45 protein-coding genes and 1 pseudogene (2 of these 46 running past the window's edge) are annotated in these 57,671 nt (G+C 34.8%); 27 read left to right on the top strand and 19 right to left on the bottom strand.

All coding sequences use genetic code 11. The features are described from left to right. The 12 genes from E0H99_RS07620 to E0H99_RS07565 form a co-directional block, all read left to right on the top strand. Window positions 1-974, top strand: partial view of a SusC/RagA family TonB-linked outer membrane protein gene (locus E0H99_RS07620; RefSeq protein WP_240723457.1) — the final stretch only. Its footprint begins 2,143 nt before the window's first position; 974 of the gene's 3,117 nt are visible here — the last part of the coding sequence; the start codon falls outside the window, past its left edge; the stop codon is at window positions 972-974. Between the two features lie 20 nt (window positions 975-994). Continuing rightward, window positions 995-2,899 carry a SusD/RagB family nutrient-binding outer membrane lipoprotein gene (locus E0H99_RS07615; protein WP_131993304.1) on the top strand — a complete coding sequence of 635 codons (1,905 nt, stop codon included), beginning with the start codon at window positions 995-997 and terminating at the stop codon, window positions 2,897-2,899. 433 nt (window positions 2,900-3,332) lie between these two features. After that, window positions 3,333-5,330 carry a beta-mannosidase gene (locus E0H99_RS07610; protein ID WP_131993301.1) on the top strand — a complete coding sequence of 666 codons (1,998 nt, stop codon included), beginning with the start codon at window positions 3,333-3,335 and terminating at the stop codon, window positions 5,328-5,330. A gap of 285 nt (window positions 5,331-5,615) precedes the next feature. Continuing rightward, the gene (locus E0H99_RS07605) at window positions 5,616-7,892 is read left to right on the top strand and encodes a GH92 family glycosyl hydrolase (protein ID WP_131993298.1); all 2,277 of its coding nucleotides are present in this window, start codon (window positions 5,616-5,618) and stop codon (window positions 7,890-7,892) included. Between the two features lie 116 nt (window positions 7,893-8,008). Then, a complete protein-coding gene (locus tag E0H99_RS07600) occupies window positions 8,009-10,294 on the top strand; it encodes a GH92 family glycosyl hydrolase (protein WP_131993295.1) in 2,286 nt (761 codons plus the stop codon). 4 nt (window positions 10,295-10,298) lie between these two features. Further along, on the top strand, window positions 10,299-11,759 hold the full coding sequence (locus E0H99_RS07595; RefSeq protein ID WP_131993292.1) for a glycoside hydrolase family 125 protein: 1,461 nt from the start codon (window positions 10,299-10,301) through the stop codon (window positions 11,757-11,759). Window positions 11,760-11,809: 50 nt separating this feature from the next. Continuing rightward, the gene (locus tag E0H99_RS07590; protein ID WP_131993289.1) at window positions 11,810-12,898 is read left to right on the top strand and encodes a glycoside hydrolase family 18 protein; all 1,089 of its coding nucleotides are present in this window, start codon (window positions 11,810-11,812) and stop codon (window positions 12,896-12,898) included. 119 nt (window positions 12,899-13,017) lie between these two features. Further along, window positions 13,018-14,100: a phosphoglyceromutase gene (locus tag E0H99_RS07585; protein ID WP_131993286.1), complete on the top strand. Its 1,083-nt coding sequence runs from the start codon at window positions 13,018-13,020 to the stop codon at window positions 14,098-14,100. A 68-nt stretch (window positions 14,101-14,168) separates the two neighbouring features. Beyond that, window positions 14,169-16,490, top strand: coding sequence for a family 20 glycosylhydrolase (locus E0H99_RS07580; protein WP_205728673.1), 2,322 nt, complete (start codon window positions 14,169-14,171; stop codon window positions 16,488-16,490). A gap of 67 nt (window positions 16,491-16,557) precedes the next feature. Next, window positions 16,558-17,460 carry an ROK family protein gene (locus E0H99_RS07575; RefSeq protein ID WP_131993283.1) on the top strand — a complete coding sequence of 301 codons (903 nt, stop codon included), beginning with the start codon at window positions 16,558-16,560 and terminating at the stop codon, window positions 17,458-17,460. Window positions 17,461-17,538: 78 nt separating this feature from the next. Beyond that, on the top strand, window positions 17,539-18,534 hold the full coding sequence (locus tag E0H99_RS07570) for an isoaspartyl peptidase/L-asparaginase family protein (protein ID WP_131993280.1): 996 nt from the start codon (window positions 17,539-17,541) through the stop codon (window positions 18,532-18,534). Window positions 18,535-18,620: 86 nt separating this feature from the next. Then, window positions 18,621-19,298 (top strand): copper homeostasis protein CutC, encoded by a 678-nt coding sequence (locus E0H99_RS07565; protein ID WP_131993277.1) that lies wholly within the window; start codon window positions 18,621-18,623, stop codon window positions 19,296-19,298. A gap of 85 nt (window positions 19,299-19,383) precedes the next feature. Here E0H99_RS07565 and E0H99_RS07560 read toward each other — a convergent pair whose 3' ends face one another. Continuing rightward, window positions 19,384-21,795, bottom strand: coding sequence for a TonB-dependent receptor domain-containing protein (locus tag E0H99_RS07560; RefSeq protein WP_131993274.1), 2,412 nt, complete (start codon window positions 21,793-21,795; stop codon window positions 19,384-19,386). Between the two features lie 291 nt (window positions 21,796-22,086). Here E0H99_RS07560 and argS point away from each other — a divergent pair, with 291 nt between their 5' ends. From argS to E0H99_RS17415, 9 genes are all read left to right on the top strand, one after another. Beyond that, on the top strand, window positions 22,087-24,021 hold the full coding sequence (gene argS / locus E0H99_RS07555; RefSeq protein WP_131993271.1) for an arginine--tRNA ligase: 1,935 nt from the start codon (window positions 22,087-22,089) through the stop codon (window positions 24,019-24,021). 71 nt (window positions 24,022-24,092) lie between these two features. Continuing rightward, window positions 24,093-24,563 (top strand): hypothetical protein, encoded by a 471-nt coding sequence (locus tag E0H99_RS07550; protein WP_131993268.1) that lies wholly within the window; start codon window positions 24,093-24,095, stop codon window positions 24,561-24,563. Between the two features lie 128 nt (window positions 24,564-24,691). Beyond that, a complete protein-coding gene (ffh, locus tag E0H99_RS07545) occupies window positions 24,692-26,041 on the top strand; it encodes a signal recognition particle protein (RefSeq protein ID WP_131993265.1) in 1,350 nt (449 codons plus the stop codon). A 78-nt stretch (window positions 26,042-26,119) separates the two neighbouring features. Further along, the gene (locus E0H99_RS07540) at window positions 26,120-27,001 is read left to right on the top strand and encodes a bifunctional 5,10-methylenetetrahydrofolate dehydrogenase/5,10-methenyltetrahydrofolate cyclohydrolase (protein ID WP_091205932.1); all 882 of its coding nucleotides are present in this window, start codon (window positions 26,120-26,122) and stop codon (window positions 26,999-27,001) included. 228 nt (window positions 27,002-27,229) lie between these two features. Beyond that, on the top strand, window positions 27,230-28,156 hold the full coding sequence (locus E0H99_RS07535) for a magnesium transporter CorA family protein (protein ID WP_131993262.1): 927 nt from the start codon (window positions 27,230-27,232) through the stop codon (window positions 28,154-28,156). Window positions 28,157-28,461: 305 nt separating this feature from the next. Next, window positions 28,462-29,076, top strand: coding sequence for a hypothetical protein (locus E0H99_RS07530; protein WP_131993259.1), 615 nt, complete (start codon window positions 28,462-28,464; stop codon window positions 29,074-29,076). A 2-nt stretch (window positions 29,077-29,078) separates the two neighbouring features. Then, window positions 29,079-29,375, top strand: a complete 297-nt coding sequence (locus E0H99_RS07525) for a winged helix-turn-helix domain-containing protein (RefSeq protein WP_131993256.1) — start codon at window positions 29,079-29,081, stop codon at window positions 29,373-29,375. 115 nt (window positions 29,376-29,490) lie between these two features. After that, the gene (locus tag E0H99_RS07520; RefSeq protein ID WP_240723456.1) at window positions 29,491-30,501 is read left to right on the top strand and encodes a hypothetical protein; all 1,011 of its coding nucleotides are present in this window, start codon (window positions 29,491-29,493) and stop codon (window positions 30,499-30,501) included. Then, complete coding sequence (locus E0H99_RS17415) at window positions 30,437-30,880, top strand: DUF4153 domain-containing protein (RefSeq protein ID WP_317128653.1); 444 nt, start codon at window positions 30,437-30,439, stop codon at window positions 30,878-30,880. The genes E0H99_RS07520 and E0H99_RS17415 overlap by 65 nt, the downstream gene beginning before the upstream one ends. Window positions 30,881-30,947: 67 nt before the next feature. Here E0H99_RS17415 and rluF read toward each other — a convergent pair whose 3' ends face one another. The 4 genes from rluF to E0H99_RS07500 all read right to left on the bottom strand — a co-directional run bounded on the left by rluF (window position 30,948) and on the right by E0H99_RS07500 (window position 34,681). Then, window positions 30,948-31,760, bottom strand: a complete 813-nt coding sequence (gene rluF, locus E0H99_RS07515; protein WP_131993253.1) for a 23S rRNA pseudouridine(2604) synthase RluF — start codon at window positions 31,758-31,760, stop codon at window positions 30,948-30,950. A gap of 150 nt (window positions 31,761-31,910) precedes the next feature. After that, window positions 31,911-32,705: an alpha/beta fold hydrolase gene (locus tag E0H99_RS07510; RefSeq protein ID WP_240723455.1), complete on the bottom strand. Its 795-nt coding sequence runs from the start codon at window positions 32,703-32,705 to the stop codon at window positions 31,911-31,913. Window positions 32,706-32,800: 95 nt separating this feature from the next. After that, a complete protein-coding gene (locus tag E0H99_RS07505; RefSeq protein ID WP_131993247.1) occupies window positions 32,801-33,580 on the bottom strand; it encodes a zinc ribbon domain-containing protein in 780 nt (259 codons plus the stop codon). A 3-nt stretch (window positions 33,581-33,583) separates the two neighbouring features. Further along, window positions 33,584-34,681: a Nif3-like dinuclear metal center hexameric protein gene (locus tag E0H99_RS07500; RefSeq protein WP_131993244.1), complete on the bottom strand. Its 1,098-nt coding sequence runs from the start codon at window positions 34,679-34,681 to the stop codon at window positions 33,584-33,586. A gap of 136 nt (window positions 34,682-34,817) precedes the next feature. Between E0H99_RS07500 and lpxK the strand changes: the two genes are divergently transcribed. Together lpxK and E0H99_RS07490 are read left to right on the top strand one after the other, a co-directional pair. Next, window positions 34,818-35,852 (top strand): tetraacyldisaccharide 4'-kinase, encoded by a 1,035-nt coding sequence (gene lpxK / locus E0H99_RS07495; protein ID WP_131993241.1) that lies wholly within the window; start codon window positions 34,818-34,820, stop codon window positions 35,850-35,852. Continuing rightward, window positions 35,815-36,627 carry a purine-nucleoside phosphorylase gene (locus E0H99_RS07490; RefSeq protein WP_131993238.1) on the top strand — a complete coding sequence of 271 codons (813 nt, stop codon included), beginning with the start codon at window positions 35,815-35,817 and terminating at the stop codon, window positions 36,625-36,627. Before lpxK ends, E0H99_RS07490 begins: the two co-directional genes overlap by 38 nt. A gap of 4 nt (window positions 36,628-36,631) precedes the next feature. Here the strand turns inward: E0H99_RS07490 and E0H99_RS07485 are convergent, their stop codons facing one another. The 5 genes and pseudogenes from E0H99_RS07485 to E0H99_RS07465 all read right to left on the bottom strand — a co-directional run bounded on the left by E0H99_RS07485 (window position 36,632) and on the right by E0H99_RS07465 (window position 45,368). Next, window positions 36,632-38,800 carry an ATP-binding protein gene (locus E0H99_RS07485; RefSeq protein ID WP_131993235.1) on the bottom strand — a complete coding sequence of 723 codons (2,169 nt, stop codon included), beginning with the start codon at window positions 38,798-38,800 and terminating at the stop codon, window positions 36,632-36,634. A 30-nt stretch (window positions 38,801-38,830) separates the two neighbouring features. Then, entirely contained in the window at window positions 38,831-39,826 is a 996-nt protein-coding gene (gene gap / locus E0H99_RS07480) for a type I glyceraldehyde-3-phosphate dehydrogenase (protein WP_131993232.1), read from the bottom strand. Between the two features lie 67 nt (window positions 39,827-39,893). Then, window positions 39,894-40,763: a lipoyl synthase gene (lipA, locus tag E0H99_RS07475; RefSeq protein ID WP_131993229.1), complete on the bottom strand. Its 870-nt coding sequence runs from the start codon at window positions 40,761-40,763 to the stop codon at window positions 39,894-39,896. Between the two features lie 348 nt (window positions 40,764-41,111). Continuing rightward, on the bottom strand, window positions 41,112-41,933 hold the full coding sequence (locus tag E0H99_RS07470) for an energy transducer TonB (protein WP_131993226.1): 822 nt from the start codon (window positions 41,931-41,933) through the stop codon (window positions 41,112-41,114). 257 nt (window positions 41,934-42,190) lie between these two features. Then, window positions 42,191-45,368, bottom strand: a pseudogene (locus tag E0H99_RS07465) (carboxypeptidase regulatory-like domain-containing protein). Between the two features lie 265 nt (window positions 45,369-45,633). Here E0H99_RS07465 and E0H99_RS07460 point away from each other — a divergent pair. Then, window positions 45,634-46,386: a glycerophosphodiester phosphodiesterase gene (locus E0H99_RS07460; protein ID WP_131993223.1), complete on the top strand. Its 753-nt coding sequence runs from the start codon at window positions 45,634-45,636 to the stop codon at window positions 46,384-46,386. Window positions 46,387-46,498: 112 nt separating this feature from the next. On the opposite strand, the gene E0H99_RS07455 is transcribed toward E0H99_RS07460, so the two are convergent. The 9 genes from E0H99_RS07455 to recF form a co-directional block, all read right to left on the bottom strand. Continuing rightward, on the bottom strand, window positions 46,499-47,050 hold the full coding sequence (locus E0H99_RS07455) for an RNA polymerase sigma factor (RefSeq protein WP_131993220.1): 552 nt from the start codon (window positions 47,048-47,050) through the stop codon (window positions 46,499-46,501). Then, window positions 47,041-48,147 carry a glycosyltransferase gene (locus E0H99_RS07450; protein ID WP_131993217.1) on the bottom strand — a complete coding sequence of 369 codons (1,107 nt, stop codon included), beginning with the start codon at window positions 48,145-48,147 and terminating at the stop codon, window positions 47,041-47,043. Before E0H99_RS07450 ends, E0H99_RS07455 begins: the two co-directional genes overlap by 10 nt. 86 nt (window positions 48,148-48,233) lie before the next feature. After that, window positions 48,234-48,848, bottom strand: coding sequence for an FMN-binding negative transcriptional regulator (locus E0H99_RS07445; protein ID WP_131993214.1), 615 nt, complete (start codon window positions 48,846-48,848; stop codon window positions 48,234-48,236). A gap of 37 nt (window positions 48,849-48,885) precedes the next feature. Further along, window positions 48,886-49,899 carry a UDP-N-acetylmuramate dehydrogenase gene (murB, locus tag E0H99_RS07440; protein WP_131993211.1) on the bottom strand — a complete coding sequence of 338 codons (1,014 nt, stop codon included), beginning with the start codon at window positions 49,897-49,899 and terminating at the stop codon, window positions 48,886-48,888. Between the two features lie 48 nt (window positions 49,900-49,947). After that, window positions 49,948-51,795 (bottom strand): asparagine synthase (glutamine-hydrolyzing), encoded by a 1,848-nt coding sequence (asnB, locus tag E0H99_RS07435; protein WP_131993208.1) that lies wholly within the window; start codon window positions 51,793-51,795, stop codon window positions 49,948-49,950. Between the two features lie 2 nt (window positions 51,796-51,797). Then, window positions 51,798-52,865 (bottom strand): glycosyltransferase, encoded by a 1,068-nt coding sequence (locus E0H99_RS07430; RefSeq protein WP_131993205.1) that lies wholly within the window; start codon window positions 52,863-52,865, stop codon window positions 51,798-51,800. A 15-nt stretch (window positions 52,866-52,880) separates the two neighbouring features. Beyond that, the gene (locus E0H99_RS07425) at window positions 52,881-53,552 is read right to left on the bottom strand and encodes a DUF2461 domain-containing protein (RefSeq protein WP_131993202.1); all 672 of its coding nucleotides are present in this window, start codon (window positions 53,550-53,552) and stop codon (window positions 52,881-52,883) included. Window positions 53,553-53,558: 6 nt separating this feature from the next. Continuing rightward, window positions 53,559-54,257 carry a thioredoxin domain-containing protein gene (locus E0H99_RS07420; protein WP_131993199.1) on the bottom strand — a complete coding sequence of 233 codons (699 nt, stop codon included), beginning with the start codon at window positions 54,255-54,257 and terminating at the stop codon, window positions 53,559-53,561. A gap of 77 nt (window positions 54,258-54,334) precedes the next feature. Next, complete coding sequence (recF, locus tag E0H99_RS07415; RefSeq protein ID WP_131993196.1) at window positions 54,335-55,414, bottom strand: DNA replication/repair protein RecF; 1,080 nt, start codon at window positions 55,412-55,414, stop codon at window positions 54,335-54,337. Between the two features lie 286 nt (window positions 55,415-55,700). Between recF and E0H99_RS07410 the strand changes: the two genes are divergently transcribed. The 3 genes from E0H99_RS07410 to mutL form a co-directional block, all read left to right on the top strand. Beyond that, the gene (locus E0H99_RS07410) at window positions 55,701-56,474 is read left to right on the top strand and encodes a tetratricopeptide repeat protein (RefSeq protein WP_131993194.1); all 774 of its coding nucleotides are present in this window, start codon (window positions 55,701-55,703) and stop codon (window positions 56,472-56,474) included. A gap of 106 nt (window positions 56,475-56,580) precedes the next feature. Beyond that, a complete protein-coding gene (ribH, locus tag E0H99_RS07405; protein ID WP_131993191.1) occupies window positions 56,581-57,156 on the top strand; it encodes a 6,7-dimethyl-8-ribityllumazine synthase in 576 nt (191 codons plus the stop codon). Between the two features lie 189 nt (window positions 57,157-57,345). Beyond that, window positions 57,346-57,671 carry the 5' end (the start) of a DNA mismatch repair endonuclease MutL gene (gene mutL / locus E0H99_RS07400; protein ID WP_131993188.1) on the top strand. The gene runs 1,516 nt beyond the window's last position, so the window shows 326 of its 1,842 coding nt (coding positions 1-326); it begins with the start codon at window positions 57,346-57,348; the stop codon falls past the right edge of the window.

The following is a 57,671-nucleotide window of genomic DNA, read 5'->3' as shown; positions in this document are numbered from 1 at the left end:
TTGGTATTGATGTGTCGGTATACAAATCCAATGCGACCAATCAGTTGATAAACCTTCCGATGGATCCATTAAGTGGGTATAGCTCAAAGAAAATTAATGCAGGTAACATTCAAAACAAAGGAGTAGAATTAGTAGTTGATGGGAAAATATTGACTAATCCAAATTCATTATTGTGGAATGTTTCCGCGAATTTCTCTACCAACCAAAGCAAGATTTTAGAACTTTCAGAAGGAGTAACACGCTACGGTTTAGGAGGGTTTGATAACATTCAAGTTTTAGCCGAGGTTGGTAAATCTTATGGAGAAATCTACGGTAGTAAATTTTTAAGAGTTACTGATGCAACGAGTCCTTCATTCGGACAATTAGTAATCGGTGCCGACGGATTGCCACAAGCAGTTACTGGCCCAGCAGAAAGTTTAGGGAATCAACAAGCGAAGGCCATGCTTGGGTTTACCAACACCTTTGCCTATAAAGGATTCTCTTTGGCATTCTTGATTGATGCGAGATTTGGCGGTAAAATGTTCTCAGGAACTCTAGCCGACATGCAACAAAGCGGGACGGCTTCTCAAACAGTTGTAAATGGATTAAGAGATGATATTGTGGCAGATGGAGTTGTCGTGAACGGTACAGGTTATGTACAAAACACAAAAGCAGTTAGCCCTCAATTGTATTGGAGCAGAGTAGCCGGTTCCGGAAACTTAGGGATTACCGAGGCAAATATATATGATGCAAGCAACATTCGTCTTAGAAACGTTCAATTTAATTATGATTTTCCTGCTAAATTCCTAGCTAAAACAGCGATACAAAAAGCAAAAATTGGAGTTTCCTGCAATAACGTTTGGATGATTAAAAGTCACATGAATGGGCTTGATCCAGAATCGGTATTTGCGACGGGTACTAATGCGGTAGGTTTTGAAAACGGTGCAGCGCCAACGACTCGTACCTTTTTGATAAACCTTGCATTGAGCTTTTAATCAATTATAAAATTTATATCATGAAAAATATAGTAAAAAAATCAAGTTTAGCTCTGGCAATGATGACAATGCTAGGGTCTTGTGACAATTTCGACGAAATTAACACAAATCCTATTGCTGCAAATGCAGACCAGGTGCAAGTGGAATATTTCATAAATAGCTCTATAATTGGAGCGCAAATGAATCCGGATGTGGCCGAAAGATCTTTTGTGCTTTATTGGAAAACGGCAGGACATCAAATGTTAAGTACCGGTATATCGGGAGGTACTGATAATGATGGATGGTCAAGTGCTTATTACAATAGCTCTGCGGGTTGGTTAAACTCCATAAATACCGCCATTCAAGTTGCTGACGAACAAGAAGCCAAAGGACTTGTAAAGCCTTATTCCTCTAATCTAAAACAAGTAGCGCGTATTTGGAGAGCTTATTTGATGAGTGAACTTGCCGATAACTTTGGACCCATAGCCATTGAAGCATTTCAGGGTAAAAATCCTGAATTTGTGGATTTAAAAAGCGTTTACTATTTCTTGTTGGCAGAACTAAAAGATGCTTCTGAGAAATTAGATGTTGCAGTTGTGAATCCTGATATTTTAAAGAAAGAAGACCCTGCTTTTCAATACAATTACGTAAAGTGGAGAAAGTATGCTAATTCGATGCGTCTTCGTTTGGCAATGCGTTTGTCTGAAGTAGATCCGGCTAAAGCCAAATCTGAATTTGAAGCTGCTGCAAGCGGTAATTTATTGACAGATGCCTCAGATAATTTTCAAGTACAAGAAAAACCAGGTTGGGATGATTTGACTGGGGTGATGAGTCGTGAATGGAATGCACAGATCATTTCTGTAACATTAAATAATCTTTACATCGGTTTGGGTGGAGTGAAATCAACGGATCAGTTGGCTACCTCTTTTCATGCCAGTGTTAAACCGGCAGATTATATAGGATTGAAATTTGCGAATCATTTTACAATGAAAACGAACGAACCAGCAGCGGGTTATTGGCTGGATGGCTTGCCAAATATGATAGATCCTCGTGCTTATAAAACATTTAGTATTCCAGGGGACTTTAATAATCCTAATTTTTCTACATACCCTTCATGGGATAATAGCGCAAAGACTACATCGAGAAATTTAAAAAATACAAGTGGTGGGGTGGTCAAAACAATTGATGCAACAAATACCTGGAATGCTTTTGCTGTGGGTAATTGGGGTGCTATGGCGAGTACAAATGAAGTAAGATCTTTTAATGGTACTATGCCAGGTTTGTCTCAAGCATTTAGAGCATCTAAGAGCCAACGTATCTTTTTTGCTTCATGGGAAACATACTTTTTATTAGCTGAAGCAGCTGTTAAAGGTTGGACAGTTCCAATGAGCGGTAAAGCGGCTTATGAAGAGGGTGTCAAAGCGAATTTTGCCTATTGGGGAGTTTCTTCTCATTTAAATGCTTATTTGACTTCTGAAGAGTATAATAGAGCAGGTACTTCTGTAAGTTGGAGGCATACTGCGGAACCAGCTGCTAGCCATGCTATGGCTTATGTAGACGGTTATACGAACGTACCTGGGGTGGCTACGATTTTATATCCTAAAAATGATTTGTATAAAAATGGTGCAGTGAAAAATGATTTACTGACAAAAATCATAACCCAAAAATTCATTGCGCAAACTCCTTGGTTGCCATTGGAAGGATGGAATGATCATAGAAGATTAGGTTTGCCTTTCTTTGAGAACCCGGCAGTAGAACAGCCTTTAGTTAATTTACCTGCTTTAACAAGCGCTAATTTTATGAGCAATCAGGTTGGTTTCTTTCCGCAACGATTGAGATATACTTCAGGTTTAAGAAATTCAAACCCAAAAGGATATGAGCAAGCGGTAGGGTTTTTAGGTGGTGCTGATGGTGTATTTACTCCGCTTTGGTGGGCTAAACACTAATCATTTATATTAAAATGTTTAAACCGAGTTGGGTAGGTTTTCCTCCTGACTCGGTTTTATTATTTTATCAGTTTGATATTTCTAATAAAAAAAGGAAGCGTAAAAATTTGATGTTATTTAGGGATTTAGTTTCTTGTCTTTATCACCTTTTTTTTCGCAACTGACAAAGTATTTTACTTTGCTGTCTGCTGAAAAAAATGGAGTTACTTCCAATAATCTCTTAAATGATCTACCGAATAGAATTATTTGCGAATTTTTTCACAATAGGAACAAAACTGCTTTAGGTAATTTTAATAATGATAAATTATATATTTTTATACTTTTGAAATACTTAACTCAATAAATGGTATATAATAAAGGTGTTGCCAAAGGATAAAACACTTTTGTCCAATAGAAATTTACACATTAATAATGATTTTAATACTTCCTCACAATGAAATGTAAAAAAGCCTTTTTTTGGTTTGTAACCCTTTGTTTTTCGAACTTGTTCTTTGTGGCGAATGCTCAAAATAGTTCAGTAGTTCTAAAAAAAGGCTGGGAATTTCGTCAGGAGAAAACTGCAAAATGGAATGCCGCTACAGTTCCCGGAGAAGTACATACCGATTTGCTGAACAACAAATTAATACCAGATCCGTACTATCGTGACAATGAGAAAAAACTGCAATGGATAGAAAAAAAAAACTGGGAGTATAAAACTTCTTTCCTGATAACTCCAGCAATGTTAAAGAAAAAAAATACGGAACTTGTTTTTGACGGGCTCGATACCTATGCAACCGTTTATTTGAATGGGAAATTAGTATTAAAGGCGAATAACATGTTCCGCCAATGGCGTGTTGATGTGAAAAAGTATTTGCATCCCGGTACGAATAAATTAGTGGTTGTCTTTCTATCGGCGCAAAATGTAGTTGATTTACTAGCCAAGAAAGATTTGCCTTTTGTAATTCCGGATAATCCTCGCGTATATGTACGCAAAGCCCAATATCATTTTGGATGGGATTGGGGACCTAAATTTACCACTTGTGGAATTTGGAAAGAAGTACGATTAGAATCCTATGATGAAAAAGAGGCAGAGAAACCTTTTGTTCCAAGCCGAAAGATAGAATTAGTACAACAACCGGACAGCCTTGGAAAATCATTTTATTTTAAAATTGATGACAAAGCGGTCTATATGAAAGGGGCTAATTATATTCCTTCGGATGCTTTCCTTTCGAGAGTGACCAAAAAAGAATATGAAAAGATTATTTTGTCGGCTAAAGATGCCAATATGAACATGCTTCGTGTTTGGGGTGGAGGGATTTATGAAGACGATTGTTTTTATGATTTATGTGATAAATACGGAATCAATGTATGGCAGGATTTTATGTTTGCCGGAACAATGGTGCCTGGAGATAAAGCCTTTTTTGACAATGTCAGAGAGGAGGTGAAATATCAGGTAAAGCGTTTGCGTCATCACAAAAGCATTGTTTTATGGTGCGGAAATAACGAAAGCGACGAAGCCTTTAAAAATTGGGGATGGCAAAAATCCATGAATATGTCTAAACAAGACTCGACTCGTTTATGGAAAGATTACGTTCGTTTGTTTCAGGACAGTATTCCAAAATGGGTGAAAGAAGTTGATCCAAGCCGACCATATATCAGCAGCTCTCCATTATTTGGTTGGGGAAGAGAGAAAAGTTATACAGAAGGCGACAGCCACTACTGGGGAACTTGGTGGGGACTAGCAGATATTGAAAACGTGCAAAACAAAACAGGTCGTTTTGTGAGTGAATACGGGATGCAAGCCATGCCTAATTATTCATCTATAGAAAAATTTACTTTGCCTGAAGACCGTCATTTATTTTCAGATGTATTAAAAGCGCATCAGAAAGCCGGGAATGGTTTTATGAAGTTGAATTCGTATTTGGATCGTTATTTTATCGATTCGACCAAAGTGAAAAAGATGAATGTAGAAGATTATACTTATCTCACCCAGTGTTTGCAATATTATTCGTTAAAAAACATTGTTGGGATTCATCGTTCAAAGGCTCCTTATAATATGGGGACTTTGGTTTGGCAGCTTAATGATTGCTGGCCAACAGCCAGCTGGAGTATCACCGATTACAACAATCGTCAACCCAAAGCAGCTTGGTACGCCATAAGAGAAGCGTATCGTGATGATAAAGTTGCCGAGATTGACCTCAAGCGTCCTAAAGATTTACCTTTAGAAGATCCGCAGATCAGTTGGAAAATAATAGGGAATGAAATAATCATCAAAGCCACGAAACCTGCGAAATATGTATATGTTGACATTAAAGATTATACAGGAAAATTGAGTGATAATTACATGGATTTAGAAGCCGGAAAAGAAATGCGAATTTCGTTTGAAGGTAAAATAATAAAGCCTGTTATAAAAGTTACTTCCTTGTATGACGTGCTTAACAGATACAAATAAAAGGAATGAAATTTTTGGTAACTAATTATTTTTAGTCGCCATTTAAATGTTGTTTAGTCTAGACAAACCTACAAGGTTTTATAAACCTTGCAGGACAGCTAATCCTGCAAGGTATTCAAGAGCTTACAGGTATAAATAAGGTCAAGACAAACCTACAAGGTTTTGTAAACCTTGTAAGACAGCCAATCCTGCAAGGTCTCTAAGACCTTGTAGGTATAAATATGGTGACGAAAATTATTGGTTGCTAATTAGTTAGTTTTAATTTAATTTTAAAAATAAAGAATAATGTTTGCAAAATATAGTAGAATAGCGGTTTCAGGAATTGCCGTATTGAGTTTATTATTTGCTCAGCCGGCAGTATCGCAAGTAAAAGCAAAAAAACAAGTTCCTTTAAATTACAGTCAATATGTAAATCCATTTATCGGTTCTGCCGGGCATGGTCATGTATTTGTTGGTGCCAATGTTCCTTTTGGAGCAGTTCAATTGGGGCCGTCCAATGTTTTTGAAGGTTGGGATTGGTGTAGCGGCTACAATTATGCCAGTAATACCATTCTGGGTTTTACCCATACACATTTAAGCGGTACGGGAATTGGTGATTTGAATGATATTCTTTTATTGCCAGTAACCGGAAAAGTGCCGCTCACAAAAGGAACAAAAGAAGACATGCAAAATGGTTACGGTTCTTATTTTTTACATGAAAATGAAATCAGCAAACCAGGTTATTACAGCGTTTTATTGGATAAATACAAAATAAAAGCAGAGTTAACGGCTTCGGAAAGAGTTGGTTTTCATAAATATTCTTTTAATTCTGCTGATGATTCTCATGTTTTATTGGACTTGGCCGATGGTTTAGGATGGGACAAACCTGTGAAAACATACATCAAAAAAATAAGCGGGAATACAATCATTGGTTATCGTCATTCAAAAGGATGGGCTGATGATCAACGCCTGTTTTTTGCCATTGAATTTTCTCAGCCTATTTCGGCTATTTCCTTATATGACAGCATTTCAGCATTAAAAGGAAGCGAAGCAGAAGGAACAAGATTAAAAGCGGTTATCGATTTTGCAAGTTTAAAAAACAAACAGGTTTTAGTCAAAGTGGGACTTTCTCCGATGAGTTATGAAAATGCTTTGGCAAATATAAAAGCCGAAATTCCGCATTGGGATTTTGCAAAATCAGTAAAACAAGCTGATTCAAAATGGAATGCAGAACTAGGAAAAATTAAGATCAGTGCGGATGATGAAACTAAAAAGGTTTTTTACACCGCTATGTACCACACCATGTTTGCGCCCTCTATTTTTAATGATGCGAATGGCGATTACAGAGGAACCGATAAAAAAGTATACGAAAAAGCAGGATTTACTAATTATACCACTTTTTCACTTTGGGATACTTATCGTGCTTTACACCCTTTGTACACCATTACTCAACCAAACAAAATCAATGATATTGTAAAATCATTCTTGGCAATCTATCAGCAACAAGGACGACTACCAGTTTGGCATTTGATGGGTAACGAAACCAATACCATGAATGGGAATCACTCAATTGCCGTTATTGTAGATGCTTATTTGAAAGGATATAGAGGCTACGATGTTGAGCTTGCTTACGAAGCTATTAAAAAGACATCGATGCAAACCCGTGCGGGTATGGATTATGTTCAAAAGTTAGAATACATTCCAGCTGATTCGCAGTTGGAAAGCGTTGGAAACGCTTTAGAATACGCTATTGATGACTGGTGCGTTGCCCAGATGGCAAAAGCATTGAACAAAACCGACGATTATGTGTATTTCTCTAAAAGAGCCAAATTATATGAGCTTTATTTTGATTCGAAAACCGAGTTCATGAGAGGTAAATTAAAAAATGGTCAGTGGCGCGAGCCGTTCAATCCGCTTTCATCATCACATCGTGAAGACGATTATGTGGAAGGAAATGCATGGCAATACACTTGGTTAGTGCCACAAGATCCGTACGGTTTGATAAAATTATTTGGTAACGAAGAAAAATTCACAAAAAAGCTAGATTCTTTGTTTACCCAACAAGAAGGAGTGGTAGGTGAGAATGCTTCACCAGATATTAGTGGTTTTGTAGGGCAATATGCTCAAGGAAACGAACCCAATCATCATATTCCATATTTGTATGCTTATGCAGGACAGCCTTGGAAAACGGCAAAATTGATACGCGAAATTGCCGATACTTTTTATACGACCAAGCCTGATGGTTTATGCGGTAATGAAGATTTAGGGCAAATGTCAGCTTGGTACGTTTTCTCAGCTATGGGCTTTTATTCGGTTAATCCGGCGAATGGAATCTATGTTTTGGGAAGTCCTTTGGTAAATCAGGCAACGGTACAAACTAAGAATGGCGTTTCATTCAAAATGACAGCAGTAAACAACAGTGCTGCTAATATGTACATTCAAAAAGCAGAATTTAACGGAAAACCATATACAAAATCATACATCACCCACGATATGGTTACCAAAGGTGGTGAGCTGAAATTGTATATGGGCAGCATGCCTTCGACTACTTGGGGTGCGAAAAAGGAAGACAGACCTTTGTAACAAGTTTGCAGTGTTCAGTGCTCCTGTAAGGGTTTTTAAACCCTTGTAGGTTTATTTTGAGCGGCAGTTCACATTTTAACACATACATTTTGCAGTATATATTTAAGAATGAAATTATGAGAAAAAAAAATTTAATTTTTTTCGGCTTGCTTTTTTTATGCTTAGCCGCTAATGCACAAAATAAAACTTTTGATCCTGTAGAATATGTAAACCCTTTGATGGGAACGCAATCAGTACACAGTCTTTCTAATGGGAATACCTATCCTGCTATTGCGAGGCCTTGGGGAATGAATTTCTGGACACCGCAAACCGGTAAAATGGGAGACGGATGGATTTATAATTACACGGCTGAAAAAATCCGTGGGTTCAAACAAACGCATCAGCCTTCGCCATGGATGAATGATTACGGACAGTTTTCGATTATGCCGGTAACAGGAAAATTAGCTTTTACTGAGGATGAAAGAGCGAGTTGGTTCAGCCATAAAGCCGAAATCGTAAAGCCGCACTATTACAGTGTATACCTTGCCGATTTTGATGTGACCACAGAACTGACCACAACCGAAAGAGCGGCACATTTTCAATTTACTTTTCCTGAAAATGAGCAGTCTTCTATAGTTATCGACGCTTTTGATAAAGGGTCGCATATCAAAATAATCCCGTCAGAAAATAAAATCATTGGTTATACTACCAGAAATAGTGGTGGCGTTCCAACTAATTTCAAAAACTATTTTGTTTTGATATTCGACAAACCATTTGCATCGAATGATACTTGGCATGACAAGGTTTTGGAGAAAAATAAATTGGAGTTGACAGATAATCATGTTGGTGCAGTGGTTGGTTTCAAAACCAAAAAAGGAGAGAAAATCAGTGTACGAGTGGCTTCATCTTTTATCAGTATCGAACAAGCAGAATTGAATTTAACAACTGAATTAGGAAAGGCTTCATTTGAACAAACCGTTGCAGACTCTAAAAAGGAATGGAACAAAGTTTTAGGGAAATTAACTGTTGAAGGTGGCAGTGAAGACCAGTTAAGAACCTTCTATTCTTGTTTATACCGTACGGCTTGTTTCCCTCAAAAGCATTACGAAAAAGATGCTACAGGAAAAATTATTCACTATAGTCCTTATAATGGTAAAGTTTTGCCTGGTTATATGTATGCCGGAACTGGTTTTTGGGACACCTTTAGAGCCTTGTATCCGTTGTTGAATTTGGTTTATCCTTCCATCAATAAAGAAATGCAGGAAGGTTTGATCAACGATTATAAAGAAGGTGGTTTTTTACCGGAATGGTCCAGTCCAGGTTTCAGAAATGTGATGGTGGGGAACAATTCGGCATCTGTAGTTTCGGATGCTTATATGAAAGGATTACGCGATTATGACATCAATACTTTGTATGAAGCTTTGTTGCATGGAGCCAATAACGAAGGCCCAATGGATGCGGTAGGCAGAAAAGGCGCGGAGTATTACAATACTTTAGGTTATGTGCCGTATGATGTAAAAATTAATGAGAATGCCGCACGAACATTGGAATATGCTTACGATGATTTTGCTATTTGGAAATTGGCGAAAGCCCTAAAACGTCCGAAGAAAGAAATCAATTTGTTTGAAAAACGAATGATGAATTATAAAAACGTTTTTAATCCAAAATTTGGACTAATGAGCGGAAGAAATAAAGACGGAAGTTTCCCTGCTAATTTCAACCCGTTTAAATGGGGAGATGCTTTTACCGAAGGAAACAGCTGGCATTACAGTTGGAGTGTTTTTCACGACATAAATGGATTGATTGGTTTAATGGGTGGAGAAAAAACATTCGTATCTAAATTGGATTCAGTGTTTACCATACCTCCCGTTTTTGACGACAGTTATTACGGATCGGTTATTCACGAAATCAGAGAAATGCAAATTATGAACATGGGACAATATGCGCACGGTAATCAACCGATTCAGCACATGATTTACTTGTACAATTATGCGGGCCAGCCTTGGAAAACACAATATTGGTCAAGAGAAGTGATGAATCGTTTGTACAAACCAACGGCGGATGGCTATTGCGGTGATGAAGATAACGGACAAACTTCGGCTTGGTATGTTTTTTCAGCGATGGGCTTTTATCCGGTTTGTCCAGGAACAGAGGAGTATGTGCTAGGAGCACCATTATTCAAGAAAGTAACTTTGGAATTAGAGAACGGGAAGAAACTGATCATAAATGCACCTAATAATTCAGAAGATAATAAATATGTTCAGGAATTAAAATGGAATAATTCAACCCATACTAAGAACTTTATCAACCATTTTGATGTGTTGAAAGGTGGCGAATTAAATTTTGACATGAGCAATACAGCCAATCAAAAAAGAGGAACATCAGCGAGTAGTTATCCATATTCTTATTCAACTTCAAAATAATACTATGCAATCACGTAGAAAATTTATAAAAAACACAGGAATTTTATCAGCAGGTTTGTTGGCACTTCAGTCGGAAGTTTTTGCTTCTGAGTCTAGTATTTTTAATTTTCCAATGAAAGATTTTGTCAGTAAACGTCCGCCACTGGCTCAAAGAAAATTTACCAGCAAGGCAATCGAAGCGGCTATTGTCAGAATAAAAAAACAAATAGCAAACCCGGAACTGGCTTGGTTATTTGAAAATTGTTTTCCAAATACTTTAGACACCACGGTAGATTTTGAAATCATCGATGGAAAGCCGGATACGTATGTAATTACGGGTGATATTGATGCCATGTGGTTGCGCGACAGTACAGCCCAAATTTGGCCTTACCTTCCTTTTGTCAAGGAAGATAAAAAACTTCAAGAACTGATAAAAGGGGTAATCAACCGTCAGACAAAATGCATTATTCTGGATCCTTATGCCAATGCTTTTTATAAAGATTTCAACCAAGTAAGCGAATGGAAGAATGATATGACCAAAATGCAACCGGGAATTCATGAGCGTAAATGGGAGATCGACAGTTTGTGTTATCCTATCCGATTGGCGCATGAATATTGGAAAAATACCGGGGACATCAGTATGTTTGATGCCGATTGGAAAAAAGCCATGGAACTGGTGTTGCAAACTTTCAAAGAGCAACAGCGTATGGACGGAAAAGGGCCATATACTTTTCAGCGTAATACGGCATGGGCTACCGATGGAGTACCATTGAGCGGTTACGGTTATCCCGTGAAACCTTGTGGATTGATTGTTTCTACTTTTAGACCTAGTGATGACAGTACTTTGTTTGGCTATTTAATTCCAAGTAATATGTTTGCCATTGAAGTGCTTGGTTATTTAGTTGAAATGTTCTCTTCTGCTGGATTGAAGGACGAGTCTATTGTTTCTAAAGCCAAAGAACTAAGAGAACAAGTGGAGCAAGGCTTGAAGGAACAAGGGATTATAGAGCATCCAAAATTTGGAAAAATCATTGCTTTTGAAGTTAACGGTTACGGAAGTTTTCACATGATGGATGATGCCAATGTCCCTTCTTTGTTGTCATTACCATATTTGGGAGCCATTGCCCCTGATGATCAATTATATCTAAATACCCGTAAAGTGGTGCTTTCAGAAAATAATCCATTTTTCTATAAAGGAAAAGCAGGAGAGGGAATTGGTGGTCCGCACACCGGTGCCGATACGATCTGGCCAATGAGTATTATTCTAAGAGCGATTACCAGTGTAGATGAAAATGAAATCAGAAAGTGTATCAGTAATTTGATTAAAACGCATGGCGATACCGGTTTTATGCACGAGTCTTTTCATAAGGACGATGCAATGAAATTTACCCGTAAATGGTTTGCATGGGCTAATACGCTATTTGGCGAATTGATTGTTCATATGAGTAACAAGTATCCTCAAATTTTAAGCGATAGGAATATTTAAGCAATATATCAATATCAATGACCATGGAAAAAAATAATACTAATTTAAAAATGAAAAGTATAAAACTCCTTTTTTTGTTACTTCTTATCGCTAGTGGTATAACTGCTCAGAGCAATAAAAATCTTTCTGTAATCGCGTATTACACGGGTGATGATAAATTGATAAATGAGTTTGAGATAAATAAATTGACACATATTATTTATAGTTTTTGTCATTTAAAAGATGGAAAATTAAATGTTGATACGGCTAAAGATTCCCTTGCCATTAAACATTTGGTATCATTAAAAGCTAAAAATCCGCAGTTAAAAATTATGTTGTCATTAGGCGGTTGGGGCGGTTGTGCTCCTTGTTCTGATGTTTTTTCTACAGTAAAAGGAAGAGCAGTTTTTGCAAAATCGGTACTAGAAGTTAATACTTATTTTAATTGTGACGGAATAGATTTAGATTGGGAATATCCCACTATAGAAGGAGTTCCAGGGCATTTGTATCAACAAGCTGACAAAAATAATTTTACGGAGCTTATAAAAATTCTTCGCCAAACCTTAGGGAATAAGAATGAACTTAGTTTTGCGGCTGGAGGTTTCCAGAAATATTTAGACGAATCTGTCGAATGGGAAAAAATAATGCCATTGGTGGATCGTGTAAATATTATGAGTTACGATTTGGTAAATGGTTATTCAAAAGTAACGGGTCATCATACGCCATTGTTTAGCACCAAAAAAGATGAAGAATCTACTGACAAAGCGGTAAGCTATTTATTAAAATTAGGAATACCTGCCAAAAAATTGGTTATTGGAGCAGCCTTTTACACCCGCATTTGGAAAGAAGTATCCAATATTAATAACGGTTTATATCAATCTGGTGAACCAACTGGTGGTGTAAATTTTAAAAAATATACCACTTCATTTACAACAGTTGATGGTTGGGAATATTTTTGGGATAAAAAAGCAAAGGCACCTTACTGGTATAATGAAAAATTAAAATTATTTGCTACGGGTGATGATATTGCTTCTGTTAAGGCAAAGACGAGCTATGCAATACAAAAGAAATTGGGTGGTATTATGTTTTGGGAACTGGTTTTAGACAGTTCGCGCAATGGGATGCTAGATGCGATAGATCAAATAAAAACAGCTAAATAATTCAATTTGGATATTTTAAATCGATATTAATCCAGTTAAAAAGAACAAATTAATTGGTTTTGTAAGCGTTTATAAAAAATAATGAAAAGTCTATTATCTATAACTTGATAAAAAATAAAATGAAAAAAATTGCAATACTATTGTTGGTTTTCACAAGTGTTATTTCTCATGCGCAACAAGCAGAAAATATCATCATCATAACAACAGATGGGTTAAGATGGCAGGAGCTTTTTAAAGGGATGGATTCTTCCATTGCCAATAATCGAAAATTTAACCAAGGGGACAGTACTTATATTTTTAAAAAATATTGGAACGATGATGTTAAAGAACGCAGGGAAAAGCTGATGCCTTTTATGTGGTCAGTAGTTGCTTCAAAAGGACAATTATATGGCAACAGAAATTATAATAATAAGGTAAATAATGCCAATCCACACTGGTTTAGTTATCCGGGTTATAGCGAAATAATGACTGGTTATGCCGATCCCGCAATCAATTCAAATGAGTATAAGCCGAATCCTCATGTTACTGTATTGGAATTTTTAAACCAACAACCAAAGTTGAAAGGGAAAATTGCTGCTTTTGGAGCATGGGAAGCATTTGATAGAATCCTAAACGAAAAAAGAAGTGGTATACCTGTAGCTTCAGCCTATGATAAAATAGGAGGGAATAACCCAACTGCCCAACAAAAACTGATCAATGATATGTTGACTGATTCCTATAAGCCTTGGCATGCAGATGAGTGTTTTGATGTGTTTACGCAGTATGAAGCTTTGGAGGAATTAAAAGTGAATAAACCAAAAGTATTGTATATCGCCTATGGAGAAACAGATGAATGGGCGCATGGCGGACAATATCGTTCGTATTTAGATGCTGCTCATCAAGTAGACGCATGGATTAAGCAAATATGGGATTTTGTGCAAAATGATCCACAGTATAAAAACAAAACAGCTTTAGTCTTTACAACAGATCATGGCCGAGGAGATAAGATAAAAGCAGAATGGACGAGCCACGGAAGAACTATACAAGGCGCATCCGAAATATGGTTTGCAGCTATGGGAGTGGGAATCACCGGCAAAGGAGAAATAAAGACGGAAGGACAATTCTATCAGGAACAATTTGCTCAGACGATTACTAAATTGCTGGGATATACTTTTAAGGCCAATCATCCAATTGCTAAAGAGATGGCGGAAGTATTGAAATAGTAAACTAGTTAAAACATAAAGAGTTGAGAATAGCTTCTTTTTAGAGTATCAAAATAAAAATGTAACCTATGAATAGTATAATAAAACAAAGGATTATGGCACTTAGAAGTTCAGTTCTATTATTTCTTTTATTAGCTTCAGTGCTAATGAATGCACAACAACAGCCTTCTATTATTCCAAAACCTGTAGATCTTAAAATGGGAAGTGGCAATTTTACAATTGATGGAAATACGGCTATCCAATACAAGAAATCACAAAAAGAGCTAAAAGCAACTGCTGATTTTTTTGCATCCTATATTAAAAATATTTCAGGATTTTCTTTAAAATCAAATAAAGCTGCAGCGAAAAAAGTGGAGTTTGTAATTGAAAAAGACATTCAAGAAGAAGGATATCAGTTAACTGTATCTTCAACTGCTATTGTAATTAAAGCGAGCAGTCCAAAAGGTGTTTTTTACGGCATGCAATCAATCTTTCAAACCTTACCGGCGATTCGTACCAATGCAGCTTTGGAAGTGCCAATTATGGTGATAAATGATTATCCTCGTTTTAAATGGAGAGGAATGCATCTGGATGTAAGTCGTCATTTTTTTGGCCCGGAAATCGTAAAAGAATACATCGACCTGATGGCTTCTTATAAAATAAATGTGTTTCACTGGCATCTTGTGGATGATCAAGGTTGGAGAATTGAAATAAAAAAATATCCAAAATTAACCGAAATTGGAGCTTGGAGAGTGGATCAAACCCATTTAAATTGGAGCGAAAGACCTCAGGCCAAAGAAGGACAGCGTCCTACTTATGGTGGGTTTTATACTCAGGAACAAATCAAGGATATTGTAAAATACGCCACAGAAAGAAATATTACGGTTGTGCCTGAAATAGAAATGCCGGGCCACGTAGCTTCAGCCATTGCTTCTTATCCGCAATTGAGTTGCACCCAACAACCGCAACTTCCTATGACAGGGGGGAATTATTCGAATATGTCATCTAATTATTGTGCCGGAAATGACGAAGTTTTCTCTTTCTTAGAAGATGTACTTACGGAAGTGATGCCACTCTTTCCTTCGAGTTATATTCATATAGGTGGTGATGAGGTTGACAAAGGACCTTGGAAAAAATGTGCCCGTTGTCAGGCAAGAATGAAAAGTGAGGGTTTAAAAGATGAGCATGAATTGCAGAGTTATTTTATCAAGCGAATTGAGAAATTTGTTATCAGCAAGAAAAGAAAGATAATTGGCTGGGATGAAATATTAGAAGGTGGTCTTGCTCCCGAAGCTGCGGTAATGAGCTGGCGCGGTGAAGCTGGTGGTGTCGAAGCAGCTAAGATGAAGCACAATGTGGTGATGACGCCGGGTACTCCTTTTTATTTTGATCATTATCAGGCGGGTCCTGAAGGAGAGCCTTTGGCTATTGGAGGCTTCAATACCGTAAAAAGAGTTTATGATTATGACCCTATTCCTAAAGAATTAAATAAAGAAGACGAAGCATATATTTTAGGCGCACAGGCTAATATATGGACAGAATATATTACTACTCCTGAACATTTAGAATACATGATTTTGCCACGTATGGCTGCATTGGCAGAAGTGTTGTGGGATCCAAAAGAAAATAAAAACTGGGATAGTTTTAATGAGCGCTTGCAATATCATTTTAAAGGGTATGCTCAAAAAGCCTTGCACTTTTCTCCGGGTAATTTTACAGTGAGTATCAAGCCTTCCACTGAAAACGGACCATTAATGGTAACCCTTTTTACAGAAGCATTGAATGGAGAAATCCGGTACACTACAGATGGTTCGGAACCAACGGTACAAAGCGATAAATATGAAAAGCCTATAGCTATTAATTCCTCTTTGGTGTTAAAAGCATCGACAGTAGTGGATGGACAAATAAAAGGACTGCAGGCTGCAAAACAAAATTTTGTGATGCATAAAGCGGTTGGAAGCACTGTCAAATATACTAATCCGGTAAGTCAATATTACTTGGCCGATGGTCAAAATTCTTTAATAGACGGAGTTAGAGGGACAAGCGTAGTGGGTAAATACTGGCATGGGTTCAGCGGGAAAGACATGATTGCAACAATAGATTTAGGTCAGGCTAAGACTATTCAAAATATTTCATTGGGTTGTTTGCAAAATTATAGCGATTGGATTTTTTTACCACAATCCGTGAAATTTGAGGTTTCAGCAGACGGGAAAACTTTTACAGAAATAAAAACGGTGAACAATCCGGTTGATATCAATCAGAAATCGGCGATGCATAATTTTAGTACAACCTTTAGTCCACAAACTGTAAAATTTGTAAGAGTTACTGCTAAAAGTAATATTTGCCCTCCGGGTCATAGCGGAGAAGGAAAACCGGGATGGGTATTTGTAGATGAAATTATAGTAGAATAGTCAGATGAAAATATAAAAAAATTATCGAGTAACTTTTTTAACAAATAGTAAATACAAGAAAAAATAAATGAATAAAGAATATGCATTAGGGCTAGATGTTGGAGGAACTCACATTACTGTGGCAGTTATAGCTATTAATAAGATGAAAGTTCTTGATTTTTCGCTGCATAAAGAGTCTTTTGATTCTAATTTGTCAGTAGCTGAGGTGATGGATATTTGGGAAAAAGCCATTCGCATTTCATGGAAGAATTCCGGGGTAGAAAAGTTGGAAGGATTAGCAATATGTATGCCGGGTCCATTTGATTATGCAAGTGGCATTTGTTGGATAAAAGATCAAGCTAAATATGAACATTTTTATAGTTTAAATATTCGGGAATTAATTCAGGAAAGACTTAATTTGTCTAATGATATACCAATTCTTTTCGATAATGATGCCAATTGTTTTGGTAAAGGAGAATTTTTTAAAAATGCAGAAAATAGTTCAAGAAAAGTAATGGCAGTTACCCTTGGTACCGGTCTTGGGGCTTCTTTTATAGACAATGGTAAAGCAATAGATTCAGGAACTCAAGTACCGGCAGACGGCGAGTTATATAACCTTCCATTTAAAGAGGGAATTGCTGAGGATTATGTGTCAGTTCGAGGGCTCTTATCTCGTTATGAAGCAGTAAGTGGAATAAAAATTAGCAATGGTCTTGAACTTTTTAATCGTGCAAATGATGGAGATGTTTTGGCCATAAAAGTATTCGAGGAAGTAGGAGCCGATTTAGCCGAAATTGTACTTCCGTGGTTGAGAAGCTTTGAAGCAGACAGTTTTATAATCGGGGGTAAAATTGCAAATGCGAGTGTCTATTTCTTACCTGCTTTTCAGCAAAAAATAAGGGATTCCGGGAGTGAAATCATTATCTTAGTATCCACAGATAATGAAATTTCGGCTTTACTGGGTGCTACAAGTTTACTTTGTGAAGCGTAGGTGCAAATACAAGAATTAATTCCATGATTATTTGGAGTTGTTTTGAAACGAAAGTTGGATTAATATAAAATAGAAAATATGAATAACCGTAGGAGTTTTATAAGAACAGCGGCGATAGCTTCTGTAGCAGTGGCGTTAAATTCATTCAAAGGGAAGCCAGAGGAAGAAAATGATTTTTCATCTAAAAAAGGAAAGAAACCCATTGTACTTTCTACATGGAATTTTGGGATACAAGCTAATGCAGCCGCTTGGGAAATATTAAAAAATAAAGGGCGGGCCTTAGATGCTGTAGAAGCAGGAGTAAAAATTCCTGAAGCTGACCCTAAAGAGCGAAGTGTGGGCTATGGCGGACGACCAGACAGAGACGGTCGGGTAACACTTGATGCTTGCATAATGGATGAAAATGCCAATATTGGTTCGGTAGCTTGTTTAGAATACATCAAACATCCTATTTCTGTAGCTCGAGGAGTGATGGAAAAAACGCCTCACGTGATGCTGGTTGGTGATGGTGCTTTGCAATTTGCGTTGTCGCAAGGTTTCAAAAAAGAAAATTTATTGACTGAGGAATCGGAAAAAGAATGGAAAGAATGGCTGAAAGACAGCAAATACAAACCCATCGCTAATATCGAAAATCATGACACGATTGGAATGATTGCTTTGGATGCTGACGGAAACCTTTCGGGTGCTTGTACCACAAGTGGAATGGCTTTTAAAATGCACGGACGTGTAGGCGACTCACCAATTATAGGTGCGGGATTGTATGTTGATAACGAAATTGGAGCTGCGACTGCCACGGGTCACGGAGAAGAAGTAATTCGGATTTCAGGTTGTCATTTGGTTGTAGAATTGATGCGTCAAGGGAAATCACCACAAAAAGCCTGTGAAGAAGCAGTTGCCCGAATTGTGAAATTGACTAAAAACAGGAAAAAAGAATTAAAAGACATTCAAGTTGGTTTCATCGCTTTGAATAAAAAAGGAGAATACGGCTCGTATTGCGTTCAAGGTGGTTTTAACTACGCCGTTAATGACGAAACTGGAAACCGATTAATTGATGCAGATTATTTTTTGAAATGAGCATAACTGGAGTTTGATGCAAAGAAGGATGATACTATGGGAATTACATATTCCAATAAAAACAATAGGTTCTACATATGAAATAAATGAGAAAAGGTAAATTAGAGATAGCGTGTTTTAATCTGGAATCAGCCATTATTGCACAAGAAAGTGGTGCCGATAGAGTAGAATTGTGTGCTAATATGAAAGAGGGTGGAACAACGCCAGATTTTGAAATGACTAAAACTGCCCGCAAAGTTCTGTCAATCGATTTGAATGTAATGATAAGGCCTCGTGGTGGAAATTTTGTTTATTCTGATTTTGAATTTGAACAAATGAAATCAGAAATCATAGCCTTCAAAAAGTTGCAAGTAGATGGCTTTGTTTTTGGAATTTTAAAAGAAGATAATAGTTTTAATGAAGAACAAAATGCGGAGTTAGTTGCATTAGCAAATCCACTTCCATCTACTTTTCATCGTGCTTTTGATACAATAAAAAATAGATTTGAATCACTTGAATCCGTAATTAAATGTGGTTTTAAAACCATTTTGACTTCTGGGCTAGAAACAAATGTGATTGAAGGAATTGATGTATTGGTAACTTTAGTAGAAAAGGCAAATGATAGGATTACAATCATGCCAGGCGGCGGTTTGCGATCTACTAATGTTGCATTGTTACAAGAAAAAACAAAAGCAGTTTTTTATCATTCTTCCGCCATTGTTGATTCAGGAGAAACAGCAAGCGGTAATGAGATAGAAGGCATAAAAGCTAATTTGCAATACTAGTAAAGAGACCTTTTTTAAATCGAAAATCCCGGAGTTGGCATACTCCGGGATTTTTTTTTGCAACAAAATATTAAAACTAAAATTTTTATAAAAGCCCACCGCTTCCTTGGGTTTCATTTTTATCTCTTTGCTTTCTTTGAATGGCTTTATTTTTCCCACTTCCGAATCTATAATTGAAACCTACGTAAACGGATTGGCTCTCCCAATTAAATTGTCCGTTAGCTTTATAAGGTCTCTCTCCATTAAAAGCAAAATTCATGGTGTTGAAAATGTCGCTGAAACGGGCACTTATGGTTCCGCTTCCTTTTAATACATTGTAACTGGTTCCGATATCCATTTTCCACATAGGCTCTCTTAAGAATTGTAAGCTCACATCACGTCCTCTATACATTCCAGACAATTGAAAACGCAAGTCTTTTGTGGCTTTAAATGTATTGCTGATTCGTGCATTGAAAGTAGTGGCATTAACCGCTATAAATTCGAAATTTCCAGGTGTGTTTTCAATAGTTCCTTTTACTGTTTTCTTATAAGCATCTAAACTGATATTAGCACTCCACCATTTTTTGAAATCTAAATTTCCGGAAACTTCCACACCATACGCATCATTGTTTTCGAAGTTGTCGTAAGATAATATTTGTTTGTTCGTATCTTCAGGATTGGTAAAAATTACTCTGGTAATTTCGTCCTCAATTCTTCTGTAAAAAATACCCGAAGTGATAGATCCAATTTTAGTTTTTCGGGTGTAATTCAATTCAAATGAATTGGTAAATTGAGGGATTAAATCTGGGTTTCCTTCAGAATCGATTGTAGGGGTACTCCATTCCCTGATTGGGTTTACCTGTGAAATACTTGGTCTGTCTACACGTCTTGAAAAACTCAAGTTGAAAGAGTTGTTATCGCTTGGATTGTAAGTTATAAAAGTAGATGGATAAAGGCTTAAAATATCATCTTCAAATTTCGAATCGGCTTCGCCATCTTTTTTAAATAGTGCCTCTACATCGTATTGTTCCAAACGTGCTCCCACTTGAAAGTTCCATTTTTTCCATTGTTTTCCTAAAGTGGCATAAGCCGAATACAACGATCTGTCATAAGTAAAAGCAGAACCGAAAGCATTGTCTTTGAATAAACTATTGTCAGTATTATCATTTCTGCTTTCCAATCCCAATTCTAATTTGGTAGTTTCGGTTAATGGATTAACATAGTCAAGATTAACGATAGTGCTTTTGCCTAAAGTTTCCACATCATTGTTGAATGAATTAATTAATGCCCCGGTGGTTTTGTTATAATTGGTATAAACAGCATCTTCTGGATCATTGTTTTTGCTGTAATTGACTTCTAATTCTAAATTGTGTCCTTCTTTTTTGAAATTCAATTTATAATCAAAATTATAGGTTTGGGAGTGGTTGTCACTTTTACTTCCAAAAAGTTGTAATTTGTCTATATTGTTGTTATTAACATAATCTACATCGGTACTTCCAAAACCATTTCCTAAGAAAAAACTTTGATTGGTATAAAACGAAAAAGTATTTTTTTCGTTGATATAGAAATCAAATCCCAATTTAGCCAAATGCGAGGTGTTTTTATTGTTAAATTCAAACTTCTGAAGGTTTTCTTTGTTTGTCTCAAAACTTTTTATAAAACCATAGTTTGCGTTTTTTCCATGATTAAAACCATAATTCCCGTAGAAATTAAACTTTCCAGATCTGTAATTTAAGTCAAGAGATGAGTTTACTTTTGGAGTTTTTCCAAAGGTTACACCATTGTTAATGCTTCCATTAAAACCAAGTTTACTGTTTTTATTCAAAACGATATTGATAATTCCGCTCATTCCTTCGGGATTGTATTTTGCCGATGGATTGGTGATTAATTCAATTTGTTTGATGGATGCCGATGGGATTTGTTGCAATACCTGCGCTGCATCCATAGTCGTTGGTTTTCCGTCGATTAATATGCGAACATTAGAGTTTCCTCTTAAACTGATGGCATTCGTTTGTGGATCCACACTCACTGAAGGAATGTTGTTCATGATTTCTCCAGCTGTTGCTCCGGCAGAAATCAGATCTTTACCCACGTTAATAATCTTTCTGTCGATTTTTTGTACAATGGTTGATTTTTCGCTTACTACTTCAACACCAGCCAGCTGAATCGCATCTTCCTCTAATGCAATTGTATTAAAATTGATGCTTCTGTCTTCCGTTAATTTTGCCGATTTTATAATCGTTTTATAACCCATAAATTGGATTTCAACAGTATAATCTTTTAAAGCTAAATTTTTTATTTGAAAAGTTCCTTTATCAGATGTAATACCGCCAGTGATGACTTTGCTGTTTTCTTTTACCACAATATTTACATAGGGTAACGGTTCGTTTGTCTTTTTGTCAATAATTTTTCCTGAAATTTCTCCTGAAATTTCCAGAATTGATGATTTGACCGAAGTTTGCGCCTGCATCGAAAACAGTGTTCCAATAAAGCAGATTAAAATTAATTTAAGTTTCATGATTGTTTTGATTTAAGTGATTGATGATGCAAATGTATTATTTTATACAATACTATGTTAAACACAATACCTTTTTTAGTAATATTTAACATTTTTTAACAAATACTAAATATTAAAAGTTTCTTAATAGACTTTCAAATAAGGATTTTGTTACATCGATTTTTGAAAAAAATATGGATTTCTACCTTAAACTAGGTTAAAAGCTTCATTTTTAGATGGAAATTAACTTGTTTTCCAATTTTCAAATTACTACATTATGACTATCTTTGCCCCATAAAACCAATACACGAAATGACATTACCACAAATTCTTACGCCCTCAATTGAAAAAGCAGTAAAAGTTTTATTTGACGTTATTATTGATAAAGTTGAATTTCAAACTACACGCAAGGAATTTGAAGGGGATATTACAATGGTTATTTTTCCATTGTTGAAAGTTGTTAAAAGTAATCCAGTTGAATTGGGAAATAAAATTGGAAACTATTTAGTTGAAAATGTAGCTGAGGTAAGTCGGTTTAATGTGGTTTCAGGATTTTTGAATATTGTTATTTCAGATGACTATTATTTAGATTTTTTCGGAGGAATAAAAGACGATGTTACCTTTGGCTTTGTTACTCCAAATCCAGAAGACAAAGCGGTAATGGTTGAGTATTCTTCACCAAATACCAATAAACCATTGCATTTAGGTCACGTACGTAATAATCTTTTGGGTTATTCGGTTGCTGAAATCATCAAAGCTTCTGGTAAAAAAGTGTATAAAACTCAAATCATTAATGATAGAGGAATCCATATTTGCAAATCGATGTTGGCTTGGCAAAAATTCGGAAACGGACAAACGCCGGAATCAACAGGTTTAAAAGGCGATAAGTTAGTTGGAAATTATTACGTGAAGTTTGAACAAGAATTTCAAAAAGAATATACTGAATGGCAGAAAACAAAAGAGTATTCTAAAGAGTTTTTAAAGGACAAAAACACAAGTTTAGCTAATAAATTGATGGGTGAGGATGGAGAAATGCCTATTTTTTTTGATGATGGTGGTTTGATTGAAAATGAAATGTTTTCAGAAGAGGGAGATCATAAGAATTTCAAGTCTAATTTTAAAGATAAATATTTTAATAATTATAGTAAAATTGGAGGAGAAGTAAAAGAAATGCTGCAAAAATGGGAAGCTGGAGATGATGCCGTAATCACGCTTTGGAAAACCATGAATCAATGGGTTTATGATGGTTTTGCCATTACCTATAAAAATTTGGGAGTTAATTTCGATTGTTATTACTACGAAAGTAACACGTATTTATTAGGGAAAGATGTGGTTCAGATTGGTTTGGACAGAGGCGTTTTCGAAAAAGATCCTGACGGTTCAGTTTGGATTGATTTAACGGATGAAGGTTTAGACCGTAAAATTGTATTGCGTTCAGACGGTACTGCGGTTTACATGACGCAAGATATTGGAACTGCAATTCAGCGTGTGAAGGATTATCCAGATGTGGGCGGAATGGTTTATACGGTAGGAAATGAACAGGATTATCACTTCAAAGTGTTGTTTCTTATCTTGAAGAAATTAGGTTTTGACTGGTCTAAAAATCTATTTCATTTGTCTTACGGAATGGTAGATTTGCCTTCAGGAAAAATGAAAAGCCGCGAAGGAACTGTTGTCGATGCCGATGATTTGATGCAGGAAATGACGGCTACAGCTCAAAAAATTGCCGAAGATTTAGGGAAATTAGATTCCTATTCTCCCGAAGAAAAAGCAAAATTATACAGCACAATTGGTTTAGGCGCTTTGAAATATTATATTTTGAAAGTAGATCCTAAAAAACGAATCCTTTTTAATCCGGAAGAATCGGTAGATTTTGCGGGAAATACTGGGCCGTTTATTCAATATACGTATGCCAGAATTCAATCGATTATTCGTAAAGCCAATTTTGACTTTTCGAATAAATCAAAAATGGTAGTGCTTCATGAAAAAGAGAAAGAACTGGTAAAACAATTAGAGCTGTTTCCTGAAGTAATTCAAAATGCAGCACAGCATCACAGTCCTGCTTTGCTCGCAAATTTCACCTATGATTTAGTTCGTGAATACAATTCATTTTATCAGGCTGTCCCTATTCTTGGCGAAGAGGATTTAGAAAAGAAAATTTTCAGAGTTCAATTATCTAAAAAAGTAGCGGATACTATTGCTGCCTCATTTAGTTTGTTGGGAATAAATGTTCCGGAGAGAATGTAATTTTTTTTAACTTCTTTATTGTGAAAATAATATTTTATTGGTACATTTAATGTCAAATAAATAGTTTAATCATGAGAAAGATAGCTTTTTACCCGCTTTTGATTGTTTTGTTTTTACTGAATGTAGCTGGAACATGTTGTGCTGATGATCCCGAAGTGGTGTCTATTGTAAAAAATAATCTGACACAGGTAAATAGCATACTAAGTCAAGGTACTTGGAAAGTGAGCTATTTTCTTGATAAAAATAGTAATCTGACAAGTGAATATTCAGGATATAATTTCACTTTTGGAATGAATGAAATTTTGACTTCTAACAATGTTGCCAATACGTTCACTGGAAATTGGTCCATTGTAAAATCGAATGGTATTGATGATAACCCGGACAATGATTTGGATTTTGCCATTTCATTTTCAAGTCCTGATACATTAATGGAGTTGACAGCGAATTGGGAAGTTGCTGAAATTATGGAAACTAAGGTTCGGTTGAAAAGTAAATCTGGCAATGTTGATGGAATCAATTATTTGACTTTCGAAAAAAAATAAATTTATATCGTTTAACGATTTTGTAAAACTTTAGAAACAGTCTCAAAAAAGGCTGTTTTTTTTATAATATTATGAATACAACTTCAAAATCAAATGCTTAAATTTGCACTTCAAAATAAATCAATACTATGTTCGATAATTTAAGCGATAAACTAGATAAAGCCTTTCATATACTTAAAGGTCACGGAAAAATCACCGAAGTAAATGTAGCCGAAACGCTGAAAGAAGTTCGTAGAGCCTTACTTGACGCGGATGTTAACTTTAAAATTGCGAAAGATTTTACCACCAAAGTAAAAGAAAAAGCAATTGGTCAGGATGTATTGACGACACTTCAACCAGGACAATTATTGGTGAAGTTAGTGAAAGATGAATTGACAGAATTAATGGGTGGTGATGTTGCCGGAATCAATCTTTCGGGAAATCCATCGATTATTTTGATGTCAGGTTTGCAAGGTTCAGGAAAAACTACTTTCTCAGGAAAACTAGCCAATTATCTTTTAACAAAGAAAAATAAAAAACCATTATTAGTTGCTTGTGATATTTACCGTCCTGCGGCGATTCAACAATTATACGTAGTTGGAGATTCGATTGGAGTAGAGGTTTATTCAGAGCCAGAAAATAAAAATCCAGTAGAGATTGCTCAAAATGCAATCAAACATGCGAAAGCAAATGGGTTCAATGTAGTGATTGTCGATACTGCCGGTCGTTTAGCAGTCGATGAGGAAATGATGAACGAAATAGAACGCGTTCATAAAGCGATTCAGCCTAATGAAACGTTGTTTGTTGTTGATGCAATGACGGGTCAAGATGCTGTAAATACTGCAAAAGCCTTCAATGAAAGATTAAATTTTGATGGGGTTATCTTAACCAAATTAGATGGTGATACGCGTGGTGGAGCTGCAATTTCGATTAAATCGGTTGTTAATAAACCAATTAAATTTGTAGGTACAGGGGAAAAGATGGATGCAATTGATGTATTCTATCCAATTCGTATGGCCGAAAGAATTTTGGGAATGGGAGACGTTGTGTCTTTGGTAGAAAGAGCTCAAGAGCAATTTGACGAAGAAGAAGCAAGAAAAATCCAAAAGAAAATTGCCAAAAACGAATTTGGTTTTGATGATTTCCTTTCTCAAATTCAACAAGTAAAGAAAATGGGTAATATGAAAGATTTGGTAGGAATGATACCAGGTGCTTCAAAAGCCATGAAAGATGTGGAGATAGAAGACGATGCATTCAAACATATTGAAGCAATTATTCATTCGATGACTCCAATTGAAAGAAGCAAGCCAGCTTTAATTGATGTAAAAAGAAAAGCCAGAATTGCAAAAGGTTCCGGAACCAAAATCGAGCAGGTCAATCAGTTGATGAAACAGTTCGAACAAATGAGCAAGATGATGAAAATGATGCAGGGCCCAGGAGGGAAAAACCTCATGAAGATGATGGGTGGTATGAAAGGTGGAATGCCAGGAATGAAATAAAAATGAGTCAAAAGTCGAAAGTCTTAAGGTTGTAATGACTTTAAGACTTTCGACTTTAAGACATTAAACTAAATTAAAATGCAACTACTAGACGGAAAAAAAACAGCGGAAGATATTAAGAGTGAAATCGCTGCAGAAGTACAAAAAATGAAAGACAATGGGGAGAAAGTCCCTCATTTAGCAGCCTTGATTGTTGGTAACGACGGCGCTAGTTTAACTTATGTAGGAAGCAAAGTAAAAGCCTGTGAAAGAGTAGGTTTTGAGTCGACTTTAGTAAAAATGCCAAGTACAACTACTGAAGTTGAATTGTTGAAAAAGATTAAGGAATTGAATGAGAATGATGCTATTGATGGATTTATCGTTCAATTGCCGCTTCCGGAACAAATCGATGAGCAAAAAGTGTTAATGGCGGTAGATCCAAGTAAAGATGTTGATGGATTTCATCCTGAGAATTTTGGAAAAATGGCATTAGACATGACTACTTTTATTCCTGCAACACCTTTCGGAATTTTAGAATTGTTAGAAAGATACGGAGTAGAAACAAAAGGAAAACATACTGTAGTAATTGGGCGCAGCCATATTGTGGGAAGACCAATGAGTATTTTGATGGGAAGAAAAGGTTTTCCTGGAAATTCAACAGTGACCCTAACGCACAGTTACACTAAAAATATTGAAGAAATTACCATTCAGGCGGATATTATTATTACGGCTCTTGGCGTACCTAATTACCTGAAAGCGAATATGGTAAAAGAAGGTGTTGTGGTTATCGATGTTGGTATTACTCGTGTTCCTGATGAAACCAACGAAAAAGGATATGTTATCACCGGTGATGTTGATTTTGAGCAGGTGAGTAAGAAATCATCGTTTATTACTCCGGTTCCAGGTGGAGTAGGGCCTATGACAATTGCAATGTTGTTGAAAAATACGCTTTTGGCAAGAGAAATGAAAAGAAATAAATAAAGAGAAAAATAGTTTTGATGAAAGCCTTAAATGTAAGTTTAAGGCTTTTTTTATCTTAAAAAACGCATAAAATTCTGATAATTGATGCTAAAACGGAATTTAAAGAATACTTTTGCACCACTTAAAAAAAAGACCTTTAAAATGGACGATTATTATTCGGAAATGTTGAACTAATGTAGCTCTTGAACTATTTTCAAGATGCTGTAAATAAACCTATAGAATTTTGAAATGAGAACTTTTTACAAAAACAATAACGGATTAATTGCCATTGCTGAATGGACTCCAAACTGCTGGATAAATATTGAATGTCCTACCGAAGCAGAAAAAAAATATTTACTCGAAGACTTACAAATTCCCGAAGCATTTTATAATGACATTGAAGATATTGATGAAAGACCAAGGATAGAAATTGAAAATGGTTGGACTTTGATTATCATGCGAATACCTGTAAAGAGTAACGACGTGAAGTTGCCTTTCCATACAATTCCTGTCGGGGTTGTTTTTAAGGGAGAAGTTTGTATCACCATCAGTTTTCATAAAACAGAAATGCTTACGGATTTTGTAACTTATACCAAACGCAAGAATATCAACATTAAAGACAACTTCGATTTAGTGCTGAAATTATTGCTTTCCTCCAGTGTTTGGTTTTTGAAATACTTAAAGCAAGTCAATCAAAAAATAAAATTAGCCGAAGACAATTTAGAAAAGTCAATTAAGAATGAAGAATTACAGGCGTTGCTTCAAATTGAAAAATGTTTGGTATTCTTTATGACTTCCTTGAAAGGGAATGATATTTTGTTGCATCGAATCAAGAATATAAAGTCCCAAAAAGAACATTTTGATTTGGAGTTATTGGAAGATGTTGAAATTGAATTGCGTCAGGCGCAAGAAACTACTAATATTTACAGCGACATCTTAACGGGAACTATGGATGCGTATGCTTCTGTGATTTCTAATAATATGAATACGATTATGAAGCAGATGACTTCGATTTCGATTATTTTGATGATTCCAACATTGATTGCGAGTTTGTATGGAATGAATGTTCCTAATGATTTAGAAGATAACCGCTATGGAATATGGATTGTTATTTCGGTATCCGTATTGTTATCTGCTTTTGGAGTATTCTTGTTCAAAAGAAAAAGATGGTTTTGATAATTCTCACTTTGGATAAATAATATTTTTGACTCATAGGGTGCAATTGATTTTTACCATATAGAAATTATAGTATTTAAAAAGAGTTTGATAGATGTTTTACTTTTCATGTAGTCAAGCTATGCAAAAAATAATGCTGTTTTCTATTATTTCTTTAATCAGAAGTTTTATTTTTCTAGGGGGTAAAAAAAATGTCTTTTTAATTACACCAACAGGTTATTTTATAATATTTATTGAAATTAAATCGTTTTCTATTTTGAAATCAAAAAATAATAAATAACTTTGTACTTCAAAGTACTTTATTTATGAGTCAAAAGCTTCAAGAAGATTTATCACATATTCGTTCCATGATGGAACGCTCTTCAAGATTTATTTCGTTAAGTGGCCTTTCAGGAGTATTTGCCGGGTTATTTGCATTAGCTGGGTCAATTTATGCGTATCAATTGTTTAAAAATAATGATATTGAATATTTTGATGGTAGGCAAAAGATGTATAGCTATGATTTAATAATAGAATTAGCATTCATTGCTTTGGCAATTTTGATTTTGGCTTTGGGATCCGGTATATTTTTTACTTTGAGAAAAAGTAAAAAGTTTGATTTGCCTATTTGGACTAATACTACTAAAAAAATGTTGCTGAATTTAGCGATTCCTCTATTTGTTGGAGGCGTATTTTGTATGGCACTTTTATACCATCAGTTATTTGCACTGATTGGTCCCGTTACTTTATTGTTTTATGGCTTAGCACTTATTAATGCTGGAAAATATACTTTTTCGGATATCAGATATTTGGGTGCATGTGAAATTATTTTAGGATGTATTTCCCTTTTTTATCTTGGTTTTGGGCTTGTTTTTTGGGCAATAGGATTTGGAATTTTGCACATCCTTTACGGAATAATTGTGTTCAAAAAATACAAATAGAAATGAGTATTATTGATAAATTAAATAAAGATTTCGAAAGCCGAGTCAGATTAGGCATTATGTCTGTTTTGATGGTAAACGATTGGATTGATTTTACCGAAATGAAATCTTTATTGAATATTACTGATGGGAATTTAGCAAGTCATACTTCGGCATTGGAAAAATCGGAATACATAGAAGTAAAAAAAGAGTTTGTTGGTAAAAAACCGAAAACTTCATATCGAGTTACTAATATGGGTAGGGCAGCTTTTGTTTCCCACTTAAATAGCCTTGAAAAACTAATCAAATCTAATAGCTGAAAATTTTTTATTTAAATACTTTGAAATGCAAAGTACTTTAAAATATATGATTATGAAATCACCACTAATAAAAAGAATGTGTAACAAATACCGATAATAAATAAATTCAACAAATATGAAAAAACTACATTTTATTTTAGTCAGCAGTTTGGTTTTTACACTGCTTTTTTACAACGAGGATTTAGGTCTCAATTGGGCCATTTTCGGGATGATGCAAACCGCCTTAATATGTTATTTCTTTCAAGAGAAATTCACCAGTAGGTTACATTTGATTTTAGTGGTAACATCGGTTTTGTCTTGTTTTGCGTTTGCCTGGTACAGAGATTTTCCATCATTTTTTGCCATGGCTTTGTCGATTATCTTTTTACAATTCAAAACCCAGGAACCAAAACTTAAATTGTTGCAGGCTTTTCCTTTAGTGTTAATCAACGGAATCGCTTCGTTAGGTCGCATATTTATGTTCAGTCAATATCTTCCTAAGCGAAAAGTCAATAACGGTTTTGCTAAAAAACTGATTGCTTATTTTGTTATTCCAATCCTATTTCTTGGGTTGTTTTTAATCGTATATTCTTTTGGAAGCGATCATTTTTCGTCTATGTTTACCCGTTATTACTTAGATATTGATGCTTGGCAAGTATTTGTACTTACCGCTTTAGGATTTTTTATTTCGTTCACTTTCTGGAATTATTGGATTCCTGAGGTTTGTTATGAAAAGAATGATTTATTGGACAATGATTTTAAGGAAGAAGCCAAAACGCAAAATCAAAATTCATTTTCGTTTCTGGATATTGATTTTGAAAGAAGAAGCGGCGAGATTACGTTGTTTCTTTTAAATGTGCTTCTTTTGGTTTTCATTGCGACTTATAATTACGAACAATTTTTTGAAGTGGTCAAAAAATCTAACTTAAGTTCTGATACACACGAAAGAGTAAATGCCGTTATTTTTTCAATCATAATGGCAGTTGGCGTTATTTTATTCTATTTTAAAGGAGGGTTTAATTTTGATGGAAAAGCTAAAAAGCTAAAAAAACTAGCTAAGATTTGGATTCTTTCTAAACGGAATTTTAATAGTATGTGCCATTATCAAAAACTCAGAATACGTTTCGTTTTTCGGATTGACTTATAAAAGGTTAGGTGTATATGCTTTCTTGATTCTAGCCATAATTGGATTGGTTATTTCTTTTATAAAAATCACCAAGCAAAAAACAAATGCTTTTCTTTTCAATCAAATGATTTGGTATTTCTACGGAACTATTTTGCTATGCAGTTTTGTCAACTGGGGAAATCTGATTACCAATTATAATATTTCGGTAAACAAAGGTGTTGAACAACGTTTTCTGAGAAGTTTGAATTTTAATCATAAAGCTTATTATGATTATTTTAAACTTCATCCTGAAGAGATGGAAGACAAATATGATTATAAAGAGGGTAATGTAGCGCGTGTTCAAAATGAAACTATTTTGTCTAAATCGCTCTATTTCGAATTTTTAGATACTAATAAATAAAAAAAAATCCCATCGGCCGTAGACTGCCCCAAAAAGTTAGACACTATTTGGGGGTATTTTTTTAGGTTTAATAATCGTTTTTTCCTTTAAACCTGGGATCATCTCTTTTGATGAATTCGGTTCTTCTTTTTGGCGCTTCCGTTTTGGGTAAACTGGCTTCTTCGGTTTTACTTGAAGGTTCAATCAATTCGTTTAATTCTTTGATTTCGGCATCTGTCAAATCACGGTAACGTCCTACAGGAATATCCAGCGAAATATTGATGATTCGAATGCGTTTTAGCGCCGTAACATCATATCCTAAATATTCTGTCATTCTACGGATCTGACGGTTTAAGCCTTGTGTCAAGATGATTTTGAAAGTGAACTTACTGATTTGTTCCACTTTACATTTTCGGGTAACAGTGTCCAAAATAGGAACTCCATTGCCCATTCTTTCGATGAAACGATCAGTGATGGGTTTATTTACTGTTACCGTATATTCTTTTTCGTGATTGTTTCGGGCGCGTAATATTTTATTGACGATGTCACCGTCATTGGTCATGAAAATCAAGCCTTCACTGGCTTTGTCCAATCGTCCGATAGGGAAGATACGTTTGGGATAATTGATGTAATCTACAATATTATTGCGAACATCAAGGTTTGTGGTACATTCGATTCCTACGGGTTTGTAGAAAGCAAGATAAACAGGTTTCTCATTTTTCTCACGGATTAATTTACCGTCAATACGCACTTCGTCATTTGGGGAAACTTTTGTCCCTAATTCAGGAACGACTCCATTGATGGTCACACGACCTTCTTCAATGATTTTATCAGCTTCGCGGCGGGAGCAATACCCAGTTTCTCCTATGAATTTATTGAGGCGTTTTAGATTTTCTTCCATACTGCAAAAGTAGTCAATTTGTTTGTTAGATTTTTAGACTTCTTAGATTTTTGGATTGTTTGAAAGTTTAGTTTCGATGGATTGTGCTAAGTCTTCTTAGATTTAATACACAGGTTCTTATCATCTAAGAAGTCTAAGAATCTAATAAGTCTATTTTTGTTCTTCAAATAAAAAGCGGGACACTTTTTCATACAATTCGGCGTCGTGCATACTGTGTCCTAAACCTTTGGTTTCGATAAAAATTGCATTTTCCCATGCTCCGGCAATTTTCTTTCCCTCTTCGAATAAAACTACCGTGTCGTCAATATCATGGGCGATTAGTCCTTTTATGTTCAGTTTTGAGGCGAATAATTTCCCTGAAAATTGTTCCAGATTGAGTTTGAAATGATTTAAATAATGATCTTCTAAAGATTTTGAAATTTTAGTATTCAAGCTCAATAATGTAATATAATTATTGAGTATGATGTTGAAATCACTTGGTGCTCCCAGAATCACCATTTTTTTTAGTGCGTCATTTTGATAAACGGATTGATAATACAAACAGGTTTTCCCGCCAATGGAATGCCCAATCAGGTATTGAGGCTTGAATTTTTCAACAGCAATATGAATAAATTCGGCATATTTAGGAATGCTAAATTCTTTGCCGCTGGATAATCCATGAGCCGGACCGTCAATCGCAATAATGGTGCTTCCTGATTTTTTTAAATAGGGTAGTAAGTTTTCCCAGCGAGAAGCGTTGCTTTCCCAACCATGAACCAAAAGAATAATGGTGTCATTTCCTATCCAAGTATAGGTGTTAAAGGAATGTTTCCCATGTTGGAATGTCTCGGATTGTGCTTCTTGTAGAATTCCGGGAAGATTTGTTTTTGATAATTTACCTTCTCGAGGTTCACTAAAAAAGGCGTACGCCAGCTGTGATGCTTTTTTTGGAAATACAAAACTCAAAAGATTAATGTATACCCCAATAGATTTAGTGAATATAAAAAATAGTATTTTTTTCAAAAAAAAAAGTCCCGATGTGTATCGGGACTTAAATGTAATTAGAATTTAGAAAACAACTGTTCCATTTTCTCTTTTTCTTCGTCAGCCAATACACTGTCGACTAATATTCTTCCTGAATGTTCATCAGTAATGATTTTTTTTCTAGAAGCAATTTCTACTTGTGTCTGTGGTGGAATCGTAAAGAACGATCCTGCAGATGCACCTCTTTCAATAGAAACAACAGCCAAACCATTACGAACACTAGTTCTGATTCTAGTGTAAGCTTTCAATAATCTTTCTTCGATTAAAGCTTGGTATTCTCCTGATTTTTCAGATAAGAATGCTTCTTCTTTAGCAGTTTCAGCCATGATAGCGTCTAACTCTGATTTTTTGTGCTTCAAGTGATTAGATTTTGCTTCTAATCTTTCTTTAGAACTTGAAATTACTTCTTTCTTATGTTCTATTGAAGCTTTCATTTCTTTAATTTGTTTTTCAGACAATTGAATTTCTAATTCTTGAAATTCAACTTCTTTAGTCAACGAATTAAATTCTCTGTTGTTACGAACAGTTTCTTGTTGCTTCGTATATTTTTTGATAGCCTCTTTGTGCTCATCAATTGCATTCTTTTTTACCTTGATAAGATCTTCGATAACTTCAAGTTCACTTTTCAATTTTTCTGAACGTGTGCTTAAACCAGCCACTTCATCTTCTAAATCTTCAACTTCTAAAGGAAGTTCTCCTCTTACGTTTCTGATTTCGTCAATTCTAGAGTCAATAAGTTGTAAATCGTAAATTGCTCTTAACTTGTCCTCAACACTTAATTCTTTCGTATTCGCCATATTCTATAAGTACTTAACTGGATTTGAATTTTCTTCTGATAAAATAACTGCAAAATTAAGGATTTTTTTCCGAAGATACTCAACAATATAATTTTTTGTATAGCGTTCGCTTTCAAAATGTCCGATATCTGCCAATAAAAGTTTATTTTCGGCTTCATAAAACTGATGATACTTCAAATCGGCAGTTAAATAGGCATCAGCTCCTGCTTGAATCGCATTTTTTATCGCAAAACTTCCTGCTCCGCCAAGAACCGCTACTTTTTTTATTTCCTTTCCTATAAAGTTGGAATGTCGAATCCCACCGCACTGCATTTTTTCTTTTGCAAAAAGAAGAAACTCTTTTTCACTCATGGGATTTTTCAATTCGCCAATCATTCCCAAGCCAATATTTTGATGCTTGTTTTGTAAATCATAAATCTCATATGCGACTTCTTCATAGGCGTGGCTTTTGAATAACGCTTTTAGAATTTTGTTTTCTAAATGTTTTTCGAAAGTCATTTCGATTTTGATTTCGTCGCCTTGCACAAACTCAAATCGCTCTCCAACTTGTGGGTTGCTGTGCTCATTCCCCATATAGGTTCCAATTCCTTTAGAATTAAAACTGCAATTCTCATAATTTCCAATCGTTCCGGCTCCTGCATCAAATAGTGCATTTCGCACTTCTTCCGCATTTTCAGGAATCGTATAGGTTACTAATTTACGAATGAAATTTTCCTTCGGAATCAGGATTTTAGTATTTACCAATCCTAATGCGTCACTGAATATTTTATTCACGCCTTCTTGATGATTGTCTAAAGCGGTGTGGACGGCATAAATAGCAATATCATTTTTTATGGCTTTAATTACGGCTCGTTCCACGTAGTTTTTTCCCGTAATTTTTTTTAAACCTGAAAATAAGATGGGATGAAAACAAACCACCAGATTACAATTTTTTGCAATCGCTTCGTCAATTATATTTTCTAAGGCATCATGGCAAACTAAAATTCCTGTTGCTTCGGATTCTTGATTTCCAACCAATAATCCCACATTGTCAAAATCTTCAGCATAGGCGAGTGGCGCCATTTCTTCAAGTACGGAAATGATTTCTTTGATTTTACTCATCGTTTAGTTTTTTTGGTATTCGTGAATCTTTGATTTCATAACATCAGATTTTTGATTGTTTAATTCTGGATTTTCGAATAAACAAATTAACGAATAAACAAATCAACTTTAAAATAAAATATTCTACTTTCGTATAATGAATTTACTGCGAAAAATACTGTTCCCGTTTGCCATTTTATATGGTCTGATAACGAGTGTTCGGAATTTTCTTTTCGACAAAGGTATTTTAAAATCCTATTCTTTTGATTTGCCTATTATTGCTGTTGGAAATCTAAGTGTTGGCGGAACCGGTAAAACGCCCCAAGTCGAATATCTGATTCGGTTGCTTTCTCAAAATTATAAAATTGCGACGTTAAGCCGTGGCTATAAAAGAGAATCTAAAGGCTTTATTTTGGCGGTAGCCAATTCAAATGCTGCAATTCTTGGCGACGAGCCTTTTCAGTTTTATAAAAAATTTGCAGCCATCCAAGTTGCCGTTGATGCCGATAGGAAAAATGGAATAGAACAATTGCTTTCGCAACAAGAAAAACCAGAAGTGATTCTGCTTGATGATGCTTTTCAACATCGAAAAGTAATAGCGGGATTTTATATTCTACTCACTTCTTATGGTGATTTGTATTCGGATGATTTTATGTTGCCAACAGGGAATTTGCGTGAAGGTAGAACTGGAGCAAAAAGAGCCAATGTGATTATTGTGACCAAATGTCCTTTTAATCTTTTGCCTGACGAACAAAATGATATTAAAAACAGGTTAAAAGTTTCTGAAAATCAGGAATTGTACTTTACTTTTATAGCATACGAAGATTTTATTTATGCAGAGAACCGAAAGATAAATGTAAATGAAATTCAATCGGCTTCTAAATTACTGGTGGCAGGAATTGCAAAACCGGAACCGTTTTTTGCTTATTTGCAGGATACCAATGATGTCTGTTTGTCTTTTCCCGACCATCATAATTTTACTGATAAAGACATTTTGGAAATTAAAAATTTAGCTCAAAATAACATTATTATCACTACCGAAAAAGATTATGTACGATTAAGAGGAAGTTTACCAAGCGAACAACTTTTCTATTTACCTATACAAAGTTCTTTCGTTTCGGGAAGTGAAAATTTTGATAAAACAATTATAGATTATGTGGGAAAAAGTACAAGAAACGGTAAGTCAGATTAAAGGAAAAATCAATTTCACACCGGAATATGGCGTAATTTTAGGTTCAGGATTAGGGAGTTTTACGGATGAAATGAAAGTAGAATATACGTTGCCATACAATGAAATTCTAAATTTTCCTGTTTCGACAGTTCAAGGTCATAAAGGTGCATTAGTTTTTGGAACAATAGGAGATAAGAAAGTCGTTGCCATGCAGGGAAGATTTCATTTCTATGAAGGCTATTCGATGACAGAAGTTACTTTTCCGGTGCGAGTGATGAAATTTTTAGGCGTTGAGAAATTAATAGTTTCAAATGCTTCCGGTGGGGTAAATCCAAGTTATAAAGTAGGTTCTGTTGTGATGATTACAGATCATATTAATATGACACCAGAACATCCTTTGCGTGGGAAAAATGACGAACGTTTCGGACCTCGTTTTGTAAATATGAGTGAGCCGTATTCGAGAAAAATGATTGCGAAAGCTACTGAACTGGCAAAGAAACTAAATATTGAAGTTCATGAAGGAATTTATCTGGGTTTGCAAGGTCCAACTTTTGAAACCTTGGCTGAATACAAAATGGTAAAAATTCTTGGTGCAGATTGTGTAGGAATGTCAACCGTTCCCGAAGTAATTGTGGCACGTCATATGGATTTGGAAACATTTGGCATTTCAGTAATTACCGACATGGGAAATGAAGAAAGTATTGGAACTATTTCACATGACGAAGTATTGGAAGCTGCAAAAAATGCAGAACCAAAAGTGAGAAGTCTTATTAAAGAATTGATTTTAAACTATTAGGGATCTAAATATATTCAGCGATTATACTATAAAATTCCTCTGGGACAAATGGTTTGGTGATTACTTCATTCATTCCAAACGATAAAAGCATTTCGCGGTTTTCATGCAATGAAATTGCGGTAAGAGCAATGATAGGTGTAGTGGTATCAAATGTTCGTATCGTTTCTGTTGCAATTGTTCCGTTTATGCCGGGTAAGTGAACATCCATAAGAACTAAGTCAAATGTATTCGTTTTTAATAAATCGATTGCCTCCTCACCGTTGTCAATTATTTCGCAGATTATTCCTTTATTATCCAGCATTTTTTTGGTAATCATTTGATTGATTTTATTATCCTCAACCAATAGTATTTTTTTGTTTACTAATTTAGAATCGTAGTTTATTTTTGGTTTTTTCTCCATTTGTGTTTCCTGCTGTACACTTATTTTGAATTCTAGGTTAAATGAAAATGAGGAGCCTTCTCCCACGACACTTTTAAGCTTTATATGTCCGCCAAGAATTTTAATTAGTTTTTTTACAATAGTCAATCCTAACCCGGTTCCGCCATATTTGCGATTCACTTCTATGGAGCCTTGGGAGAAACTATCAAAAATGGTTTTTAATTTGTCTTCAGGAATTCCAATCCCTGTATCGGTTACTTCAAAATATAAAGTAGCTTTTTCATCCGTAATTGAAGCTAGTTTAGTGATTACATTTACAGAACCATTTTTTGTGAACTTTAGCGCATTGTTAATTAAATTCAACATTATCTGCGACAATTTTGTAGGATCACCAAGCAAATAATCAGGAATACCAGCATCAATTTCAAGTTCAAAGGTGTTGTTGTTTACTGAAGCCAATTCTTTTAAAGAGTTCTGTATGTTCTCTAATAATTGTTTAAGGTTGAAATTAATGTATTCGATTTCAACTTTATTTGAATCAATTTTATTTATTTCCAGAATTTCATTTATAAATTTTGTCAGATAATCTCCTGAAAATTTCAATGACGACAAATAGTTCATTTGCGATTTTTTTGGTTTTTCTTCCAATAATAAATGAGTGATGCCATTGATGGCATTCAAAGGTGTGCGAAGCTCATGGCTTACGGTTGATAAAAATTCGGATCTTGCATTAGAAGCTTTTTCTGCTTTATTTTTGGCAATTTCTAATTCTTTATTTTTTTCTTTTAACAGTAAATTAGATTGATTTCTAATGATATTATTTTTGTACAAGGATAGACTTAATAAAGATAAAATTGAAATTAAGGCAATTGCAAAAATACTGATCAGTTTCGAAAATTTATTAGCTTTTTCCTGCTCTTTGTTTTCATAATTGGTTTGTGCAATTTCTTTTAATTTTTCAGATTCTTTGAATTTATCATAATCATCAATTCCTAGCCTTTCGTTGTTAAAAATTGCTATCCGCTCTTCCAAATTAAGATGTTGTTTCAAATAGGAATACGCGTTATTTTTGTCTAATGTTTTTTCATGAACATCACTTAAGGCAAGTAAAATATCTGATCTTTGTTCTAGATTTTCGGTTTTACTGTTTAATTCTAATGCTTTATTGAGATAGTTTAACGCCAGATTATTTCTATTTCTGCTGGCTTCAATTCCACCTATTTGATACAAAGCTTCTGCTTTAGTATTTAACAAAGCTGGACTGTCAGGTTTTGCAATTATAATTTTAAAAACGGATAATGCTAAATCTAATTTATTCTTTGATTTGTAAATTAGCCCTCTTTGGAGGTTAAATAATTCAGCAGAATCAGGAATTCTTAATTTATCATTAATGGATTTGGCTCTCTCGAAATATATTGAAGCTCTATTATAATTTTCCTTTTGCATGTAGCATAAGCCAATATAATAGTACGTTGTAGAACGTTCAGAGTTTAGCTCAAAATTCGAAAATAATGCAGCACTTTTCAATAAAGTTTCTATGGCATCATCGTATTTTTTTAAGTCAAAATAAATTTTACCAAGGTTGAAGGTCTGTTGCGCCTGGTCTTTAGTGTTTTTGTTTTTTGTAGCATAACGTATTGCTTTTTGACTATACAATAACGCTTCTTTATAATTATTAGTTTGAATATTGGAGTTACTCAAACGGCTGTAATAGGCAGTGCTATCTATATCCTCATTAGGTTGAGAATAGAGTGAGGAGTAAAAAAAAACAATAAAAACAAAAAAATATTTCATTTGTAACTGAATTTTTTCTGTGGGTTATTTTTATTTTTTTGTTAAATGAATCAAATCAATTATTCTAGAGGAATAACCAATTTCATTGTCATACCATCCTACCACTTTTACCATTTTATCAATAACAGAAGTGAGTTGAGCATCAAATATACATGAATTTTTATTGCCAATCACATCTACAGATACAATCGGGTCTTCGGTATAATCCAAAATGCCTTTCAAAGTAGTTTGTGCGGCAACTTTGAAGGCAGCGTTGATCTCATTTATGGTAACCGCACGTTTTACATTGAAAGTAATATCAGTCAAAGAGCCATCAGGAACGGGTACTCGTATGCCACAACCGCCAATTTTACCTTCAAACTCAGGGAATATTTTTGTCAATGCTTTTGCCGCTCCAGTTGTTGTAGGTACAATAGATTGACTCGCCCCGCGAGCGCGACGTAAATCTTTATGGGGTTGATCGTGTAAACTTTGGTCCGTCGTATAGGAGTGAATGGTGGTGATGTAGGCTTGCTCTATGCCACAAAGGTCATTGATTACTTTAATCATCGGTGCAGCATTATTTGTAGTGCAGCTAGCATTCGAAATAATGGTTTCTGTACCATCAAGAATAAAATCATTTACACCCAAAACTACCGTTTTTATAGTGTCAACTTCTGATGGTGCAGAAAGAATCACTTTTTTGGCGCCAGCAATAATATGGGAATTTAGTTCTTCAAAAGTCTTGTACTTGCCAGTTGATTCCACAACGTAATCAATGTCTATACTTTTCCAATCCAGGTTTGAAATGCTTTTTTCGTGAAAAAATAAAAAATGCTTTCCATCTACCAGAATTCCTTTTTCATCATCACTGACCACAAATGGTAAAACACCGTGAATACTGTCGTATTTCACTAAATGTGCCATTGTTTTTTTATCAGCAATATCATTTATGGCTACAACTTCTATTGAAGGATGGTTCAAAAGTAATCGGAATAAATTCCTGCCGATTCTTCCAAAACCATTTATGGCAATTCTTGTTTTCAAATGTATTCGTTTATTCGTTTATTCGTTTATTTGGTTAACCGATTAAACAAATAAACAAATAAACTATTTATAAAATATGTTTTTGTGCTTTGTAAGAGGAACGAACTAACGGTCCGCTTTCTACATGACGGAAACCTAATTCTAAACCAAACTGCTCGTATTTTGCAAATTGTTCCGGCGTTATAAATTCCTTTACTGGCAAGTGTTTTTTACTCGGTTGCAAGTATTGACCTATCGTAACAATATCAACATTGGCTTCACGCAAATCTCGCATCGTTTGATACACTTCCTCTTCTTGCTCGCCAAGACCCAACATAATTCCCGACTTTGTTCTGTTAATTCCTTTTTCTTTCAAGTAGCGTAATACTTCCAGACTTCGGTCGTATTTTGCCTGAATACGTACTTCACGTGTCAATCTGCGAACCGTTTCCACATTATGCGAAACCACTTCAGGATTCGCTTCCACGATACGGTCAATATTTCTTTCGATACCTTGAAAATCCGGAATCAACGTTTCCAGTGTTGTGTTTGGGTTCATTCTGCGAATGGCTTTCACGGTTTCAATCCAAATAATTGACCCACCATCTTTCAAATCATCTCTGTCAACACTAGTCACAACGGCATGTTTGATTTTCATAATTTTGATAGAACGCGCGACTTTTTCCGGCTCATCCCAATCTACAGTTTCTGGTCTTCCAGTTTTTACACCACAAAAACCACAAGAACGCGTACACACATTTCCTAAAATCATAAATGTAGCCGTCCCTTCGCCCCAGCATTCACCCATATTTGGGCAACTTCCCGAAGTACAAATCGTGTTCAAACTATATTTGTCTACTAAGCTGCGAAGCTCCGTATATTTTTGGCCTATTGGGAGTTTTACCTTCAACCATTTCGGTTTTCCTGTAGGTAAAGTATTTTCTAAAACAGTTTCCATATATCAATTTTCAAAGCACAAAGATAATGAATGTAGTTTATTTGTGGATTCGTTTATATGTTTATTTGAAGAAAGAGAAATGGATGCAGTAGGAGCACAATATTTGGTTGTTTTTATGGAATAGTTGTCTTGCTTTCCGTTATATCCACGCTGATTGCTTCGTTTCTCGCAATGACAGCGTGGGATACCACTACAAATGTAATTCACTTAACTCCTAAATTAAATAAAAGTTTTGTGAAGTAATCAGGGCTAGTTTAGGGCTTTTTGGTGGTTTATGAAAAAATGATAAAAAAAATAATGTGGGTATGAAAAAAGCTTCAAAATTAATTAAAGCTTTTCTTTTTTTATTTAATTCATCTGCACCGTAATGGGAAGATTATAGGCGGTTCGCACTGCTTTTCCGTCAATCATTCCTGGAGACCATTTCGTTTTCAAGGATTTCAAAACTCGAATGGCTTCTTTCCCCAAGCCATAACCTGGATCTCTTTTTACTTGAATATCAGTCATGCTTCCGTCTCTTTCAATTACAAAAGAAACATATACTCGAATCGAACCACTACCTTCTATTTCTTGTTTTTCAAAATTAGTGCCCACATAATTATAGAACTTATTGATTCCACCGGGGAATTCAGGAAGTTTATCCAGAGCAACGCTATTTACAATAGTGTTTCCCAGATCAACAGGTGTTACGGTTTCAGTTCCAGTTCCTGAAGTAGAAGTTGGGTTTATACCAACAGTTCCGGTTCCTTCTGAAGAGGTATTTGTAATATTTGTATTGTCGGTGTTTTTTGCAATGTCCTGATTTGCTTGTGAAGCCTGAACAATTATAGGATTAACAAGTTGAGCGCTTTTGATGGGGACATCAACATCTTTGGTTTTTATCTGAGGAAGAGTCTTTTTTTCTTCAAGCTGATTCGGAATTATGTCTGTAAGTTGGACGACAGTATTTGTAAGTTCAGGAATATCTATTGTGATACTTTTATTGGGATTAAAATAGTTAATGATTACCGGAATACTTAAAGCTGCGGATAAAAATAATACACCCATAAAAAGTGCCATTAATGAAGTTTTAGTACTTTCCTTGCGCAATTGATACGCTCCATATTCTTTATTTCGGTCTTGGAAAACAAGGTTAATCCAGCCGGTATCGTAAATGCTTAGTTTTGACATAATTTATGGATTTAATGGTTAAGTAGTAATTAAATCATAAGCAGAGTTGTTTTTATTTTATAACGTGTAAAATAAGAATTTTAGTATATAAATTTAATAATTATTTTTGATTTTATTAGTTTTATGTTTATTTATTTAACTATAACGTTAATTAATTTACGCTGTTAATTCTTAAATTTGAATTAATACAATAGCAAAGCGCATTCAAATCAATGAATGCGCTTTGCTATTGTATTAAATGATTTATTTAATAGGATTTAAAAAGCATATTTAAATCCTATTTGTATTTGAAACGGATTTCCTGAAAGCGAAGGAAGTCCGGCATTGTTTACTCTGTAATTAAATTGTTGTCTAGTACTGTCAAATCCCGGAACTGCAGCTGTTGTTCCTGATGCGGGTGTGCCTAAAGCATACAATGATTGACTACCAAGGGATTTGTTTACACCCCATTCTTTATTTAATAAATTGGCAACATTAAATATGTCAGCCGTAAATTCTAGGAATTGTTTTTTGTCTATTGCAATTTTTTTACTGATTCTAACATCAACAAGACCATAAAACTCATTTATTCCCCCGTTTCTTTCGGCTAATTTGCCAGAGTATTTATTGATATAATCCTTCAAACTTTGGCTGGCAGCAGGGTTATTAAGTATGGTTTGTAATCCCGTTTTTATATTTTGAGCAACAGCAGGGTTATTGATGTCAAAAATATAAGCTAAGTCATTTGAAGCTGAGACAAAATCGGCATTTGTATTTCCTCCTGAAAGCAAGCTGTAGCGTGTACCACCGATGCCAGAATAACGAACACCAACACTGATACCATAAAAAGTAGGCAATGTTCCATAAAACACCACTTTATGACGGAAATGATTGTCAGAATAACTCATTTTGCTCAAGTCTCTCGGGTCATCTTCTACCGGTAAAACTAAAGTTGCTGTGTTGGCAACGTTTCCATTAAATGAAGTATTGTCCTTTGTGTCATTCAAGGTATAGCTGGCAGATATTTCACCATCTTTAAAATAACGATACGTAACATCTACCACCATTGCAAATTGATTGACTTTTCCCTCACTATTTAATTCTAATACACGTCCTAATTTATTGCTAATACGTCCTTGCATCCAATCTCCAGCGCCATTTGCAGGCATTGAACTAGCGGGAACATACACTCCACGATTTCCTTCATTGGCCAAAGTAAAAAATGGATTAGCTACCATATTTCGATCTACATAAACATAGTTGTTACGTCCTAGAGTTGCATAACCCGCTATTCCTGCTTTCAATTTATCAGTGAAGAAATGGGAGTAAGATAGGTTAGCTTTATAGACTACCGGTACTTTAGCATCTGTTCCTGTGAAATTAATAGTAGGTAATTGAAACGCATCCAAAGTTGGAATACTGGCATAATTATTTCGATAATCAATGAAATTTGGCATAGGAACATTTGGTGATCTTACATCCACTGTAGCCGTATGATTTCCATCAAAATATAAATTATTGATAACCGCATAGTTATTTAAATCGGATGCAAAAATTCCAGCACCTAAGCGAATATAATCTTTGTGGTCTTCATTTACATCCCAAGACAATTGTACTCTCGGTTGAAGAATAGCTGACTGAAGTTTATTGTCCGTACGAATGGCTAATTCATCAAAAACTAATTGATTGAATGTTGCTGTCGGATATTTAGCATAATCAAATCGTAACCCTAAAGTCAGGTCTAATCCCAATGCAATTTTGGTTTGTAACTGACCATAAATTCCAGCGTTTAATATATTTGAAGTTACGGTAGGATCCGCTACCAAAGGTACTTCCCTGTAATAACGATAAGGCGTTAAGTTGTCAAAATTAGCAACATTATTGAAATGGAAACGACCATTTACTTCGCTGCCATATAAAGATTTTGAATTGGTTTGCATTAAATCAAAACCAAAAGTATATTTAACTTTATCCGTGTTAAAGTATAAATTATCTACAATTTGAAAAACATTATTGGTGAATTTTTCTTGTGCAAATCGATGTCCGCCAATTTGGATATTCGTAGTTCTTACTGCCCCATTAATAGTTGAAGCAACATTTTCTACAATAGCGCGTGGAATATTATAGGAAGGCAATTGGTCTCCCGGATTACTGTCCTGAAAGGTATATAAATGCTGTACTTTCAATTCATTCGTAACTCTTGCATTTACTTTAGTTCGTAAAGAAGCCAAAAATACTGTTGTCAACATTTAAATCGTCACCAAATGATTCATATAAATTGATGGTCGTGTTATCCTGTAGCCCTAATTTATTATTGTCATAAGTAAAATTATTACGAACAGTCAATAAATTATTACTGTTAATTTGCCAATCGATACGAGCGAAAGCGGCATCCGAATTACGCTTTTTATCAAAAGTTCCGTATTGTGGAGAATTGGAAACTCCATATTTATTTCGGGCTATAGTCACAAAATTGTCTAATGTAGCTCTTGTAACATTAAAACGTAATTCGTCTTCCGCCGATTGAACATCAGCGATGATTAATGGACGCAAATCTTGTTGGTGATCCCAAGCTACAAAAAAATGTAATTTATCTTTAATGATTGGTCCACCAAAAGTGAAACCATATTGGGACGTAGAAAAATCATTTTGACGTCTATTTCCTCTAATATCGTAAGGGCTGGATAACCAGTCTGCTCGATTATAGGCAAACATACTTCCTGTAAAATCATTTGTTCCTGATTTAGTCACGGCACTTACTGTTCCGCCACCACTTCGACCGTAGCCTACATCATATTGATTGGTAACAACTTTAAACTCTCTTACTGCTTCTATAGATATCGAGTATGGAGCTCCGCTTCGGCTGGTTGTTGATCCTGCCGAAGTTGGATTTTTGGCATTCATTCCGTCCAGTGTGTAATTAGTGGATGAGGCTAATTGTCCTGAAATATTTCCTCCTCTGCTCAAAGGCGATAAATCCATTAAGCTGGTAAAATTTCTTCCGTTTACCGGCAACGCATTGATAAGTTTTGCAGTCACAGCTGTTGCAGCTCCTAAGTTCCCTGTTTTGTTCTTTAAACCTCGACCTACTACTTCGACAACTTCTAAATTTTGAATGTCGTCCTGCATTAGTATTTCGATATTTATTAAATCACCTTGATTTAAAGAGTAGCCGGAGCGCTGTTGTTCTCCGAAACCTGAAGCCTTAACGCTAATGGTGTAAGGTCCGCCTAACGGGAGTTCTTTGAAAGTAAAAACACCTTTAAAATTAGACAATGAGTTGGTTTTAAATCCAGTTGATTCATTTCGAATTTGAACCATTGCATCTTTAATAGGTTCTGAATTATTGCCTAAAACGATACCTGATATAGAGGCTTGAGTAGTTTGGGCAAAATTTTTATTACCGACAAAAACTGTTAGCACAATCGTAAATAAAAATAATTTGAGTTGTTTCATGAATACTTTTTTTTGTTTTTTAGTGCCGACAAAGGAATTGACTAATTGAAAAATGGCTGTTATTTTAACAATAACACTAGAATACTTTTATGTTAATGAAAACCTAAAAAGGAAGCCTGAAAGGAAGATTTTTTAAGGTATTGTTAACCGATTCATCACTAAAATCATCCCATTTCGATAGGTAAAATGTTCTTAATTTAATTCTTTCTTAATATTTGAGCCTGTCGTAAAAGCTAATTTTACCTCAAAAACTTAAATGAAAATTATGAAATTTACTAAACTACTACTGGCATTATCATTAGCCTTATTATTTTCAAACTGTACTTCAAATAAATTTGTGGTTTGTGGGCACAGAGGAGCAATGGGGCATGCCACAGAAAATACTCTAGCATCAATAGAAAAAGGACTCGAATTAAAAGCAGATATGTTAGAAATAGACGTTTTTAAAATCAAAACGGGTGAAATGGTTGTTTTTCATGATGATGATTTGGATCGAATCACAAACGCAAAAGGGAAGATCGAAGAATATACTTTTGAAGAATTAAGAAAAGTTTTGGTTGCCGGGAAACATCAAATCCCAACTTTGCAAGAAGTTATTGAGACTATAGATAAAAAAGTAGTACTTAATATTGAATTGAAAGGTGCAAACACAGCAACGGATACGTATAGAATAATAGAAGAATATAAGAAAAAAGGATGGAGAAATAAAGACTTCTTTATTTCTAGTTTTCGAGTAGCGGAATTGCAAAAAATGAGGTCTTTAAGTAATGAAATAACTATTGGATTACTAACCTATAAAGATCCTATTGAGACTATTATTAAAACAGGAAAAGAGCTTAAAGCTCAGGCAATAAATCCGTATTATAAAACCTTAACAGCTGAAAATGTTGCGGTAATGAAAGCTAATAATTTTAAAATCTATCCTTGGACTGTGAATGAACCCGTAGATATTAAGAATTTACAAGAACTTAAAGTTAGCGGAATTATTACTGATTATCCGGAAAGAATAATAAGATAATTTTTAGGTATCAGGAATTACTTTTGATATAGGAAAGTGGTCTAAAATTAATTTAGATCACTTTTTTGTTTTTAGATGATTAAGAATGTAAGCTGATTTATTAAAATGAAAGTTACCTTTTATTCTGAATGATTTCTGCCAATAATTTCTTGGCGCGAAGCAATTTAATTTTCACATTACTCAAAGGTTCATCTATTTTATTGGCAATTTCCTGGTAACTCATTTCCTGAAAATAGCGTAATTGGATGACTTCTTGGTAATGTGGTTTTAATTCTTTGATGAATTGTAGTAATCGAGAAAGGTTTTGTTCGGTAATCAATTCATCTTCCGCAGATGGAGTAGTGTCGGCAATATTGTAGGCTTGCTGGTCTTGTTCATCGGTAATTTCAACAAAAAGACTTGATTTTTTTTTTCGTAATAAATCGATGTGTACATTTTTTGCAATTGCAATAAGCCACGTGTTAAACTGGAATTCCGAGTTGTAAGTGGCTATTTTATCGAACGCTTTCGAGAACGTTTCGATGGTAATATCCTCTGCATTGGTTTCGTTTTCGGTACGTTTTAGCATAAAACCATACACTTCATTCCAATAATAATTCAATAGAAAAGTAAAGGCAACCTGATCGCCTTGTTTTGCTTTTTCTATTTGTTTGTTTATTTCCAATGTACCGGTTTTGAGAATATATTTGTTATAAAGATATTGATTTGTGTGAAGATAAGTACTATCTCAACGATAGGGAACCAGAATTTAATATCATTTTCTTTAAGTTTTGCTGCCGAAAATCCTACCACAATCCATGCCACAAGATAGCGTAATGCTATTAAACTTAAAACTAATATCCATTGGAATTGAAAAGCTAATAACAGAATGGGCAATAAAATAAACAGTAATTGTGAACAATAGAACGCACCTAATTGTAATTTATCGATAGATTTATAATAGTTTGCCGTAGCAACATGCCTTCTTTTTTGTATCAGCCAGTCTTTATATGTCGTTTTTGGTTTAGAAAGTGTAAAACTTTCCGGTGTGTAGGCGATAGTTGTATTTTTAGCTTTTGCAGCTTGGTTTACAAATAAATCATCGTCTCCAGAACGAATTTGCATGTGCTCGATGAAACCATTTACATTAAAAAATTCTTCCTTTTTATACGCTAGATTTCTTCCTACACCCATATACGGATGTCCAATTTTTGCCCATGAAAAATATTGAATTGCCGTCAGTAAAGTTTCAAAACGGATTATTTTATTCAGAAATGAATTAGCAATTTTTTCATACTTACCATAACCCAAAACAATTGTTTTTTGCATCGTAAATTGAGAGCTCATAGCCGTTATCCATTCTTTTGAAGTTGGGTAACAATCCGCATCCGTGAATAATAAATACTCTTTTTTAGCGGCTTTTATTCCTAAAGTCAATGCATATTTTTTGTTTCCCCAAAAAGCTTCGTTGTTCTCCACTTTTACCAAGCGAACATTTGGATATTGCTTTTCAAAACCTTCAAAAATAGCCAGAGTAGTATCACTTGAAGCATCGTCAATCAGAACAATTTCAAAATCAGGATAGTTTTGTTCCGCAAGTAGAGGAATAAAATTAACAACATTTTCTTCTTCGTTTTTGGCACAAACAATAACCGAAATTGGAATTCTTTTCGGGGTTATTTTCTGCGCTTTAGCGAAAGCAAATTTTCCAAAAACACCTAGATAATACGAAATTTGAACTACAACAATAAAAATAAAAAAGTAAAGAATTAGTATAAGCATCTGAGTTTAATGAGTTTTTAAATCGAGTGCAAAGGTATGAATAGAATTATGAATTGTTAAACACAATCTGTGAATTTTGAAAGAATTTATATTGGACATTTCTTCATCTCATTTGCAATAGCAATGGACTGATTTGAATTGGTTTTTTCTAACTCGGAAATGATGTTTAGATAATTTTTTTCGTCCCTGTTTTGAGATATTTTTTTCGTGGCTTGGATTTCGGTTATTTCAATTTCAAATGCTACAATACCACGAGATTGCATCATAGTTTTTTTAGATAAATCTTCTATGCGAACAGGATTTTCAGAGTTTTGTTCGTACTTATCGACTAGTTTTCTTAACGATTCGATGACGGCTTCTCCTTCGATAATTTTTATTTTTCCGTACACATGAACAGCAATATAGTTCCATGTTGGGACATTTTCATGGTCGTACCAAGAGGAAGAAATATAACTGTGAGGTCCTGAAAACACTGCTAAAATTTGGTCGTCATCTATAAAACCATTCCATTGTGGGTTTTCTTTTGAAATGTGCCCGTATAAAATGTCTTTGCCTTCTTCATTGGTTTCCAGTTCCAAAGGAATATGTGTTGCGCACAATTTTCCTTTGGTTTGATTGATTAGAATACCAAAACTATTCTCTTGCAGAAATTTTTTGATTTCTTCTTTATTTTCGTTTTTGTAGATTTCTGGAGTATACATGTTTTACTGTTTATTATTTCCAAATAGTGTAACCTGATTATATCACATTTACTTCGGCTTCAATATGAATACCAAACGTTTTAAAAATTGTCTCCTGAATATCCTTTGAAACATTCAAAATTTCCTGACCGGTTGCGTTACCATAATTCACTAAAACCAAAGCTTGATTTTTATGAATTCCGGCATCACCAAAACGTTTTCCTTTAAAACCAGCCTGTTCAATTAACCAGCCTGCAGGAACTTTTACTTCGGTTTCAGAAATATCGAAATATTTCATTTCAGGAAATTGCTGATGAATTTTTTCGAAATCCGATTTCAGTAGAATTGGATTTTTAAAGAAACTACCACTGTTTCCCAGTTCTTTGGGATCGGGCAATTTGCTTTGTCGAATGGCAATAACGGCATTACTAACGTCCTTTAAAGTAGGATTAGTGATGCTATTTTTGGCTAATTCAGCCGAAATATCTCCGTATGAAGTGTTGATTTTATGATTCGTTTTTGTCAATTTAAAAACCACCGATGTAATAATGTATTGATTTTTCACTTCGTTTTTGAAAACGCTTTCTCGGTATCCAAAATGACATTCTTCCTTTGTAAAGGTTTTTACTTCCTGACTTTCTATCGTCATTGCTTCACAAGAAATAAAAGTGTCTTTGATTTCGGTTCCATAAGCACCAATATTTTGAACCGGCGTAGTTCCTACATTTCCCGGAATAAGGGACATGTTTTCTAAACCACCAAAATCTTGGTCGATGGTCCAAAGCACAAATTCATGCCAGTTTTCACCAGCCTGACTTTCGACCCAAACAAAATCATTATTTTCTTTAATAATTTTCTTGCCTTTCAAATCGATATGAATAACGAGGGCGTCAATATCTTTTGTCAAAAGCATATTACTTCCGCCACCCAAAATAAATTTTTTCTGTGCTTTATTCTCTTGTAAAATAGTTGACAAATCCTGTACAGAATGCACGGCAACGAACTGTTTTGCTTTAGCTTCAATGCCAAAAGTATTGTGTTTTTTTAAAGAGAAATTAGGTACTATTTCCATAAAAGAAAGTGCTTTTTGAATTGTTTTATTCCGCACCAAAAGTAAGGATTAAAATTTAGTTGCATACGTTTTCATCCAGATATGCATCATAAACAATGGCATAATATAAGGAGTCATTCTGGTGTCGCCTTTTTGTAAATTCTGAACGAGTTTTTGAATGTTTATATGTTGAAAATAAGACATTTGAAATAAATCACTTTTCGAAAATGATTCTAATTCGTCTTTAAAAGCGGGACTCTTTGTGATGTAATCACCCCAAGGCGCACTCAGTCCTAATTTTCTGAATTTTAGAATTTCATCTGGTAAACGATTTTCCATAGCCTTTTTTAGAATGAATTTCCATTTTTTACCTGCAAATAACCATTTGTCTTCCAATGATCCTAATCCAACAATTAATCTTGGATCTAAAAATGGTTCCCTGCATTCAATCGAAGCGCCCATTGTGCAACGGTCGTTTCTGTCAAGAAGCGAGCATAAATAGGTATGTTGATCAAAATAAAGTGCTTGTCTGCGTAAATTATTCGGATACAATGACTTTGCTTCTTTATAGATTTGTTTCCTGTATTCGTTTTTTGGGGGCGTATTAATTCCAAAAATTTCCGCAATATCATTGGGATAAATATTGGAGCCGTTGAAAATAACCAAATTAGATTTTTTATTGATTTGGGCATAACGCGTTAACTTTTCATATCGCGGTTGTTTTGTAAAAACATCCAGATTTCCAATGGTGGCAATAGAATTCAATAAAGACGGATATTGTAAGGCTTTGTATCGTACATAACCACCCATTAATTCATCTGCCCCTTCACCGGAAAGGAACACTTTTACGGATGGTTTTGCCATTTGTGAAACAGCTAAAAGGTGAGGCTCACTTAAATGCATGATCGGTTCATCCTGAAAGTATGTAGAACTGATTAATTTATCATAAAGGTTTTTGTGCTCTAATTGCATGGTTTGAAAACCATAATCGAACTTCTCTGCCATCATTTTAGCCAAATGTGCTTCGTTATGTTCTTTCTCTTTGAAACCAATATTAAAGGTTTGTATGTCTTTGTAATTTTGGTGGTGTAATGAGGCCAAAATCGAGGAAGAATCCAGTCCGCCGCTCAATAGAACACCCACTGGAACGTCACTTACCATCCTCAGTTTTACAGAGTCATCAAAAGTTTCCTGAAACCATTCTACAGGGTTTTTGATTTTTGGCTGGTTTTGAATTTCCTTTTTTAAGTCCCACCACTTTTCAATGGTTACTTTTCCACTTTCATGAATGGTCATGATATGTCCGGGTAATACTTTTTTTATGTTTTGATATAAGGTGTTTTCACCGGCAACAAATCGGTTAAAAATGTATTCTTCCAGTCCGTCTTGTGCAATTTTGAGAGGAACTCCAGCCGTGAAAAGCGCTTTTTGCTCGGATGCGAAATAAAAAGTTTCATTGTAAAAAGAATAATATAAAGGCTTAACGCCCATTCTATCCCGAACAACGGTTAGCTTTTTTTCTAATTTATCCCAAATAGCAAATGCAAACATTCCGTTGAGGCGATTGAGCATTTTTAAGCCATGCAATTGGAATAGTTTCATCAAAACCTCGGTATCTGAAGTAGTTCTGATGTCAAATCCATTGTTTTTTAACTCTGGATAAAATTCTTTAAAATTGTAGATTTCACCATTATAAACCAGCACATATCTTCCGTCTTCAGACAGGAAAGGTTGGTGTCCGGACATGGAAACATCCAGAATTGAAAGTCTTCTGTGTCCAAAACCAATATTGTTTTCTATGAACAATCCTTTATCATCAGGACCGCGATGCTCGAGCGAATCGCGCATCTTAGTAAGAACGCGTTCGTCAACTTTTTTTTGTAATTGTAAATGCAAGATTCCATTAATTCCACACATAGTTAATTGGGGCTATTTGTGTTGATTAATTCGTGGTATTTATTGGCAATGATTTTCATATTTATGTTGTAATCTGCATTTTTTTCTACAAATATTCTATTTTTTAAAACGGCTTCGTTTCGAAGTTTATTGTTTTCAAATGCCCAGATTAATTCGTCTGCAAGCATTTCAAAATCATCAGCAGTAATCAATTGTCCGTTTTTGCGGTGTTTAATCCAACTTTTATTTCCTGCAATATCGGTTACAATTGGATAACAATTAGTAGCCATTGCTTCAAATAATGAGGCCGAAACACCTTCGGTTATTGGCATGCTGATGTAAATGTTAGATTCTTGCAATAGTTTTGGTAATGCTGTATTTGGAATTCTTCCGGTAAAGTTGACTTTGTTTTCAATGCCTAAATCTTTTGCTAAATCTTTCAGTTTAGAAAGTTGAATTCCGTCTCCTATAATGGTAAGTACGAAATCTAGTCCTTTTTGGTTTAAAACGGAAAATGCTTTTAAAATAACATTATGACGGTATTCCGGTAATAAAGAACGAGTGACTATGGCGCAAATTTTTTCAGGATTGGCGTTGTTTTTATTTTCAAATTTTGCCAAATCAATTCCTTTTGGTAAAACCAAAACTTTATTCATATCAACATTAGCTTCCATCATAGAAAGAGTCATCACTGGTCCCCAAGAATGAATTAAATCTGCTTTTTTGAAAGCATAACTCTGAATGATTTTTTTTAATGGTAATGAAATCGATTTTTCTGGCCATAAATCAGTTCTACCCTGTTGAGCAATTGCAATAGGTTTTGCACCGGATAATGCAGCAAGAAAACCGTAACTTGTTGTTCTCTCTGCAATTACCATGTCTGGTTGTTGGGCTTTTATTATTTTTCGGATTTTAAAAATGGCCAATTCAAATTCGAAAATCCTTAGAATTCGGTTATAAATACCAGTACTGGGTGTTTTTAATTCCCAAGTAATAATTTCAAAATCACCAAATTCCTTTAGGCCGTTCATCCAAGTGATGGCGTCGGCTCTGTAAGACTCCCCTAGAAATAGAATTTTCTTTTTTTTCATCAACGTAAATTATAATTACTCAGAAGTTAAAGCGCGATTTATAAAATCGTTCAATGGTTTTAGTGCAATCAGTTTTTTACTCATTGTAGCAACAAAATCTTTTTTTGTCACTTCTGAAATATCAATTCTTTGAGAAGATTCAAAGCTTTTCAGTTTGAGAAATTCAATAGCCGGATGCTCTTTTTCGTACCCTCTTGGTGGGTTTTTCAACATGCTTTTTTCATTACGATCAAAATCTTTAAATTCCCTTTTGAAATCTTTTTCGTTAAGAATGGCTTCTAAATCATCATGGAAGTAGGCAATTTCTTTGCGCATTTTTTTCAAATCTTCCGCTTCGGGGCAATACAATCCTCCGGCAATAAAACTGGCTCCTTTTTCTAAGTGAATGTAATAACCGGAACGATTCAAACCTTTTGCTCCAGACGAAAGCCAAACACCTAAATGCGATTTATAAGGAGTCTTGTCTTTAGAAAACCGAATGTCACGATTGATTCTAAAGGTGCAATTTTTGACTTCCAGCATTTCCAGCGATGGATCAAGCGGTTTCATGGCGTCAAGTAAATCGGCAACTAATTGTTGGTAGTTTTTCTTGAAAGCTTCGTAGCGTTTTTTATTTTCCAAAAACCAATCTCGATTGTTGTTGGCTTTTAAATCATCCAGAAATTGCAGTGTGTCTTTTGAAAGCATCTTGAATTATTGTATTTGTTTTCTTAATTCCTCTTCACTTATAAAACCAGAATGTTTCCATTTTACTACTGCATTGTCATACAATAATACCGTAGGAAGTTCACTTATTTTCATTTCAGCCATCAAGGTTTTATTTTTATCGGCATCCAATCGGATGATAACCACTTTGTCCGCCAATTCTTTTTCCATTTGCAAAAGATACGGTTTCATTTTTTTGCATGGGGCGCACCATTCTGCATAAAAATCAATCAATACTTTTTTATCCGAATTTATTAATTTATTGTATTGCTGAATTGACAAGCCAATTATTTTATTGCTTGGTTTAGATAATCCGGCGGCATCCCATTTTAGAATTCCTCCTTCTAATTGATAAATAGTTTTAAAACCTAATTCGTTTAGTTTTTCAGCAGCTTTTTGGCTTCTTCCACCACTTTTACAATACACAAAAACGGGTTTTGATTTGTCAAGCTTTTCGGCATTTATAACAAAGTCATTACTAAGCCAATTTATATTTTTAGCATTGTCAATACGTTCTGATGCAAACTCTTCAGGAGTTCTTACGTCGAGAATTTGTGGATTTGGAGTTGCTGCAATTTTTTCTGCAAAGATTTTGGCTTCAATAGTCTTTACATTTTTTGAAGTTTGACCGGTGCAGGATAATACTACGAAGCCTATGATAGCCAAGAATATGGAATGAAATTTCATGTATTCGGGATTAAAATTGAATATGCTAAAATAGGTAATTTTTCAATTTTCAAACGGTATAAATTACAAAATAAAAGTTATAAGTTGAAAATTTTATACGTCTGATGTGTCGATTTTACAATGGCTTCGGTACGTTCCGGATGTGTATCTGATATAAAAAGCTGCCCAAAAGTATCGCTGTTGACCATTTCTATGATTTTGGCTACGCGACTTTCGTCTAATTTATCAAAGATGTCATCAAAAAGTAAAATTGGTTTTACACCGCTTTGCTTTTTTAGGAACTCAAATTGAGCTAGTTTCAAGGCGATTAGAAACGATTTTTGTTGGCCTTGTGAGCCAAATTTTTTAATTGGATGTTGGTCTATTTCAAACGCTAAATCGTCTTTGTGAATCCCTACACTTGTATAGTGTAAAGCTCTGTCTTTATTGATGTTTTCCTGTAATAAAGTCAATAAGTCTTTTTCGAATAAATGACTTTCATACACCAGTTGAACCGTTTCTTGAGAACCGGTTATGGCTTGGTGATGTGTGTTGAAAATAGGAATAAACTGGTTGATAAATTCTTTTCTTTTTTCGAAAATATAATCTCCAAAACCGTTGAGTTGCTCATTATATATAGAGAGTGTATCGGTGTCAAAAACATGATTTAATGCAAAATATTTCAACAAAGCATTGCGCTGACTCATTACTTTTTGATATTGAATGAGTTGCTGTAAATAATGGGAATCCAGTTGCGAAATCACGCTGTCCATGAATTTTCTTCTGGTTTCGCTGCCTTCTACAATCAAATCCCTGTCGGCAGGAGAAATGATAACCAAAGGAATAAAGCCAATATGATCTGAGAATTTATCATATGCTTTTCCGTTGCGTTTCAATATCTTTTTTTGTCCTTTTTTTAAACTACAAAGAATTTGTTCATTTCTTTCGTTTTTTTCAAATTCAGCATCAATCACAAAGAATTCTTCTCCATGTTTAATATTCTGAACGGCTAATGGATTGAAATAGCTTTTTCCATACGATAAATGGTAGATTGCATCAAGCACATTTGTCTTTCCAATACCATTCTTACCTACAAAACAATTTATTTTGTTGTCAAAATCGAAATTTGCTTCCGAAAAATTCTTATAATTGAATAATGAAATCTTTTTTAAATACATTTTTGTGTGAGGTACAAAGTTACGAAGTGGCAAAGGTACTAAGTTTTTAAGTTAGCAAAGTGGCAAAGTTTTAGTTCAAGGCTTTCAATCTTTTTAAGGCTTTCAGTCTTTGAGAAACTTCCGAGTTTTAATGTTTGCGGCTAGATTTCCCTTGGAGCTAAGGGGTTAATTCTTTGCGACTTTGAGCCTTTGTAGCTTTTCTTCTTAATTTTGAAATATAAAAGCATATTTTTTATGTCGGTTTGAATAAAAATTTTATTTTTGCGACTCACTAAATTAAAAATAAATGGCTACTTACAGTAAAAGAGGATATAAAGCACCAAAAGAAAAAGAAGTAAATGACGCGGTTGAAGCAGTACAAATTGATGAAAAAGACAGCACTACAGCTGGTGTTTTTTCAACATTAGACGAAACAGCTTCGAAAACTGAGGATTGGGTAGCTAAAAACCAAAAAGTTATTATTGGTTTAGTTGCCGCTGCTGCTATTTTTACAATTGGTTATTTAGGATACCAAAGATTCGTTGCTGCGCCACAACAAAATGAAGCGGCTAACGAAATGTTTGTGGCACAACAAAATTTCCAAAAAGCAACTGATGGAGTAGCAAGTGACTCATTATATAAATTATCTTTGAATGGTTCAGAAGGTAAATTTGGATTTTTAAAAATTGCTGATGAATATTCTGGAACTGATGCAGGAAATTTAGCTAATTATTATGCTGGAATTGCTTATTTAAACACAGGAAAATATACTGAAGCGATTGATTATTTAAGTAAATTTAAATCTGATGATATTGTTCTGGGAGCTTTAGCAAAAGGAGCAATTGGAGATGCTTATTCTCAAAAAAATCAACCGAAAGAAGCTTTAGAAAATTACGTAAAAGCGGCTGAGTCAAATAAAAATGATTTCACTACGCCACGCTTCTTGTTGAAAGCTGGAAAAACAGCTTTAACATTAGGAAATAAAGCAGACGCTTTGAAATATTTTACAGACATTAAAGACAATTTTGAAGGAGCTCCAGAGGCTGCTTCAGTTGACGTTTTGATAGGATTAGCACAATAGTAAAAAATGATATAAGATTGGTGATTTAAGATTAGAGAATTTTGATTTCAAAATGCTATCTTTAATATCTGAAATCAAAATTCTAAAATCAAAATTCTAAAATCAAATGGCTACCGTAAATAAAAACTTATCCGAGTACGATAAAAATGCAGTCCCAAACGCGAAAGATTTTCGCTTTGGGATTGTTGTTTCAGAATGGAATGATTCTATAACTGAAGGACTTTATAGAGGCGCTATTGAAGCCCTTTTGGAAAACCAAGTTCCAGCCCAGCATATTATTCGCTGGAATGTTCCTGGTAGTTTCGAGCTTATTTATGGATCAAAGAAAATGTTGCAAACACAGAATGTTGATGCTGTTATTGCTATTGGATGTGTAATTCAAGGGCAAACCAAGCATTTTGATTTTGTATGTGAAGGAGTAACGCAAGGCATTAAAGACCTGAATGTTCAAACGGATATTCCTGTTATTTTTTGTGTTTTGACTGATAATACCATGCAACAATCTATTGATAGAAGTGGAGGAATTCACGGTAATAAAGGTACAGAAGCGGCTATTGCAGCTATCAAAATGGCCTATATCCGTCAACAGGCTTCGTTGTCACATCAAATAGATAATCAACATTTATTGTCTTCCGGAGCTATTCAACTGGAAGAAGGAACGCCTTTAGAGTTGAAGGAATAAATAATAAAAACACTAATTATTAAACCTATACTGTCTCATAAATAGTATAGGTTTTTTTGTTTTTTTTTATGATTAAATAAGCTGCCATTCCCAATAGAATTTCATTAAATTTGTGCATCTTGGTTTTATAATAAACTATTGTCACCCTGAGCGCAGTCGAAGGGTTAAACTTTAAACCTAAATTTTTTAATGTCGAGTATAATTCAATTACTTCCTGATCATGTTGCCAATCAAATTGCTGCTGGAGAAGTCGTTCAAAGACCAGCTTCAGTTGTCAAAGAATTGCTTGAAAACGCTGTTGATGCCAGAGCAACGGACATTAAACTAATTATTAAAGATGCGGGAAAAGCTTTGGTGCAAGTTATCGATAATGGTTTAGGAATGAGTGTTACCGATGCGCGTTTGTGTTTTGAACGTCACGCCACTTCCAAAATTCGTCAAGCAGAAGATTTATTTTCGTTACATACTAAAGGGTTTCGTGGGGAAGCATTAGCTTCTATTGCGGCTATAGCCCA

The sequence above is a fragment of the Flavobacterium sp. GT3P67 genome (assembly GCF_004349155.1).
In the GTDB taxonomy this organism is placed as follows: domain Bacteria; phylum Bacteroidota; class Bacteroidia; order Flavobacteriales; family Flavobacteriaceae; genus Flavobacterium; species Flavobacterium ranwuense.
The sequence above is the reverse complement of the archived record's forward strand: the minus strand, read 5'-3'. Positions and strand labels throughout refer to the sequence as shown.

Excerpts from the sequence above, each read along its gene's own strand:
- E0H99_RS07420 (WP_131993199.1), bottom strand. The coding sequence starts at position 54,257 with ATGAAATTTCATTCCATATTCTTGGCTATCATAGGCTTCGTAGTATTA.
- argS (WP_131993271.1), top strand. The coding sequence starts at position 22,087 with ATGACATTACCACAAATTCTTACGCCCTCAATTGAAAAAGCAGTAAAA.
- E0H99_RS07485 (WP_131993235.1), bottom strand. The coding sequence starts at position 38,800 with ATGAAATATTTTTTTGTTTTTATTGTTTTTTTTTACTCCTCACTCTAT.
- E0H99_RS07550 (WP_131993268.1), top strand. The coding sequence starts at position 24,093 with ATGAGAAAGATAGCTTTTTACCCGCTTTTGATTGTTTTGTTTTTACTG.
- ffh (WP_131993265.1), top strand. The coding sequence starts at position 24,692 with ATGTTCGATAATTTAAGCGATAAACTAGATAAAGCCTTTCATATACTT.
- E0H99_RS07470 (WP_131993226.1), bottom strand. The coding sequence starts at position 41,933 with ATGTCAAAACTAAGCATTTACGATACCGGCTGGATTAACCTTGTTTTC.
- E0H99_RS07600 (WP_131993295.1), top strand. The coding sequence starts at position 8,009 with ATGAGAAAAAAAAATTTAATTTTTTTCGGCTTGCTTTTTTTATGCTTA.
- E0H99_RS07560 (WP_131993274.1), bottom strand. The coding sequence starts at position 21,795 with ATGAAACTTAAATTAATTTTAATCTGCTTTATTGGAACACTGTTTTCG.
- E0H99_RS07570 (WP_131993280.1), top strand. The coding sequence starts at position 17,539 with ATGAATAACCGTAGGAGTTTTATAAGAACAGCGGCGATAGCTTCTGTA.
- asnB (WP_131993208.1), bottom strand. The coding sequence starts at position 51,795 with ATGTGTGGAATTAATGGAATCTTGCATTTACAATTACAAAAAAAAGTT.
- E0H99_RS07410 (WP_131993194.1), top strand. The coding sequence starts at position 55,701 with ATGGCTACTTACAGTAAAAGAGGATATAAAGCACCAAAAGAAAAAGAA.
- E0H99_RS07525 (WP_131993256.1), top strand. The coding sequence starts at position 29,079 with ATGAGTATTATTGATAAATTAAATAAAGATTTCGAAAGCCGAGTCAGA.
- E0H99_RS07540 (WP_091205932.1), top strand. The coding sequence starts at position 26,120 with ATGCAACTACTAGACGGAAAAAAAACAGCGGAAGATATTAAGAGTGAA.
- E0H99_RS07530 (WP_131993259.1), top strand. The coding sequence starts at position 28,462 with ATGAGTCAAAAGCTTCAAGAAGATTTATCACATATTCGTTCCATGATG.
- E0H99_RS07565 (WP_131993277.1), top strand. The coding sequence starts at position 18,621 with ATGAGAAAAGGTAAATTAGAGATAGCGTGTTTTAATCTGGAATCAGCC.
- E0H99_RS07615 (WP_131993304.1), top strand. The coding sequence starts at position 995 with ATGAAAAATATAGTAAAAAAATCAAGTTTAGCTCTGGCAATGATGACA.
- E0H99_RS07535 (WP_131993262.1), top strand. The coding sequence starts at position 27,230 with ATGAGAACTTTTTACAAAAACAATAACGGATTAATTGCCATTGCTGAA.
- E0H99_RS07450 (WP_131993217.1), bottom strand. The coding sequence starts at position 48,147 with ATGCTTATACTAATTCTTTACTTTTTTATTTTTATTGTTGTAGTTCAA.
- E0H99_RS07460 (WP_131993223.1), top strand. The coding sequence starts at position 45,634 with ATGAAATTTACTAAACTACTACTGGCATTATCATTAGCCTTATTATTT.
- E0H99_RS07490 (WP_131993238.1), top strand. The coding sequence starts at position 35,815 with ATGTGGGAAAAAGTACAAGAAACGGTAAGTCAGATTAAAGGAAAAATC.
- E0H99_RS07430 (WP_131993205.1), bottom strand. The coding sequence starts at position 52,865 with ATGAAAAAAAAGAAAATTCTATTTCTAGGGGAGTCTTACAGAGCCGAC.
- recF (WP_131993196.1), bottom strand. The coding sequence starts at position 55,414 with ATGTATTTAAAAAAGATTTCATTATTCAATTATAAGAATTTTTCGGAA.
- E0H99_RS07505 (WP_131993247.1), bottom strand. The coding sequence starts at position 33,580 with ATGGCGAATACGAAAGAATTAAGTGTTGAGGACAAGTTAAGAGCAATT.
- E0H99_RS07610 (WP_131993301.1), top strand. The coding sequence starts at position 3,333 with ATGAAATGTAAAAAAGCCTTTTTTTGGTTTGTAACCCTTTGTTTTTCG.
- E0H99_RS07590 (WP_131993289.1), top strand. The coding sequence starts at position 11,810 with ATGAAAAGTATAAAACTCCTTTTTTTGTTACTTCTTATCGCTAGTGGT.
- E0H99_RS07595 (WP_131993292.1), top strand. The coding sequence starts at position 10,299 with ATGCAATCACGTAGAAAATTTATAAAAAACACAGGAATTTTATCAGCA.
- E0H99_RS07520 (WP_240723456.1), top strand. The coding sequence starts at position 29,491 with ATGAAAAAACTACATTTTATTTTAGTCAGCAGTTTGGTTTTTACACTG.
- E0H99_RS07580 (WP_205728673.1), top strand. The coding sequence starts at position 14,169 with ATGAATAGTATAATAAAACAAAGGATTATGGCACTTAGAAGTTCAGTT.
- E0H99_RS07605 (WP_131993298.1), top strand. The coding sequence starts at position 5,616 with ATGTTTGCAAAATATAGTAGAATAGCGGTTTCAGGAATTGCCGTATTG.
- E0H99_RS07585 (WP_131993286.1), top strand. The coding sequence starts at position 13,018 with ATGAAAAAAATTGCAATACTATTGTTGGTTTTCACAAGTGTTATTTCT.
- E0H99_RS07500 (WP_131993244.1), bottom strand. The coding sequence starts at position 34,681 with ATGAGTAAAATCAAAGAAATCATTTCCGTACTTGAAGAAATGGCGCCA.
- ribH (WP_131993191.1), top strand. The coding sequence starts at position 56,581 with ATGGCTACCGTAAATAAAAACTTATCCGAGTACGATAAAAATGCAGTC.
- murB (WP_131993211.1), bottom strand. The coding sequence starts at position 49,899 with ATGGAAATAGTACCTAATTTCTCTTTAAAAAAACACAATACTTTTGGC.
- E0H99_RS07445 (WP_131993214.1), bottom strand. The coding sequence starts at position 48,848 with ATGTATACTCCAGAAATCTACAAAAACGAAAATAAAGAAGAAATCAAA.
- E0H99_RS07425 (WP_131993202.1), bottom strand. The coding sequence starts at position 53,552 with ATGCTTTCAAAAGACACACTGCAATTTCTGGATGATTTAAAAGCCAAC.
- lpxK (WP_131993241.1), top strand. The coding sequence starts at position 34,818 with ATGAATTTACTGCGAAAAATACTGTTCCCGTTTGCCATTTTATATGGT.
- lipA (WP_131993229.1), bottom strand. The coding sequence starts at position 40,763 with ATGGAAACTGTTTTAGAAAATACTTTACCTACAGGAAAACCGAAATGG.
- E0H99_RS07575 (WP_131993283.1), top strand. The coding sequence starts at position 16,558 with ATGAATAAAGAATATGCATTAGGGCTAGATGTTGGAGGAACTCACATT.
- rluF (WP_131993253.1), bottom strand. The coding sequence starts at position 31,760 with ATGGAAGAAAATCTAAAACGCCTCAATAAATTCATAGGAGAAACTGGG.